Source organism: Pseudoxanthomonas sp. SL93, from assembly GCF_026625825.1.
Lineage (GTDB): Bacteria > Pseudomonadota > Gammaproteobacteria > Xanthomonadales > Xanthomonadaceae > Pseudoxanthomonas_A.
Window position 1 is genome coordinate 1473710 of sequence record NZ_CP113065.1, and the last position, 54862, is coordinate 1528571.

The 54862-nt window shown below is 67.1% G+C and carries 57 protein-coding genes, 9 tRNA genes and 1 other RNA gene (2 of these 67 cut by a window edge); 26 read left to right on the plus strand and 41 right to left on the minus strand.

The genetic code is table 11. The features are described from left to right. From OVA13_RS06825 to OVA13_RS06835, 3 genes are all read right to left on the minus strand, one after another. Positions 1-683, minus strand: partial view of a beta-ketoacyl-ACP synthase III gene (locus OVA13_RS06825; RefSeq protein ID WP_267793036.1) — the 5' portion only. The gene continues 313 nt to the left of window position 1, outside the view; 683 of the gene's 996 nt are visible here — the first part of the coding sequence; its start codon is at positions 681-683; the stop codon falls past the left edge of the window. Positions 684-767: 84 nt separating this feature from the next. After that, entirely contained in the window at positions 768-962 is a 195-nt protein-coding gene (rpmF, locus tag OVA13_RS06830; RefSeq protein WP_267793037.1) for a 50S ribosomal protein L32, read from the minus strand. Between the two features lie 81 nt (positions 963-1043). Then, positions 1044-1550, minus strand: a complete 507-nt coding sequence (locus tag OVA13_RS06835) for a YceD family protein (protein ID WP_267793038.1) — start codon at positions 1548-1550, stop codon at positions 1044-1046. A 122-nt stretch (positions 1551-1672) separates the two neighbouring features. Here OVA13_RS06835 and OVA13_RS06840 point away from each other — a divergent pair, with 122 nt between their 5' ends. Next, positions 1673-2242, plus strand: coding sequence for a Maf family protein (locus OVA13_RS06840; protein WP_267793039.1), 570 nt, complete (start codon positions 1673-1675; stop codon positions 2240-2242). 4 nt (positions 2243-2246) lie between these two features. Here OVA13_RS06840 and OVA13_RS06845 read toward each other — a convergent pair whose 3' ends face one another. Beyond that, positions 2247-4088, minus strand: coding sequence for an ArnT family glycosyltransferase (locus tag OVA13_RS06845; RefSeq protein ID WP_267793040.1), 1842 nt, complete (start codon positions 4086-4088; stop codon positions 2247-2249). Positions 4089-4159: 71 nt separating this feature from the next. Here OVA13_RS06845 and OVA13_RS06850 point away from each other — a divergent pair, with 71 nt between their 5' ends. From OVA13_RS06850 to OVA13_RS06865, 4 genes are read left to right on the plus strand one after another with little or no spacing between them, the layout of a single operon-like run. Continuing rightward, the gene (locus OVA13_RS06850) at positions 4160-5086 is read left to right on the plus strand and encodes an AAA family ATPase (RefSeq protein WP_267793041.1); all 927 of its coding nucleotides are present in this window, start codon (positions 4160-4162) and stop codon (positions 5084-5086) included. Beyond that, entirely contained in the window at positions 5086-6054 is a 969-nt protein-coding gene (locus tag OVA13_RS06855; RefSeq protein ID WP_267793042.1) for a DUF58 domain-containing protein, read from the plus strand. Before OVA13_RS06850 ends, OVA13_RS06855 begins: the two co-directional genes overlap by 1 nt. After that, a complete protein-coding gene (locus OVA13_RS06860; RefSeq protein ID WP_267793043.1) occupies positions 6038-7978 on the plus strand; it encodes a transglutaminase TgpA family protein in 1941 nt (646 codons plus the stop codon). Before OVA13_RS06855 ends, OVA13_RS06860 begins: the two co-directional genes overlap by 17 nt. A 17-nt stretch (positions 7979-7995) precedes the next feature. After that, positions 7996-8505: a Slp family lipoprotein gene (locus OVA13_RS06865; RefSeq protein WP_267793044.1), complete on the plus strand. Its 510-nt coding sequence runs from the start codon at positions 7996-7998 to the stop codon at positions 8503-8505. A 73-nt stretch (positions 8506-8578) separates the two neighbouring features. Here the strand turns inward: OVA13_RS06865 and OVA13_RS06870 are convergent, their stop codons facing one another. From OVA13_RS06870 to dnaX, 4 genes are all read right to left on the minus strand, one after another. Further along, a complete protein-coding gene (locus tag OVA13_RS06870) occupies positions 8579-8932 on the minus strand; it encodes a histidine triad nucleotide-binding protein (RefSeq protein ID WP_267793045.1) in 354 nt (117 codons plus the stop codon). Between the two features lie 32 nt (positions 8933-8964). Beyond that, entirely contained in the window at positions 8965-9561 is a 597-nt protein-coding gene (gene recR, locus OVA13_RS06875) for a recombination mediator RecR (RefSeq protein WP_267793046.1), read from the minus strand. Between the two features lie 116 nt (positions 9562-9677). Next, positions 9678-9998 (minus strand): YbaB/EbfC family nucleoid-associated protein, encoded by a 321-nt coding sequence (locus OVA13_RS06880; RefSeq protein WP_267793047.1) that lies wholly within the window; start codon positions 9996-9998, stop codon positions 9678-9680. A 7-nt stretch (positions 9999-10005) separates the two neighbouring features. Then, positions 10006-11784 carry a DNA polymerase III subunit gamma/tau gene (gene dnaX / locus OVA13_RS06885; protein ID WP_267793048.1) on the minus strand — a complete coding sequence of 593 codons (1779 nt, stop codon included), beginning with the start codon at positions 11782-11784 and terminating at the stop codon, positions 10006-10008. Positions 11785-11915: 131 nt separating this feature from the next. Here dnaX and OVA13_RS06890 point away from each other — a divergent pair. Then, a tRNA-Ser gene (locus tag OVA13_RS06890) sits at positions 11916-12008 on the plus strand. A gap of 211 nt (positions 12009-12219) precedes the next feature. On the opposite strand, the gene OVA13_RS06895 is transcribed toward OVA13_RS06890, so the two are convergent. Beyond that, entirely contained in the window at positions 12220-12627 is a 408-nt protein-coding gene (locus tag OVA13_RS06895) for an EF-hand domain-containing protein (RefSeq protein WP_267793049.1), read from the minus strand. 373 nt (positions 12628-13000) lie between these two features. Between OVA13_RS06895 and ffs the strand changes: the two genes are divergently transcribed. Continuing rightward, positions 13001-13097: signal recognition particle sRNA small type (gene ffs, locus OVA13_RS06900), an RNA gene on the plus strand. A 66-nt stretch (positions 13098-13163) separates the two neighbouring features. Here ffs and OVA13_RS06905 read toward each other — a convergent pair. Genes OVA13_RS06905 through OVA13_RS06935 form a run of 7 tightly spaced genes read right to left on the minus strand, consistent with a single transcriptional unit; the run spans position 13164 to position 17904 of the window. Then, positions 13164-14198, minus strand: a complete 1035-nt coding sequence (locus tag OVA13_RS06905; RefSeq protein WP_267793050.1) for a beta-propeller fold lactonase family protein — start codon at positions 14196-14198, stop codon at positions 13164-13166. Continuing rightward, positions 14198-14626, minus strand: coding sequence for a molybdenum cofactor biosynthesis protein MoaE (locus OVA13_RS06910; protein WP_267793051.1), 429 nt, complete (start codon positions 14624-14626; stop codon positions 14198-14200). Before OVA13_RS06910 ends, OVA13_RS06905 begins: the two co-directional genes overlap by 1 nt. A gap of 1 nt (position 14627) precedes the next feature. After that, positions 14628-14870 (minus strand): molybdopterin converting factor subunit 1, encoded by a 243-nt coding sequence (gene moaD / locus OVA13_RS06915; RefSeq protein WP_267793052.1) that lies wholly within the window; start codon positions 14868-14870, stop codon positions 14628-14630. Next, positions 14867-15352, minus strand: a complete 486-nt coding sequence (gene moaC / locus OVA13_RS06920) for a cyclic pyranopterin monophosphate synthase MoaC (protein ID WP_267793053.1) — start codon at positions 15350-15352, stop codon at positions 14867-14869. The genes moaD and moaC overlap by 4 nt, the downstream gene beginning before the upstream one ends. Before the next feature lie 32 nt (positions 15353-15384). After that, positions 15385-16398: a GTP 3',8-cyclase MoaA gene (gene moaA, locus OVA13_RS06925; protein WP_267793054.1), complete on the minus strand. Its 1014-nt coding sequence runs from the start codon at positions 16396-16398 to the stop codon at positions 15385-15387. Next, on the minus strand, positions 16395-17153 hold the full coding sequence (locus OVA13_RS06930; RefSeq protein ID WP_267793055.1) for an MBL fold metallo-hydrolase: 759 nt from the start codon (positions 17151-17153) through the stop codon (positions 16395-16397). Before OVA13_RS06930 ends, moaA begins: the two co-directional genes overlap by 4 nt. Position 17154: 1 nt before the next feature. After that, on the minus strand, positions 17155-17904 hold the full coding sequence (locus OVA13_RS06935) for a 3-deoxy-D-manno-octulosonic acid kinase (protein WP_267793056.1): 750 nt from the start codon (positions 17902-17904) through the stop codon (positions 17155-17157). 25 nt (positions 17905-17929) lie between these two features. Between OVA13_RS06935 and OVA13_RS06940 the strand changes: the two genes are divergently transcribed. Next, positions 17930-18967: a glycosyltransferase family 9 protein gene (locus OVA13_RS06940; protein WP_267793057.1), complete on the plus strand. Its 1038-nt coding sequence runs from the start codon at positions 17930-17932 to the stop codon at positions 18965-18967. A 27-nt stretch (positions 18968-18994) separates the two neighbouring features. Here the strand turns inward: OVA13_RS06940 and OVA13_RS06945 are convergent, their stop codons facing one another. Both OVA13_RS06945 and OVA13_RS06950 read right to left on the minus strand, forming a co-directional pair. Next, the gene (locus OVA13_RS06945; protein ID WP_267793058.1) at positions 18995-19402 is read right to left on the minus strand and encodes a DUF6165 family protein; all 408 of its coding nucleotides are present in this window, start codon (positions 19400-19402) and stop codon (positions 18995-18997) included. 156 nt (positions 19403-19558) lie between these two features. Next, positions 19559-19649 (minus strand) — tRNA-Ser (locus OVA13_RS06950). A 217-nt stretch (positions 19650-19866) separates the two neighbouring features. Here OVA13_RS06950 and OVA13_RS06955 point away from each other — a divergent pair. Further along, positions 19867-20571, plus strand: coding sequence for a PP2C family protein-serine/threonine phosphatase (locus OVA13_RS06955; protein WP_267793059.1), 705 nt, complete (start codon positions 19867-19869; stop codon positions 20569-20571). A 6-nt stretch (positions 20572-20577) separates the two neighbouring features. On the opposite strand, the gene dnaQ is transcribed toward OVA13_RS06955, so the two are convergent. Genes dnaQ through OVA13_RS06975 form a run of 4 tightly spaced genes read right to left on the minus strand, consistent with a single transcriptional unit; the run spans position 20578 to position 22993 of the window. Beyond that, positions 20578-21303: a DNA polymerase III subunit epsilon gene (gene dnaQ / locus OVA13_RS06960; RefSeq protein WP_267793060.1), complete on the minus strand. Its 726-nt coding sequence runs from the start codon at positions 21301-21303 to the stop codon at positions 20578-20580. Then, positions 21303-21866, minus strand: a complete 564-nt coding sequence (locus tag OVA13_RS06965) for a GNAT family N-acetyltransferase (protein ID WP_267793061.1) — start codon at positions 21864-21866, stop codon at positions 21303-21305. Before OVA13_RS06965 ends, dnaQ begins: the two co-directional genes overlap by 1 nt. Then, the gene (rnhA, locus tag OVA13_RS06970) at positions 21863-22312 is read right to left on the minus strand and encodes a ribonuclease HI (RefSeq protein WP_267793062.1); all 450 of its coding nucleotides are present in this window, start codon (positions 22310-22312) and stop codon (positions 21863-21865) included. Before rnhA ends, OVA13_RS06965 begins: the two co-directional genes overlap by 4 nt. Before the next feature lie 18 nt (positions 22313-22330). Continuing rightward, positions 22331-22993, minus strand: a complete 663-nt coding sequence (locus OVA13_RS06975; RefSeq protein WP_267793063.1) for a class I SAM-dependent methyltransferase — start codon at positions 22991-22993, stop codon at positions 22331-22333. A gap of 66 nt (positions 22994-23059) precedes the next feature. Here OVA13_RS06975 and gloB point away from each other — a divergent pair, with 66 nt between their 5' ends. Then, positions 23060-23839 (plus strand): hydroxyacylglutathione hydrolase, encoded by a 780-nt coding sequence (gloB, locus tag OVA13_RS06980; RefSeq protein ID WP_267793064.1) that lies wholly within the window; start codon positions 23060-23062, stop codon positions 23837-23839. Continuing rightward, entirely contained in the window at positions 23836-25035 is a 1200-nt protein-coding gene (locus tag OVA13_RS06985; protein ID WP_267793065.1) for a lytic transglycosylase domain-containing protein, read from the plus strand. Before gloB ends, OVA13_RS06985 begins: the two co-directional genes overlap by 4 nt. A 103-nt stretch (positions 25036-25138) precedes the next feature. Here OVA13_RS06985 and OVA13_RS06990 read toward each other — a convergent pair whose 3' ends face one another. The 13 genes from OVA13_RS06990 to OVA13_RS07050 form a co-directional block, all read right to left on the minus strand. Beyond that, positions 25139-27115 carry a peptidyl-prolyl cis-trans isomerase gene (locus OVA13_RS06990; RefSeq protein ID WP_267793066.1) on the minus strand — a complete coding sequence of 659 codons (1977 nt, stop codon included), beginning with the start codon at positions 27113-27115 and terminating at the stop codon, positions 25139-25141. Between the two features lie 176 nt (positions 27116-27291). After that, positions 27292-27368 (minus strand) — tRNA-Asp (locus tag OVA13_RS06995). Between the two features lie 84 nt (positions 27369-27452). Beyond that, a tRNA-Val gene (locus OVA13_RS07000) sits at positions 27453-27527 on the minus strand. 37 nt (positions 27528-27564) lie between these two features. Next, the gene (locus OVA13_RS07005) at positions 27565-27861 is read right to left on the minus strand and encodes a non-specific DNA-binding protein Hbs (RefSeq protein WP_267793067.1); all 297 of its coding nucleotides are present in this window, start codon (positions 27859-27861) and stop codon (positions 27565-27567) included. 193 nt (positions 27862-28054) lie between these two features. Beyond that, on the minus strand, positions 28055-30496 hold the full coding sequence (gene lon, locus OVA13_RS07010; protein WP_324288280.1) for an endopeptidase La: 2442 nt from the start codon (positions 30494-30496) through the stop codon (positions 28055-28057). A 186-nt stretch (positions 30497-30682) separates the two neighbouring features. Further along, positions 30683-31966 carry an ATP-dependent Clp protease ATP-binding subunit ClpX gene (clpX, locus tag OVA13_RS07015; protein ID WP_267793068.1) on the minus strand — a complete coding sequence of 428 codons (1284 nt, stop codon included), beginning with the start codon at positions 31964-31966 and terminating at the stop codon, positions 30683-30685. 127 nt (positions 31967-32093) lie between these two features. Beyond that, a complete protein-coding gene (clpP, locus tag OVA13_RS07020) occupies positions 32094-32720 on the minus strand; it encodes an ATP-dependent Clp endopeptidase proteolytic subunit ClpP (RefSeq protein ID WP_267793069.1) in 627 nt (208 codons plus the stop codon). Between the two features lie 66 nt (positions 32721-32786). Then, complete coding sequence (gene tig / locus OVA13_RS07025) at positions 32787-34079, minus strand: trigger factor (protein ID WP_267793070.1); 1293 nt, start codon at positions 34077-34079, stop codon at positions 32787-32789. Between the two features lie 272 nt (positions 34080-34351). Then, positions 34352-34437 (minus strand) — tRNA-Leu (locus OVA13_RS07030). Between the two features lie 112 nt (positions 34438-34549). Further along, positions 34550-34625, minus strand: a tRNA-Lys gene (locus OVA13_RS07035). 74 nt (positions 34626-34699) lie between these two features. After that, positions 34700-34776: transfer RNA gene (locus OVA13_RS07040), tRNA-His, on the minus strand. 35 nt (positions 34777-34811) lie between these two features. Next, a tRNA-Arg gene (locus OVA13_RS07045) sits at positions 34812-34888 on the minus strand. Between the two features lie 73 nt (positions 34889-34961). After that, a tRNA-Pro gene (locus OVA13_RS07050) sits at positions 34962-35038 on the minus strand. 151 nt (positions 35039-35189) lie between these two features. Between OVA13_RS07050 and OVA13_RS07055 the strand changes: the two genes are divergently transcribed. Further along, a complete protein-coding gene (locus OVA13_RS07055) occupies positions 35190-35963 on the plus strand; it encodes a Bax inhibitor-1/YccA family protein (RefSeq protein ID WP_267793474.1) in 774 nt (257 codons plus the stop codon). A 49-nt stretch (positions 35964-36012) separates the two neighbouring features. Here the strand turns inward: OVA13_RS07055 and OVA13_RS07060 are convergent, their stop codons facing one another. From OVA13_RS07060 to grxC, 4 genes are all read right to left on the minus strand, one after another. Further along, on the minus strand, positions 36013-37338 hold the full coding sequence (locus tag OVA13_RS07060) for a Na+/H+ antiporter NhaC family protein (RefSeq protein WP_267793071.1): 1326 nt from the start codon (positions 37336-37338) through the stop codon (positions 36013-36015). Between the two features lie 131 nt (positions 37339-37469). Next, positions 37470-38477 (minus strand): isocitrate dehydrogenase, encoded by a 1008-nt coding sequence (locus OVA13_RS07065; RefSeq protein ID WP_267793072.1) that lies wholly within the window; start codon positions 38475-38477, stop codon positions 37470-37472. A gap of 147 nt (positions 38478-38624) precedes the next feature. Beyond that, positions 38625-39023, minus strand: coding sequence for a carboxymuconolactone decarboxylase family protein (locus tag OVA13_RS07070; protein ID WP_267793073.1), 399 nt, complete (start codon positions 39021-39023; stop codon positions 38625-38627). Further along, the gene (grxC, locus tag OVA13_RS07075) at positions 39020-39310 is read right to left on the minus strand and encodes a glutaredoxin 3 (protein WP_267793074.1); all 291 of its coding nucleotides are present in this window, start codon (positions 39308-39310) and stop codon (positions 39020-39022) included. Before grxC ends, OVA13_RS07070 begins: the two co-directional genes overlap by 4 nt. A 189-nt stretch (positions 39311-39499) precedes the next feature. Here grxC and OVA13_RS07080 point away from each other — a divergent pair, with 189 nt between their 5' ends. From OVA13_RS07080 to OVA13_RS07145, 14 genes are all read left to right on the plus strand, one after another. Then, positions 39500-41140: a M48 family metalloprotease gene (locus OVA13_RS07080; protein WP_267793075.1), complete on the plus strand. Its 1641-nt coding sequence runs from the start codon at positions 39500-39502 to the stop codon at positions 41138-41140. A 98-nt stretch (positions 41141-41238) separates the two neighbouring features. Beyond that, on the plus strand, positions 41239-41928 hold the full coding sequence (phoB, locus tag OVA13_RS07085; RefSeq protein ID WP_267793076.1) for a phosphate regulon transcriptional regulator PhoB: 690 nt from the start codon (positions 41239-41241) through the stop codon (positions 41926-41928). A gap of 59 nt (positions 41929-41987) precedes the next feature. Continuing rightward, complete coding sequence (gene phoR, locus OVA13_RS07090) at positions 41988-43331, plus strand: phosphate regulon sensor histidine kinase PhoR (protein WP_267793077.1); 1344 nt, start codon at positions 41988-41990, stop codon at positions 43329-43331. Continuing rightward, positions 43328-45418, plus strand: a complete 2091-nt coding sequence (ppk1, locus tag OVA13_RS07095; RefSeq protein ID WP_267793078.1) for a polyphosphate kinase 1 — start codon at positions 43328-43330, stop codon at positions 45416-45418. Before phoR ends, ppk1 begins: the two co-directional genes overlap by 4 nt. A gap of 106 nt (positions 45419-45524) precedes the next feature. Then, on the plus strand, positions 45525-47054 hold the full coding sequence (gene ppx / locus OVA13_RS07100) for an exopolyphosphatase (protein WP_267793079.1): 1530 nt from the start codon (positions 45525-45527) through the stop codon (positions 47052-47054). A gap of 188 nt (positions 47055-47242) precedes the next feature. Then, positions 47243-48496, plus strand: coding sequence for a sensor domain-containing phosphodiesterase (locus tag OVA13_RS07105; protein WP_267793080.1), 1254 nt, complete (start codon positions 47243-47245; stop codon positions 48494-48496). A 31-nt stretch (positions 48497-48527) separates the two neighbouring features. Beyond that, positions 48528-49502: an aldo/keto reductase gene (locus OVA13_RS07110; RefSeq protein ID WP_267793081.1), complete on the plus strand. Its 975-nt coding sequence runs from the start codon at positions 48528-48530 to the stop codon at positions 49500-49502. A gap of 103 nt (positions 49503-49605) precedes the next feature. After that, positions 49606-50007: a hypothetical protein gene (locus tag OVA13_RS07115; protein WP_267793082.1), complete on the plus strand. Its 402-nt coding sequence runs from the start codon at positions 49606-49608 to the stop codon at positions 50005-50007. Positions 50008-50054: 47 nt separating this feature from the next. Then, positions 50055-50387 carry a hypothetical protein gene (locus OVA13_RS07120; RefSeq protein ID WP_267793083.1) on the plus strand — a complete coding sequence of 111 codons (333 nt, stop codon included), beginning with the start codon at positions 50055-50057 and terminating at the stop codon, positions 50385-50387. Between the two features lie 93 nt (positions 50388-50480). Continuing rightward, positions 50481-50696, plus strand: a complete 216-nt coding sequence (locus OVA13_RS07125) for a DUF4287 domain-containing protein (RefSeq protein ID WP_267793084.1) — start codon at positions 50481-50483, stop codon at positions 50694-50696. Positions 50697-51013: 317 nt separating this feature from the next. Further along, on the plus strand, positions 51014-51436 hold the full coding sequence (locus tag OVA13_RS07130) for a hypothetical protein (protein WP_267793085.1): 423 nt from the start codon (positions 51014-51016) through the stop codon (positions 51434-51436). A gap of 30 nt (positions 51437-51466) precedes the next feature. After that, the gene (locus OVA13_RS07135) at positions 51467-51832 is read left to right on the plus strand and encodes an MmcQ/YjbR family DNA-binding protein (RefSeq protein WP_267793086.1); all 366 of its coding nucleotides are present in this window, start codon (positions 51467-51469) and stop codon (positions 51830-51832) included. Between the two features lie 92 nt (positions 51833-51924). Next, entirely contained in the window at positions 51925-53070 is a 1146-nt protein-coding gene (locus OVA13_RS07140) for a glycosyltransferase family 4 protein (RefSeq protein ID WP_267793087.1), read from the plus strand. Positions 53071-53077: 7 nt separating this feature from the next. Next, positions 53078-53599, plus strand: coding sequence for a phosphatase PAP2 family protein (locus OVA13_RS07145; protein ID WP_267793475.1), 522 nt, complete (start codon positions 53078-53080; stop codon positions 53597-53599). Positions 53600-53609: 10 nt separating this feature from the next. Here OVA13_RS07145 and OVA13_RS07150 read toward each other — a convergent pair whose 3' ends face one another. Both OVA13_RS07150 and OVA13_RS07155 read right to left on the minus strand, forming a co-directional pair. After that, positions 53610-54491, minus strand: a complete 882-nt coding sequence (locus OVA13_RS07150) for a carbon-nitrogen hydrolase family protein (RefSeq protein WP_267793088.1) — start codon at positions 54489-54491, stop codon at positions 53610-53612. Further along, on the minus strand, positions 54488-54862 hold the 3' portion of the coding sequence (locus OVA13_RS07155; protein WP_267793089.1) for a GNAT family N-acetyltransferase. Its footprint extends 231 nt past the window's final position; the window shows 375 of its 606 coding nt (coding positions 232-606); its start codon lies beyond the right edge, outside the window; its stop codon occupies positions 54488-54490. The genes OVA13_RS07150 and OVA13_RS07155 overlap by 4 nt, the downstream gene beginning before the upstream one ends.

Here is a 54862-nt window from a genome sequence, read left to right on the forward strand (position 1 = left end):
TTGAACACGTCGTTGCCCTTCATGTTGATGCGGATGCCGTTGTTGGGCTCGTCGGGCTTGAAGCCGGCCGAAATGCCCACCGGATTCCACAACAGCTCTTTCTTGCTGCCGTCGGCATGCAGGTGCGTGCTCAGGATGCCCGTTTCGCTGTCGGCCTTGAGCACGGCGGCACCGGCGCCGTCGCCGAACAGCACGCAGGTGGTGCGTTCGGTCCAGTCGACGATGCGGCTGAGGGTTTCCGTGCCGATGACCAGCGCGGTCTTGGCGTCACCGCAGCGGATGAACTTGTCGGCCACGCTGAGTGCGTAGATGAAGCCCGAGCAGGCGGCGTTGACGTCCAGCGCCGCGCAGCCGCCCGCACCCAGCCGCGCCTGGATCAGGCAGGCCGTGGACGGGAAGATGAGGTCGGGCGTGGTGGTGCCCACCACGATGAGGTCGATTTCCGACGCATCGACGCCCGCGGCTTCGAGCGCGCGGACGGCGGCGTGGTAACCCAGGTCGCCGGCGGTCTCGCCTTCGGCGGCAATGTGGCGCTCACGGATACCGGTACGGGACTGGATCCATTCGTCGCTGGTATCCACCAGCTTGGACAGATCCTCGTTGGTCAGCACCTTCTCGGGCAGGTAGCTGCCTGTTCCGGCGATGCGCGCAAAAATGCGCCCCTTGTTACCCGGCTCGCTCATGCACGCTCCCATTGCTGGCCCCGGACGGGGCCCTGGTTGTCATTGACCCTGCGGATGGCGCGCCACAAGGGCGCGCCGCACGGATCAATCTTCCTCGACCTGCGTGGTCTTGGTGGCGATGACCTTCTTGCCGCGGTAGTAACCATCGGCCGTCACGTGGTGGCGCAGGTGGATCTCGCCAGTGGTGGGGTCGGTGGACAGCTGCTTGGCGGTCAGGGCGTCATGCGAACGACGCTGACCACGGCGGGACGGGGTGACGCGGGATTTCTGCACAGCCATGGGATTGCTCCAGCTTTAAACTTGTAATGAACTGATCTTGAAATGAACCTTCCGGTTCGTCTTGCCAGACCGCCTGGGCGGCTAGTTCTTCTTCAGCGAGGTCAGCGCCGCGAACGGGCTGGCCTTGGCCAATTCTTCTTCCTGCGCCGGCCATTCGCGTTCGACCGCGTCCGACCCCGGCGCCACCGCCACCACAGGCACGGCGAGGACCAGTTCGTCCTCCACCAGCTCGACGGCGCGCAGCATGCCATCCTCCGGCACCAGCAGCGCCTCGTAGCCGGGCGGGAGCGCGGATTCCTCCGCCTCGTCCCGCACCAGGCCCAGTCGCTGGGTGATGCTGACCGGCAACACGAACCGCTGCAGGCTGCGCTGGCAGACCAGCGGCAGGCCGGCATCGATCTGCAGCTCGACGTAGGGCACCTGCAGCGCATCCCGATCAAACTCGATCGTGTAGCGCACTTCGCCCTCGGCATCGACCAGAAGGCCCTGCAGGCGCGTCATGGCGGACAACGGCAGGCGACCTTCGAAACTGCGCCGGGCCGCGACCATGCGCCAAGCATCCAACATCTCGGGCGTATTCGCGGACATAAGCCGCTGAATGTTAAGGAGTGAACGCCGAGCTGTCAAACGGATTCAAGGCCGCAGGATGCTTGCCCGCCGTCCCCGTACCCGGCAGACTCCCCGCCCCTGCCCCGCCCGACCCCCTGACGATGCCCCTGCTGCTTGCCTCCACCTCCCGTTACCGCCGCGAACTGCTGGAACGCCTGCGCCTGCCGTTCCATATCGCGCGTCCGGACGTGGACGAGACGCCGCATCCCGACGAAACCATCCCTGCCCTGGCGGCCCGCCTGGCCCGGGCCAAGGCCGGGGCCATCGCCCAGCAGCAGCCGGAGGCCTGGGTGATCGGTTCGGACCAGGCGGCGGAGCTGGACGGCCAACCGCTGGGCAAGCCCGGCCAGCGCGATGCCGCCATCGCCCAGCTGACGGCCATGTCGGGGCGCGAGGTGCATTTTCACACGGCGGTCTGCCTGCTGCGCGAGGGGCAGGTGCTGGAGGCGCTGGACACCACGACGGTCCGTTTCCGGACCCTGACCGCGGGCGAAATCGAGCGTTACGTGGACGCCGAGCAGCCGTTCGACTGCGCGGGCAGCTTCAAGGCCGAAGGCCTGGGCATCGCGCTTTTCGAGGCCATCGAGTCGACGGATCCGTCCGCGCTGGTCGGCCTGCCGCTGATCGCCCTGGCCCGGATGCTGCGCGAGGCCGGGTTCGAGCTGCCCTGAGCGGCTACTCCAGCACGACCACCTGCTCGGCCCACTGCTCCACGCTGCCATCACCACCGGTGATGCGCAGCCCCAGCCAATGACGCCCGGCATCCCACCCGCCGGCATCGACCTCCGCCCTGAACTGGACCCGCGGCATGCGCGGATCGCGTGAGCCGTGCTTCAGGAAACCGCGCAGCCAATCATTCGCGCCGGCGTCCTCCGCCTGTGCAACGACCCGGCCGTCCAGCGTTACCTCCACCTTGCGCACGCCGGCCACGTCCTTGACTGCCCAGCCACTGACGGTAAAACGCCTGGCCACGCGCGCGCCGATCACGGGCGCGTCGATGTTGGCCACGACGGGCGTGATGCAGTCGCCCTCTTCAGGCTCCGCAGGCAACGCGAACAGCAGGAAACGTCGCGCGCCATGGTCGATGTTGACGACCTCGGCGGACGGCAGCGGACCGACGACACGACACAGCTGCTGGTAGTGCGCGAGCAGCGCACTGAACTTCACGTCTGTCGCACCCACCACCAGCAATGCGGGTGTCGTGCGCCGGCCATCGTGCTGCAATTTCCACAGCTGCAGTTGCGGGGCACGCCCGTGCTTGTGGTTGAGGGGATGGTCCAGCACCGGGATGCCGGCATCGCCCAGCGCGAAGCCCAGCGCTGCCCCGGTCTTGAAGCTGTCGGCGATCACCACCGTGTCTTCGGGCAAACGGGCACGCGCGCGTCGCACTTCCGTTGCCAGGCGGTCCCAGCCCGAGAAGTTGGAGGGGTAGTACTTGTCGCCGGCGAGCTGCGCACGGACAGCCGGCATCGACACCGCCAGGTAATACCCCAGCATCAGCAACGCACCCGCGCCGGCCAGGCCCCACGCGGCCCGGCGTGCGACCGTTGACCATTCGCGCAACAGCAGCGGCACGACGGCGAGCAATGCCAGGTAGCCCGGCAGCGGCCAGTGGAAACTGACACGCTCGTTGTCCGCGAAGAAGCCAAGCGCGAAAAACCCGAACGTGGATATCGCGCCGAGCAGCGCGAAATAACGCCACTGTGGCAACGACACGCCGCCGCCACGCAACCCGCGCACCGAGACCTGCAGCATCGCCCAGAACAGCAGCGGCGTCGCCATCGCGGCCTGGATCAACACGAAGCGGAAACCATCCACATGGAACGCCCACGGGTGACGGTCCAGCAACTGGAAGCGCAGGCCGGCGTCGGCATACTCCAGGTTCCAGGCCAGCAACGGGGCCCAGGCGGCGATGCCCGCCGCCAGCGCCACCCACACCCGCGCATCACGCAATACCGCACGGCCCTGCGGCAACCACAGCAGCGCCAGCAGGCCGACGCCGATCACCCCGACGAAGCGGTAATGACTCAGCGCCCCGATCACCAGACCCAGCGCCAGCTCGGCCGCCGACATCGCATCCACCTGGCGCAGCAGGCGCGCGCCCGCATCGGCGCACAGCACCGTCGCCACCGCCATCGGCACGTCCGGCAGCGCCAGCAGGCCCAGGGTGCCCGACAGCGGCATCAGCACGACCAGCATGCCCGCCTGCCATCCCATCGTGGCGCCGAACCAATGAGCCGAGGTACGCACCACCAGCCAGGGCAGCGCTGCCGCCAGCAGCAGGAACGGCGCGCGCAATGCGAGGACATGGTCGCCGCCCACGACGGTGCCGAGGCGGGTCAGCCATGCCGTCAATCCCGGCAGGTCAGAGTACGCCGCCGCCAGGTGCCGTCCTTCCTGCCAGTAGAACGCCTCATCGACGAACAGCGGCAGGCGCGCGGCAACCACGACCTTGATCACGGTTGCCACTGCCCATAGTGCGATGAACCATTGCCTGGCGCGTTGTTCGTCCTGCATCTCGCTACACTTCCCTGGAAACCGATATGCCAACCGAGAGCGCGATGTCTGCCATTCCCAGCACCCGACCTATGCTATCCGATGCCTTGGGCGACGCCCTCAAACGCGCACAGGCGCAGGTCAACGCACTGGTGCTGGGCAAGGCGCATGAAGTGCGCCTCGCCTTCGTCGCCCTGCTTTCCGACGGCCACCTGCTGATCGAAGACCTGCCAGGACTGGGAAAGACCACGCTGGCGCATGCATTGGCGGCCACGCTGGGCCTGGGCTTCCAGCGCGTGCAGTTCACCTCGGACCTGCTGCCGGCGGACGTGTTGGGGGTGTCGGTGTACGACGCGCAGGCACGCGCCTTTACCTTCCACCCCGGTCCCGTCTTCACCAACGTGCTGCTGGCGGATGAAATCAACCGCGCGCCGCCCCGCACCCAGAGCGCCTTGCTGGAAGCGATGGCGGAGTACCAGGTCACCCTGGATGGGGTGACGCATGCACTGCCGCAGCCGTTCTTCGTGATCGCCACGCAGAACCCGGTGGACCTGTCGGGCACGTATCCCTTGCCGGATTCGCAGCTGGACCGCTTCCTGCTGCGGCTCGCACTGGGCTACCCGAGCGCGGAATCCGAGCGCGAACTGCTATCCGGCAGCGACCGTCGCATGCTGATCGCGCAGGCCATGCCACTGCTGTCGTCTGAAGACGTGCTGGCGTTGCGGCAGGCCGTCAATGCCGTGCACGCCAGCGACGCGCTCATCCATTACGTGCAGTCACTGCTGGCGCGCAGCCGCCAGCACCCGGGCGTGCGCGTGGGCCTTTCGCCGCGCGCGGGCATCGCACTGCTGCGCGCGGCGCGTGCCTATGCGCTGCTGCTGGGGCGCAACCATGTGCTGCCGGAAGACGTGCAGGCCCTGTTCGCCGCTGTCGCGGCCCATCGCCTGGTGGCGGAAGCCGAATCCTCCTCGGTCGCGGCGCTGGCCAAGGCCATCCTGCACGCGGTGCCGGTGGACTGATGGCGGAGACGCCCCGCGCGGCCCTGGCCCGTCGCTTCGCGCTGCTGGCGCGCCCGCGCCAGCCGGAAGCGTTGCCCGTGCAGCTCGACCGCCGACGGATCTACGTACTGCTCACGCCGTTCGGGTTGTTCTTTGCCGCACTGCTGTTCGTGATGGTGCTGGGTGCGTTGAACTACAACAACAACCCGGCCCTGCTGCTGGCCCTGCTGCTGGCGGCCACCGCGATGGCAAGCCTGATCGCCGCGCACCTGCAGTTGTCCGAATTGCGCGTGGATGCGATCTCGGCCGAGCCCGTGCCTGCGGGTACGCCGTTGCAGGTGCATGTCGCGCTGTCCGCACGCGATGGACGCGCCCGGCGGGGCCTGCGCCTGGATGCGCTGGATGCCGTCTGCTTCGCCCCGCCAATGGCCGGCGAAGGCGTGATGGCACAGTTCGCAGCGCCCACGTCCCGCCGCGGATGGTTCAGCCTCGACCGCATTCGCCTGTCCACCACGCAGCCGCTGGGGCTGGCCCGCGCGTGGTCGTGGGTCTGGCCTGCGTCGCCGTTGCTGGTGTATCCGCAACCGGAGCCCGGCGGTCCCCCGTTACCGGAAGGCCAGGGTACGGGCCTGCAATCGCGCCTGCATCCGGCCGGCGACGACGTTCATCATCTGCGTGCCTATCGCCCGGGCGATGCGCGGCGCGCGATCGCCTGGAAGCCCACCGCGCGGCGCGACACGCTGTTGGTGCGCGAATACGAACAGCCACTCGGCGCCGAAGTGCCGCTGGAATGGCACAGCCTGTCCGCGCTGCCCTACGAACACCGCATCCGACGACTCGCGCACTGGGTGGATCTGGCCGAACGCGAAGGCCGCCGCTACCGTCTCGTCCTGCCCGGCCAGCCCGCCATGGGACCCTCGCATGGCGCCGCCCATCGCCACCTCTGCCTGCGCGCCCTCGCGCTGCTGCCTTATGCCGAAACGCGCTGACGCCGTGCCACTGGATGCGGGCAGCCGGCTGTGGACGCTGACCACCGCCGCGGCGTGCCTGCTGACGCTGCTGATCCAGTTGCCGCCCATGCTGGCGCTGGGGCTGGGCGCCACGGGCCTGGTGATGGCCGCCGCGTCGTGGCGCCGGCCGCTTCCCACCCTGCTGCGCGCGATGCTTGCGCTCGCGGTGCTGGCTGCGGTGATATCGGTGATGGGCATACGGTTCGGCCGCGACACCGGCTGCGCGCTCCTGGCCGCCATGCTGGCCATCAAGCCCACCGAAACCACCAGCCTGCGCGACAACCGCAGCCTGCTGGGGTTCGCGATGTTCGCGCCGTTTGCTGCTTTCCTGCTGGACCAGGGGCCGTTGACGATGAGCCTCGGCCTGCTGGGCATCCTGAGCGGACTGGTCGCCCTGCAACGGCTGGCCGACGCGGAGGCACAGGCGATCAGCGACGGTCCGCCCGCGCTGCGCAGGCTGGCCATGGTCGGCAAGCTGGTGGCGATCGGACTGCCGCTGATGCTCGCCGCATTCTGGCTGTTCCCGCGCTTCGCCACGCCGCTGTGGGGCGTTCCCGAACGCGCGCTCGCCCGCCCCGGCCTGAGCGACGAAATGACGCCCGGCGAATGGCTGGACCTGATGACCGACGACTCCCCCGCGCTGCGCGTGCAGTTCTTCGGTGCCACACCCCGCGCGGAGGACATGTACTGGCGCGGGCCGGTGCTGTGGGATTTCGACGGCCGCAGCTGGACCCAGCCAGGCTGGATGCGTTCATTGCCGGCGGAGCCGGTGGTGGCAGGGACGCGCACATGGGACTACCAGCTGGAAGTCGAACCCACCGATCGTCGCCACCTGGTGGCCCTCGACCTGCCGACGCAGGCGCCCGACGGCGCCCGGCTTTCGATGGACTATGGGCTGTCGGTCGCGTCACCGTTGAGCTCGCTGTCGCGCTGGCGCATGCAGTCGGCCGCACCCGCACGCTTCGATGCCGACCTGAAACGGACATTGCGCCAGCGCGCCCTGCTGCTTCCGGACGGGTTCAATCCGCGCACGCGGGCGCTCGCGGCGCAATGGCGGCAGGAAGCAGGCCGCGACGATGCCGCCCTGGTCAACCGCGCACTGCAATGGATCCGCGCCGAATTCGCCTACACGCTGGAGACGCCCCTGCCGGGCCGGCATGCGGTGGATGAGTTCCTGTTCGACCGCAAGCAAGGGTATTGCGAGCACTTCAGCTCCGCCTTCGTCGTGCTGATGCGCTCGGCGGGCGTGCCGTCGCGGGTGGTGACCGGCTACACCGGCGGCATCTACAACCCGCTGGGCAAGTACTGGATGGTGCGCCGGATGGATGCGCATGCGTGGGCAGAAGTCTGGTTGCCCGGGCGCGGCTGGGTGCGCGTGGATCCGACGGCCGCCGTGGCACCGGAACGCATCTACGACACGCTGGAGGACCGTATCGCAACCGGTGATGCCGCATTGGGCACGTTCGCCGGCTTCGGCAACGTCAGTGACTGGCTGCGCCGCGGCTGGAATGACCTGGTGCTGGGCTTCGATGCGTCGCGTCAGGCCCGCCTGCTGGAAAGGCTGGGTGCCAACGGGCTGGGGACGGGCGGCATGGGGGTGCTGTTCGGCGTGTTCGCGCTGCTGGCGCTGGGCTGGATGGCCTGGCTGCTGGCACGCGGCGAGCGCGAGCGCGACCCCCTGTTGCGGGCATGGCATAGGCTGGGCGCACGGTATGCCCGGTTCGGGCTGTCACGGGAGCCACACGAAACCGCCAGCGACTGGGCGCGCCGGGTCGCTGCCCAACGTCCGCAGGGGGCCAATCTGCTGTTTTCACTCAGCCGGCGTTTCGCCGCGGCGCGTTACGCTGCCAGTGAGGGGGATCACCGCGCACTGATCGAAGACCTGCGCCGGCACCGCCCGTAACCTACTGGAGACTGGCCATGAACCTTCGTATCGTTTTGCTTGCCGCCGCTGCCGCCACCCTGGCCGCGTGCGCCACCGCACCCAAGCCGTTGCAGGGCAGCTTCACGCCGGTCAACCCGCGCGACTCCGTGGCGGCTCCGCAGGTGGGCGCACCGGTCCGCTGGGGCGGCCGCATCATCAGCACTACCCCCGCACAGAATTCCACCTGCTTCCAGCTGGTCTCCCGCCCGTTGTCGGGAACGGGACGCCCCTTGAGCAGCGCCCCCGACGCCACCGATGGCCGCTTCATCGCCTGCCGCGCGGGCTTCTACGATCCCGCCGTGTTCACCGAAGGCCGCGAGGTGACCTTCGTCGGGCGCATCGAGGGATACGAGTCCACGCGCATCGGCGAGTACGACTACCAGCTGCCCCGTATGGCCGCCGACGTCGTCTATCTGTGGCCGGAAGTACGCGAGGTCGATGTGGTTTACCCCTACTACCGCGACCCGTTCTACTGGGGCCCGCGCTGGGGCTGGTGGGGCTGGTAAGCGGCCTCCACCGCACATGAGAAAGCCGCCCACGGGGCGGCTTTCTTTTTTTGCGTGAAGGAAGGAGCGCCGTTCAGCCCGGCGTGCCGAAGCGTCCCAACGGGGCACCGGCCAGCAGGTGCAGATGGATGTGGAACACGGTCTGCCCCGCGTGCTCGCGGCAGTTCATCACCACCCGGTAGCCGTCCTGCGCGAAACCCTCGCGGCGCGCGTAGTCGGCGGCCGCCAGCATCAGCTTGCCCAGCAGCAGTGCCTGGTCGGGCTTCACATCATCCAGCGTGGGTATCGCTTCCCGCTTGGGTACGAACAGCACGTGTACCGGCGCCTGCGGAGCGATGTCCTTGAATCCCAGCACGTCCTCGTCCTCGTGGACGATGGTGGCGGGAATCTCGCGGCGGATGATCTTGGCGAACAGGGTGTCGGTCATGGATTCCTCCTGGTGCGTGCAGGACGTGGAGCTTACAGCGGCATGTCGCTGCGGCCACCGAAGGCATGCGCCAGCGTGCCGCGGTCGACGTACTCCAACTCGCCGCCCAACGGCACGCCATGGGCCAGGCGGCTGGGGCGCACGCCCTGCTGGCGTGCCAGCTGGGCAAGGTAGTGCGCCGTCGCTTCGCCCTCGACGGTGGGATTGGTGGCGATGATCATCTCGGTGACCTCGCCCTCGGCCAGCCGGGTGGCCAACTGGTCCAGTCCCAGTTCGCGCGGACCGATACCGTCCAGCGGCGACAGGCGTCCCTGCAGCACGAAGTAGACACCCCGATAGCCGGTCGCCTGCTCGATGGCCAGACGGTCGGACGGCGACTCCACCACGCACAACTGGTGCCGGTCGCGACTGCTGCTGGCGCACAGCGCGCACAGCTCGGACTCGGTGAAATCCCGGCACTGGCGGCAATGACCGATGCTGTCCAGCGCAACGCCGAGGATGTCGGCCAGCCGCTTGCCTCCCTCCCGCTCGCGATCGAGCAGGTGGTACGCCATGCGTTGCGCGGTCTTCTGCCCGACACCGGGCAGTACGCGCAACGACTCGATCAGTTGTTCGAGGAGGGAAGACACGTGAAGGCGCGATGGACGATGGGGGATGGGTGATTCGGAACGGCTGTCGTCTGCTCAGGCCGCCGCAACACGCGATCCGCGGATTTCACGAATCGCCGATCACGACTCCCGGCAGCTCAGAACGGCAGCTTCATGCCCGGCGGCAGCGGCATGCCGGCGGTGGCCGACCCCATCTTCGCCTTCGATTCGGCGTCGACCTTGTTGGCGGCGTCGTTGAACGCGGCCGCCACCAGGTCCTCCAGCATTTCCTGGTCGCCCAGCACGGACGGATCGATGCGCACCTTGCGGCATTCCTTGGTGCCGGTCAGGGTCACGCTGACCATGCCGCCGCCGGCGTTGCCGGTGACCTCCAGCTTGGCCAGTTCTTCCTGCGCACGCTGCAGGTTTTCCTGCATCTTCTGCGCCTGCTGCATCAGTTGGGCAATGTTTCCACGCATGTCTGCATCACTCTTCGTAAGGACGGATGGAATCCGGGACGACCTTGGCGCCGTGCTGCTGGATCAACCGCTGCACATCCGGATGGTTCATGAAGGTTTCTTCGGCCGAGCTCTGGCGCTCGTCGCGCTGGCGGTGGCTGCGTTCCTTCAGCGTTTCGCCGCCGCTGCCGGCGTGCGCCTCGGCGGACACGAATACAAGTTTCGGTGCCACGCCGTAACGCAGGGCGATGGCTTCGGCCAGCTCTCGTGTTGCGCGGTCCGAACGCAGGTAGTCGAACCCGGCATCCAGCGAAAGCTTCAGCACGCCGGCGTCATACGCGACGAATGCCGCGTTCTCGACCAGTTGCTTGCCGACGCCTTTCAGCCCGCTGTGATGGGCGAAGTGCAGCCACGTCTCGGCGTCGGTGATGCCGATGTCCACGGGCATGAAGGAAGCCGCGGCCGGCGCTGGGGCGGAATCGCTGCGCGCGGCCACCGGAACCGGGGGTGCCGGCGCCACGACGATGTCGCCCGTCGCCCAAGGCGGCGTGTCATCGGGTAAGGAAGCGGAAAGTGGCGGGACGGGTGCCGGCGTTGGGGCCGGCGGCGACACGACCGCCACGGGCTCCGGCGCGGACGCGACAGCGCGTGGCGTCGGCATGGCGGCCGTAACCGTCGACGCGGCGACCGCTGGCGCCGGCTTGCCGTCGCCCCGCAGTTCGCCGGCCTGCGCCGGACGGAACGCCAGCATGCGCAGCACGCTCATCTCGAAGCCTGCACGCCCGCTCGGCGCCAGGTACAGATCGCGGCGTCCGCTCAACGACATCTGGTACCACAACTGCACGACCTCGGGCCGGAGCTGCTGCGCGAACGCATCCACGTCGATGCCTTCGGATTCGACGGCGGCCGAGGGCACCAGCTGGCGCACCTGGATGCGGTGCAGGGCTTCGGCCAGGGCATCCAGCACGCCTGCCCAGTCGGGCGAGAACTCGGCCAGCGCCGCCACCACCGCCAGCAGGGATTCACCATCGCCGCGCGCCAGGGCATCCAGCATGGCGCCCACCTGCGTGCGGTCCACGGTGCCCAGCATGGTGCGCACGCCGTCGTCACGCAGCGCGCCGCCGGCATAGGCAATCGCCTGGTCCAGCAGCGACAGGCCATCGCGCAGACTGCCGTCGGCAGCCTTGGCGATCTGGCGGATGGCGCCCTCGTCGGCCTCGATGCCTTCGGCACCCAGGATCCTGGTGACCTGTCCGGCGATCTGGCCTTCGTCCAGCCGCTTCAGGTTGAACTGCAGGCAGCGGGACAGCACGGTGACCGGCAGCTTCTGCGGATCGGTGGTGGCCAGCAGGAACTTGACGTGCTCCGGCGGCTCTTCCAGCGTCTTCAGCAGCGCGTTGAACGCCGCTTTCGACAGCATGTGGACTTCGTCGATCAGGTAGACCTTGAACTTGCCGCGCGACGGCATGTACTGGGCGTTCTCGATCACCTCGCGCACGTCGTCCACGCCGGTGTTGGAGGCGGCGTCGATCTCGAGCAGGTCGATGTAGCGGCCGGCGTCGATATCCAGGCAGGCCGCGCACTGGCCGCAAGGGTCGGCACTGGTGCCCTTCTCGCAGTTCAGCGATTTGGCGAAGATGCGCGCGATGGTGGTCTTGCCGACGCCGCGCGTGCCGGTGAACAGGAAGGCGTGGTGAACGCGACCGCTGTCCAGCGCGTTGGTCAGCGCGCGGACCACGTGTTCCTGGCCCACCAACTCGGCGAAACGCTTGGGGCGCCACTTACGGGCAAGGACGAGATAGGACATGCCCACATTGTGCCACGCCGGCCCGGCCCCTCCTGCGCCGACCGCGCTCCCGCCGGTTTTACTTGTGGCCGGACCCGCCGGAGGCTAGAATTCACGGCCCTGAAAGCGACCCTCGGTTGCATTCAGGTCCCGGAGAGGTGTCCGAGTGGTTGAAGGAGCACGCCTGGAAAGTGTGTAAGCGTCTAAACCGCGCTTCGGGGGTTCGAATCCCCCTCTCTCCGCCAGATCAAACCCCGAAGCCCTTGCCCTGCAAGGGTTTTCGTCTTTCTGGGGTAGGCTCGCCCACACTTCCGCCCATAAGCGCGACGGAATGCTCCATGGCGGCCCCTCTCCGGCTTGATGCTCGGCGTATCCGCGTGGCGACACCGATCCGGGGATCGTGCCGCCGAGAGCGATGAAACGCTTCATCCAGCGCCGAATGCACACTGCTTCTCGCTAAAGGATAGAGGTGCCGGCCTTCATTTCGGCCAGATCCACGCTTTCGTCGTCGTTCTTGTCGAACGAACGGAAACGCGCCTCCAGCACGTTACGGAACTCCTCTTCGGTCAGGCTGCCATCGTTATTCTCATCGTGGATGCGAACGTGATCCGCTGCGGACGGTTGGCCATCGGCCTGTTCCCCGAAGATGCTCTGAAGTTCGGTTTCGGAAATCCGATTGTCCTTGTCGGTATCGAACTGCGAGAACGGCAGGGCGCTCTTGTATTCGTCCATGCTCATCGCGCCGTTACCATCGGCATCGAACAGGCCGAAACGCGCCGATGCCGATGCCGGAAGGGATTGCGCGTCGGCGGCGCAGGGCGCCAGGAGTACAGCGGCAAAAGCAAGTCGAATGCAGGCGTTCACGTCGGTCTCCAGTGTCTGGGTGGATGCTTGACGGGGCGATGCGCGGGCGTGCGCGCGCGGCTTCATTGTGACCGGTAAGCCAACGCAGGCAAGACGCGAAACCAAAGTAAAAATACTTATCTGCGCGGGGATTTCCTCCCTTGATCTGAGGGCCGAGGGGTGGCGAGGTGGGTGGTCCGTCGGCCTTGCGAGGGTGTGAAACGGGATGACAGTGGCGCTTTCCGCTGGAGTTCCCGGGGCTTATCAGGCAGAATTCCCCACGGCGATTGAGCGCGGACTGCCTTCGGGTGAGGCCTCGTCGCTGGATTTCGCGCACTGACGACCGGCCTGATGATGCAGCCGTGCTCTCGCGCGTTTCGTTTCTATGGTGGCCCCGTCGGCCCCTCGCGACGCTAGGTTGAAAACTCCGCCAGGGCCGGAAGGCAGCAACGGTATCGACTGACGCGGGCGCCGAGGTCAGCCGGCGGGGCCACCGCCTTTTCAGGCACTGACTTTTCATTTCCCCCGCCCATTGCGACGGTATCGTCGCCTCCTGATTAGTCCTTGCCGCGGCGCGCTCCCGCGACAATCCCCAGCGCATCGGGCTCGCGCCCGGTCACCCAGTAGTCGATCACCTGCCAGCGCTGCGTGTCGATCACCGCGATGCGGTCGCCGCCGCTGATGGCCACGTATGCACGCGGGCGGTCGCCGGCCACCACCACGCCGATGGGCAGTGCGGCGCGTCCCAGCATCGTGGCCTCGTACTCGATGCCTTCGCGCGAAAGCGCTACGGTCGCCACTGGCAGCTTGGAACGTGCGTTGAACACCGACAGCGTGGCCGCTCGCGCATTGGTCACGAACGCCTGCGTGCCGTCGGCGGAAAACACCACGCGGATCGGGAAACCCTTGCTGGACATCCGCCGCCGCACGGCCAGCGTGGACGGATCGTGCACGGTAACCGTGCCGTCTTCGCGGTTGGTCACCCACACCTCGGCCCCGTCCGGCCTTACCGCGACGCCTTCGGCCCCCTTCCCTGCCGGGCGCTCGTGGGTCTTGGTGCCAGCGACCAGATCGATCCGGCTCAACGTGCCCGCGGCGATCTTGGTGACGTAGGCGAAGCGTTCGTCAGGCGACAACGCGAGCATGTGGCCGGTGCCGTCGCCCACGTCGATGGCCTTCAGCACCTCCCCCGCTTCCACGTCCACGACCAGCACGCTGGCCGAGGCTTCGGTGGTCGCCACCACGCGCCGGCCATCGGAAAGGAAGCGCAGCCCGTGGGGCGCACTGTGCTGTCCCAGGTCGACATGCCGGGTGGGCCGACCGCCTACCAGGTCGAGCACGGACAGGGTATTGCCGGACTTCACGCTGCCGTAGTTCGTGACCACCGCCGTGCGCCCATCCGGCGATATGGCGATCTCGTGGGGGGCGTCACCGGTACGGAACTCGCCGATGCGCCGACCATCCTTCAACGACAAGCGCCAGACGGTGTCGGCCGACTTGTTGCCGACCAGCAGTTCGGCGGCCGACAACGGAAGAGGCGCCAACATGGCGCAGACGATCACGGCGGCGAACGGCAGGCGGCGCATGCGCATCAGCTCTCCCCGGCGGAGGGATGCAGCCAGTCCGCGCCGCCTTCGCGGTAGTGCTCCCGCTTCCAGATCGGCACGCGCTGCTTGACCTCATCGATGATGTAGCGGCAGGCATCGAACGCCGCGCCACGGTGCGCCGCGCTGACGCCCACCCAGACGGCCAGGTCGCCGACGCCCAGCGTCCCCACGCGATGCACGCAGCAGGCCGCGAGCAGCTCGAAACGCTCGGCGGCCTCGACGACGATGCGCTCGCCCTCGCGTTCCGCCAGGGCGGCGTAGGCTTCGTAGTCCAGGCCATCGACCGCGCGGCCGGCATGGTGGTCGCGCACCCAGCCTTCGAAGCTGGCATATGCACCGGCGCGGGGATCGAGCAGTTGCGCGCGCAGCGCATCGATGTCGAAGGCGGCCTCGGCCAGTCGGAAATGCAGCATCTCAGCCTCCACTCACCGGGGGGATGAACGCGATCTCGCTACCGTCCCGAACCGCGTCCTGCCAACGCGCGAATTCGCCATCCACGGCGACCCGCAGGTGCTGCATCGGCCAAGCGATGCCGTGCCGCGCCTGCACGTCCGCATAGACACCGGCCAGATCCGTCGCGCCGGTCTGCAGCGCCTCGCTGGGCACGCCGGTGGATTCGCGAAGGCTTGCGAAATAGAGCAGCGTCACCGTCGTCATGGCGTGACACCGAAATCGCGCTTGCCGCCCCGCTTGCCCAGCAGCCTGGCCGGGCCGATGACAATGCGATGCGACAGCGCCTTGCACATGTCGTAGACAGTCAATGCCGCGACGGTGGCGCCGGTCAGGGCCTCCATCTCCACGCCGGTACGATGGGTCGTGCGCACGCCGCACTCGATCGCCAGCGTCGTTTCCCCGTCCCAGTCGATGGCGATGCGGCAGCCGTCGATAGGCAGCGGATGACAGAAAGGGATGAGCTCATGCGTGCGCTTGACGGCCATGGTCCCGGCGATGATCGCGGTGTCGACGATGCCACCCTTGGCGCTGCGCAACCCATCGCGCCGGAGCTGTCGCGCGACGTCGGCCGGGAACTTCACCTTGCAGCTGGCGACGGCGTCGCGGGGGGTGGCCGCCTTGCCGGAGACATCCACCATGGCCGGGCGACCGGCGGCGTCGATATGGGTCAGTGTCTTGCGGGGCACGCTGGGTTCCGTGTGGGGACGGGGATGGGGTATCAACCGCCGATAAGATACATCTCGACATGCTTGCGGCGGCTGACCGTGGGCGAACCGCGCAGCTCGCTGTAGCGGTCCGCGCGGCGCGACCACAACCGCGCCACATGCTCGCTCAACGCATCTTCGCCCTGCGCCAGGACAGCGCGCAGGTCGGTGCCTTCCGACGCGAACAGGCAGGTGAACAGCCGCCCGTCGGCAGAAACACGGGCACGATGGCAATCCCCGCAGAATGGTTCGCTGACGGAACTGACGAAGCCGATCTCGCCGGCACCGTCCTGGAAGGCATAGCGCGACGCCACTTCGCCCCGATAATCCGCCTCCAGAGCGCGCAGCGGCCAGCGCGCGGCGATACGGTCGTGCAGTTCCGCCGAGGTCACCATCTGGTCGCGCTGCCAGCCGTTGCAGGTGCCCACGTCCATGTATTCGATGAAGCGCAGCACGTGGCCGCTGCCGCGGAAATGCTCCACCAGCGGCAAGACCTGGTCCTCGTTGACGCCCCGCTGCACCACGGTGTTGAACTTGATGCGGGTGAACCCCGCGGCGACGGCCGCGTCGATGCCGGCCAGCGTGTCGCGCACGCGGCCCCGCCCCCCCGACATGGCCGAGAACACCGCATCGTCCAGCGCATCCAGGCTGATGGTGATGCGGCGCAGGCCGGCATCGTGCAGCGCCTTCGCCTGCCCTGCCAGCAGCGCACCATTGGTGGTCAGCGCCAGGTCTTCAAGATCGGGGATGACGGCCAGTCGTGCCACCAGTTCCGGCAACCGCTTGCGCAGCAGCGGTTCCCCCCCGGTCAGGCGCAGTTTCCGCACGCCGATGCGGACGAAAGCGCGCGCCAGCGTCTCGATCTCGTCGAACGACATGCGCATGCGGGAATCCATGCCATGGTCGTCCGGAATGCGGTCCGCCGGCATGCAGTAGCCGCAGCGGAAATTGCACGCGTCGATCACCGACAGGCGAAGGTCGCGCAGCGGCCGCCCGCGCACGTCCAGCGGCAGCACGACGTCGCTCATCCGGCGGCCACCTTCGCGGCGCCGGGCGCCACCAGCGGCAGCACATCCCCCGGACGGGCAACGCGATGCCCGCGCGCGGCCAGGGCGTTCCCGTCCGCCGCGCTGGCATAGTGGTAAAGCACACAACGCGACAACAGGGCTGGCGGATACTCGCGCTCCAGGTCGTCGATGCCGCTGTGCGAAGGATTGCCATGCAGCGCGCAGTCGTGCGCGATCAGTTCGCCGTCGTCGGCGTGCCTTGCCAGCATCTCGGGAATGGGACGGGTATCGCCCGTCCACACCACGCTACCCGACAGACGCAGGCCGAAGGCGGTGTCCGGCCAGTGGTGGCGCACCGGGAACACTTCCAGGCGCATGCCTTCATGCCAGAACGCCCCGGAGACCGGGATCAGCTGGAAGGCGTCCCAGAAGTTGGTGCCGCCTTCGGCGAGCACATTGGGATAATCCCCGACGCGCTGCTGCAGCAGCGGCACCAGCGGGGCGGGCACGTATACGCGCACGCGTCCACGCCGGGACTCGTCGAAGTAGCTGCCCACGAACAACCGCTCGAAGCCCGCCACATGGTCCAGGTGCGCATGGGTCACGAACAGTGCCTCCGGCATCCCGCCGTAGTGCGCCTGGTAGGCGGTCAGTCCTTCTCCGCCACAGTCGATGGTCAGCCAGGGAAGTCCATCGCGTTCCAGCGTGGCCATCGCAGAACCCAGTTCGACCGCGGTCGCGCTGCCCACGCCATGGAAACGGAGTTGCCAGCCCATGTCAGTAGCCCCGCGACCAGGCGTGGTCGTAGGCCTTGCGCAGCACGCTGAAATCGCGCTCCACGTCTTCCACGCTGCGTTCGCCACGCAGCTTCAGCAGCGAACGTTTCAGGCGCGACAGGTTTTCCTCGCGCCAGGCCGTGGCAGGGATGCGCAGTGCGCCGCGATCCAGGTCGATCAGCCAGCCGTGGCCCTTGTCGTCGAACAGGATGTTGTGCGCGTTGAGGTCGGCATGGTCGGTGCCGACACGGTGGAAGCGCGCGATCAGCCGCCCCGCCGGGTCCCAGGGTGCATGCGCGGCCTGTGATTGGGCCAGGTCCGCCAGCGAGCGTACGTCCAGCAGGCGTTCCATCAGGATCGCCGCGCGGTAGAACATGCCATCGCGCACGTAGCTGGCCGCCACCGGCCGCGGCACCGGCAGGCCACGCGCGAGCAGCGCGCGCATCAGGCGGAATTCGGCGAAACTGCGGGTGCGGTCCGGGCCATGCCACAGGTAGCGGTCACGGCTGAAGCGAGCCGCCAGGCCGCCCCTGCGATACATGCGCAGGACGCACTGGCTGGAAGGCGCTTCGATGAACCAGGCGCCGCCCCGCCCACCGCTGTCGACCGGCCGGGCACGGTCGCCCCACTTCTCGGGCACGAACCAGTCGGGGTCCGCTTGCCGCAGATGTTTGCGGTCGAACAGAATCGCACCGTATCCGCTGCCATCGCGGAACGGCGTCAGGGATTCCGAAGCGTCAAATCCGACCATCCAGCGAGTCTAACAACAGTTCCCCATGATTCCCCAATCGCTCTGCCTGCTCCGCCTCTCCGCCCTTGGCGATGTGACCCATGTCGTGCCCCTGGTGCGCACGCTGCAACGGCATTGGCCGCAGGTGCGCTTGCACTGGGTCATCGACAAGGCCGGCTACAAGCTGCTGGAGGGATTGGAAGGCGTGGTCTTCCACACCTACGACAAGAAGACCGGCATCGCCGGCATGCGTGCGCTGCGCAGGGAATTGCCCGCCCAGGGCTTCGACGCACTGCTGCAGATGCAGGTGGCGTTCCGGGCCAACCTGCTGTCCGCCTTCATCCCGGCGCGCCGGCGCGTCGGCTATGACCGCAGCCGCTCAAAGGACCTGCATGGGCTCTTCATCAACGAACGCATCCCCGACCGTCCCGGCATCCACGTGCTGGATGCGATGGGCAGTTTCTGCGAGCCGCTGGGTTTGCGGCAGGACACGGTGGCGTGGCGGTTGCCCGTCCCCGCGGAGGCCCACGCCTGGGCGACCGCGCAATGGCCGCAGGATGGCCAGCGCACGCTGGTCATATCGCCGTGTTCAAGCCACGAACGCCGCAACTGGTATGCCGACCGCTACGCCGCCGTGGCGGACCACGCCGTGTCACGCGGCTGGCGCGTCGTGCTGTGCGGGGGGCGCAGCGAACTGGAACGCCGCACTGCCGACGCGATCATCGCCTCGATGCAGGCGGCGCCCCTTGACCTGGTGGGCAAGGACACGCTGAAGCAACTGCCCGCCCTGCTCGCCCGCGCCGATCTGGTGATGACGCCGGACTCCGGGCCGATGCACATCGCCAACGCGATGGGGGCGGCGGTACTGGGACTGCACGCCGCCAGCAACCCGCTGCGCAGCGGCCCCTATTCGACCGTGCGTTATTGCGTTGACCGCTACGACGACGCGGCCCGCAAATACAAGGGCAGGCCGGCATCGGCACTGAAGTGGGGCAGCAAGATCGAGCATGACGGCGTGATGGAACTCATCACCGTCGCCGATGCCATCACGGCGTTCGAACGTTACGTCGCCGACCGGGCATGAGCCGGCCGGACGCTCACGACCGGCAAATCACGGCGCCGCGCCGGCCCGGTAATCCTGGTAGGACTTTTCTTCCACGTAGCTGGAGCCCAGCGCGAGGTTGATGTCCTTCTTGATGCGCGCTCGGTCGTCGTTCTCGAAATACACCGCGCGCGCCAGGCGGATGAACTCGGCATCGAATTCCTGCGCCTTCTCCTTGATGCGGATGTCGTCCTCGATCACCCACAGCCGCTCATTGACGGCCTTCAGCTGGGCACGCAGCTCCACGATGTTGTGGCCCGCGGCCGGATGCGCCATCCAGGTCTGCTCCAGCGCGCCCAGTTCGTTGCGCACGTTGGCCAGCTTGGCCGGGTCGCTCATGCGCTCGGACTTGATCTGCAGGATGGCGATCTTGTCGAGCAGTTCGCCGAAGGAGACGGGAACGAGGATTTCGGACATGGAGGGCTCCGCTGCAAAGGGGGTGATTGTAGGCGCTGTGGTGTTGGCCGGCGTAAAGAGGCGTTCAGCGTGCGGCATCTTGGAGTCAGGGGTTCCAATCGCGACACCTGCTGCCCCACATACGCAAAAGCCCCCTTGCGGGGGCTCCTGCATATCTGGCGGAGAGGGAGGGATTCGAACCCTCGATACGCTATTAACGTATGCCTGATTTCGAGTCAGGTACATTCAACCACTCTGCCACCTCTCCGGTGGTATCCGGCATGGCCGGGCCGTGAATGATACGGGCCGCGAGGGGCTGCGACAAGCCGGAAACGTCGCTTTTCGCTGGCTCCTCGCCAGATTCCATCCGCGTGATGAACCGGTCCTGCCCTCGCGACCACGCCGGCCTTGCCCACTGTCCGCTTCATGCGGATCATTCCGTAATAAGCGGGTAAGGAAAATCCCGTCTTGACCAACAGGGCACCATGATCGAATTCGGCCACATCACCCACGTCGGCCTGCGGCGGGAACTCAACGAGGACACCTATTACGGCGACAGCGAGCTGGGGCTGTGGCTGGTGGCCGACGGGATGGGGGGGCATGCCTGTGGCGAAGTGGCCAGCGCCTTGGCGCGCGAAACCATCGTGCGCGAGATCCGTGATGGCACGCCGCTGGCCCAGGCCATCCGGATCGCCGATGAGGAAATCATCCGTACCTCGCGCCGCCGCAACGACACGCTGCCCATGGGGACCACCGTGGTCGCCGCGCGCATCCAGGGCAACCGCTTCGAGGTCGCCTGGGTCGGCGACAGCCGGGCCTACCTGTGGCGTGAAGGCAACCTGGCCCAGCTCAGCCAGGACCACAGCTACGTGCAGGAACTGATCGCCCAGGGCGCCCTGACCACCGAACAGGCCCGCTCGCACCCGCACCGCAACGTGGTCACCCAGGCCCTGGGCGTCACCGACCCCAACCACCTGAACGTCGAGACCATGACCGGCGAACTGCGCCCGGGCATGCAGCTGCTGCTGTGCAGCGACGGGCTGACCGAGGAAGTCGACGACAGCAGCATCGCCAACACGCTGCGCCACGACGATTGCAGCGCGCAGGAATGCGTCGACACGCTGGTCGCCGCGGCGCTGGATGGCGGCGGCTCGGACAACGTCACCGCCATCCTGGTCCGCTGCCACTGAAAGCCCTCAGGAGGCTTCGAACACCGGCTCGTCCCACAGGCAGCGACCGCCGGCCTTCTTGCGCAGTTTCTCCAGGCGCGCCTCATGGGCGGCAAGCTCATCGTTGCTGGGACGCACGCGGGGCCGTTCGCCGGCCATGGAGGCGGTGAACACCGGCATCGCCACCGAGGACACAGGCACGCCCGCCTCCTCGCCACCGAACCCGATCTCACGCTGGCCTGCGGTCAGGTTCAGGTAGACATCGCACAGCAGCTGGGCGTCGAGCAGTGCGCCGTGGAGCTGGCGATGGGTGTTGTCCACGCCCAACCGCTTGCACAGCGCATCCAGCGAATTGCGCTGGCCCGGGAAACGCTGGCGCGCCAGCAGCAGGGAATCCTCCACCTGGGCCCGGTCGGTGATGCGACCGTACCGCTCACCCAGCAGGGAGAGCTCATGGTTGAGGAAGCCGACGTCGAACGCGGCGTTGTGGATCACCAGCTCCGCGCCGTCGATGAAGGCCAGGAATTCGTCCGCGATGTCGGCGAACAGCGGCTTGTCCGCCAGGAACTCCAGGCTGAGTCCGGTGACCTCCGCCGCGCCTTGTTCGAACTCCCGCTGCGGGTTGATGTACTGGTGGTAGGTGCGGCCGGTGGGCCGGCGCTCCATCAGTTCCACGCACCCGATCTCGACCACGCGATTGCCCTTTTTCCACTCCAGGCCGGTGGTTTCGGTATCGAGGATGATCTGGCGCATCAGGGCTGGGCTTCCACGGAAAGGGCGGGGTAACGGAACAGTTTCACCGCACGGTCGACGTGGGGCAACGCGATCATTCTCTCAAAGGCGAATCCCAGCTTCTGCAACAGGCCGATCGATGGCGCGTTGTCGGGATTGACGATGGCCAGCATCTGGTCCAAACCCAGCCGATCGCGCGCATCGGCCAGCACGGCCTGCGCGGCTTCCTTCGCATAGCCATGCCCGCAGAACCCTGGCAGGAGCGCATAGCCCAGATCGGGACCCTCGAGTCCTTCGCGCCGCACCAGGCCGCAGTTGCCGATCCGCTCGCCGGTGGCCTTCAGCTGCACGGCGTACATCGCAAACCCATGCTCGGCATAGCTGCGCAGGGCACCGTTGCGCAGGTAGTCGCGCGCCTCTTCCAGCGTGCGCACGCCGCGATCGGCGATGTTGCGGATGAAGGCCGGGTCGTTGAGCAGGCGCAGCATCATCTCCGCATCCTCGTCACAGGCGTCGGACATGGCCAGCAGGCGGAGTCGTCCGGTTTCGGCCACCAACTGGCCGGGCATCAGCGCGGAGCTCATGCCACCGCGCCGTTGCGGAACCGGATCGCTGCGTCGCGCGCCAGCACGTCCACGCGCTCGTTGTCCGGGTCGCCGGAATGGCCCTTCACCCATTTCCAGTCGATCTGGTGGCGCGCGGTCGCCGCATGCAGGCGTTCCCACAGGTCCCGGTTCTTCACCGGATCACCGCCGGCGGTCTTCCAGCCACGCCGCACCCAGCCCGGCATCCATTCGGTGATGCCCTGGCGGACATACTGCGAATCGATGTGCAGGGTGATCTGGCAGGGTTCGGTGAGCGCTTCCAGTGCGGCGATGGCCGCCATCAGTTCCATGCGGTTGTTGGTGGTCTGTGCCTCGCCCCCCGACAGTTCGCGCTCCTTGGCCTGGTAGCGGAGCAGCGCGGCCCAGCCGCCGGGGCCGGGATTGCCGAGGCACGAGCCGTCTGTGTGGATGCTGATGTGCTTCATGGGGTCCTTGGTAGGGGATCAGGCGGGCGCGGCGGCGCGCCAGGCACGCTTTGCCACGGCGGGTGGAATGAGGCCCGCCACCCGCTTTTCGGCTTCCAGCAGGCATACCGCGCGCAGCGGCGGCGGCCAGTGACGGCCGGGGGCGCCGCTGGTGCGCCATATCGGGCCGACATACTGCGTCTCGCTGGCAGGCTGCAGCCCGACCTGGCGGAAACGTTCGTGCCACCCCGCCGGATCCCGCGGCTGCAGGCCCGCCTTGCGCCAACGCAGGCGATAGGGGCTGAAGGGGTTCACGGTGAAAAGCCACAGCCTGCCCCCCGGCTCCAGTACGCGGGCGCATTCGTCCAGCAGCGCATGGGCATCCCCGGCATCCAGCGCATGCTGCACCACGATGCTGCCGATGGCTTCCGTCGGCAGCGGCAACGGCAGGCCGCAATGGACCGCACCGGAAAACCGCAGCTCCTGGGGCTGCCCGGTGACATGCAGGCGGACTCCCCGCGGCACTGGCGCCTCGGCGGGCAATTCGGCGGGGGTGGCCGCGAGCCACAGCCAGGGCTGCGGCGAGCGGCTCGCCAGCGCACGCGTGACGATGGCCTGTTCGGCCGCCAGCAGGGGCGCACCCCGTCCGCTCCCGAACCACGGCAGGGGATCGGGTTGACGGGTGAACGCGAAGGCAGGCATGTTCGGAATTGTAGAGGACGCCACCCCGTCGCGTCCGTCACCGCACCCCGTGGAGTCCGCCCGCCGATGCGCCTGCTCGCCCTGCCCGCCTTCGAGGACAACTACATCTGGGCCCTGGTGGACGACGACGGCGATGCCCTGGTGATCGATCCGGGCGACGCGGCACCGGTGCTGGCAGGCACGGACATGGGCCTCTGGCCGGCCGCCGTGCTGGTCACCCACCACCACCCCGACCACGCCGGCGGCGTGGCCGCGCTGCGCGAACGCTGGCCCACCCTGCCGGTGTTCGCCCCGGACGATGCGCGCATTCCCGCTGCCACCCATCGGGTGGGCGACGGCGACCGCATCACCCTGAAGAACTGGCGCCTGTCCGTGCTGGCCGTTCCCGGCCATACCTCCAGCCATGTCGCCTTCCACGGGGGCGGAAACGAGGGTCCTCCGCACCTCTTCTGCGGCGATACGCTGTTCAGCCTCGGCTGTGGGCGGATGTTCGAAGGTACGCCGCCGCAGATGCTGGCGTCACTGGACCGGCTGGCCGCATTGCCACCCGACTCACTGGTCTGCTGCGGCCACGAATACACCCTGGCCAACGCCGCCTTTGCGCTGGCCGTGGACCCTGACAACCCGGCCCTGCGCCACCGCACCGAGGAAGCCCGCGCCATGCGCCATGCCGGACGCCCCACCCTGCCCAGCACCCTGGCGCAGGAACTGGACACCAACCCCTTCCTGCGTGTCGATGCGCCGGCGGCCCGCGCCGCCGTTGCGCGACGCCTGGGCCGTCCTCCCGCTGACCGGGTGGAAACCTTTGCCGAACTCCGGCGCTGGAAGAACGACTTCCGCGCATGAGGTGGTCCAGTTCGCTCCGCCTGACCGGCCTTGCCGTCGGCCTGCTGGTATCGCTCGGCGTCGGCGCGACCGACCCGGTCGGCACGGACGCGGCCTCCGAACCGCCTGCGTTGGGCAGCACGCCCCCGCTGGAACCGGCCAGCCTGCCACCCGCCCAGCAACGCAGCGGCCTGGAGATCTACCAGCGTTTCCGTGACGGCCTTGCGGATCCGGACTGCGACAGCGCTGCCACCAACGGCCGCTGGAAAAAGCATTTCAGCCACGCGCCCGGCCAGCTCGCCAAGAGCAACGATGACCTGCTGCCCCTGTTCGGCTACGTGGTCGACGCCCTGCGCGAGGCCAACCTGCCCACCGAATTCGCGCTGATCCCGTTCGTCGAGAGCGGATACAAGCCTGGTGCGCGCAGCCCGAGCGGCCCGGCAGGCCTGTGGCAGTTCATCGGCATCACCGCGCGCAACCACGGCGTCCCGATGCGCGAGGGCTACGACGGCCGCCTGTCGCCGGTGGATTCCACCCAGGCCGCCGTCCGCTACCTGAAATCGCTGCATGGCATGTTCGGCGGCGACTGGCGACTGGCCGTGATGGGCTACAACGCGGGCGAGTACCGCGTGCTGCAGTCCATGCGCCGCGCCGGCATGAATGCACGCAACGCCCGCCCGGCGGAACTGCCCGGCCTGTCCGGCATCACCTATGCGTATGTGGAAAAGCTGCATGCGCTCGCGTGCATCTTCCAGCAGGCCGATGATCGCGAGGACTGGCTGGAACGCCTGGACCGCCCCGTGCCCCGACTGGAACCGCATACGCTGCCCGGCGACACGACGCTGGAGCAATGGGCCAAGCGGAACGACCAGAGCGCCGCATTGCTGAGGCGGCTCAATCCGGCGCTGGCCGGCAAGTTCAGCCGCGGCCAGAAACCCCTGCGCTTGCTGGCACCCACCGAATCACGCGGCGACACCTCCGTGGACAAGGCGGCAGCCGATGAAGGTGCGACGCCAACGGGTGAACCCGAAGCAACGACAGCATCCGCACCCTCAGCGAGCGGCCGCTCGCATACGGTAAGGAAGGGCGAATCGGCCTGGACCATCTCGCGCCGCTACGGCCTCAAGCCGCAACAACTGCTGGCACGCAACGGCCTGAAGGCGGACGCCGTCCTGCGCCCCGGCATGGTGCTGCAGCTGGACGAAACATCCCGCTGACGGGGCGCTTTCGGGTGGCTCCACACGCGTCGCCCAACACGCAAAACAAAAGCCCGCCATGTCGGCGGGCTTTTGCGTGGAACGGGTAATGTCGCCGTGGCGTTTACAGGCGGTCTTCGAACACCTTCACCTTGAAACGCTTGCGCATCGCGTCCACGTAGGCCTGCGTGGCGATGCCGCCACTCATCTGGCTGAGCTGCTGCTGCATCATCGTGCGCTCCTGTTCCGGCATCGCCGCCATGTCGCCATCGGTCACCTTGTTGACGGTGAACACCGCGTAGTTGCCGTCACCCAACGCGACCTTGCCGGCGGTTGCCTTGCCTTCGGCCGGCCGACGCGCGGCAAAGATCGCTTCGTTGGCTTCGGCGGTCGGCATCGGGATGCCGCGGCGCATGCCGGGGATCTCGTTGAACTGCAGGCTTTCGGCAGCAGCCACCGTGGCCAGCGACTCGCCCTTGTCCAGGCGCGCCACCAGTGCGTTGGCGGCCGCCTCGGCGGCCTTGCTGCGCCGGTCGGCACGCACGGCGGCGATCACGGCATCGCGCGCCTGCGCGAGCGGTTGGGCCTGCTCAGGCGTGTGCTGCGACACGCGGATCACGACACTGTGATTCGGAGCGATTTCGATGGGATCGCTGACCGTGCCGTCCTGCACCAGCGTCTCGGAGAATGCCGCACGCAGCACGGCCGGGCTGGCGGCGATGCCCACGGGTGCGTTGCGCGGGAACGGGCCCAGCTTCTGCAGCGGCAGGCCCACTGCCTGCGCGGCCGGTGCCAGCGCCGTCGGATTCTTCAGCGTTTCATTGACCACGCGGCCCGCCAGTTCGTTGTAGGCGCGCTCACGTTCGCTGCCGGCCTGTTCGGCCATCAGTTCATCGCGCACTTCTTCGAACGTGCGTCCCGCGCCCGGCTTGATCTCGCGCAGCTGCAGCACGTGGTAACCGAAATCCGACTTCACCGGACCACGGATCTCGCCCGCCTGCATCGCGAACGCGGCATCCTCGAACGGCTTCACCATCGAGCCATCCTTCGCGAACGCCGGCAATTCGCCACCACTGTCCTTCGAACCCGGATCCTCCGAATTGGCGCGCGCGAGCGCGGCGAAATCGGCGCCACCCTTGGCCTGCTGCGTCAGCGCCGCCGCCTTCTGCTCCGCCGCCTTCTGCGTGGCGGCGTCGGCGCTGGCATCGGCGGCGATCAGGATGTGCGCCACGACGCGCTGCTCGGGCGCGATGAAGCGCGACTTCTCGTCTTCGTAGCGCTTGCGCAGCGCGGCCTCATCCACCGTCGTGGCGGCCGGCAGCGTGTTCGCATTGATCTCCACGTACTCCAACGCAACGCTCTCGGGCTGCTTGAAATCGTCCTTGTGGCCGTCGTACCAGGACTTGATGTCCGCATCGCTCACCGGCGCCGTGTCTTCGGGCACGGGTGGCAGCAGCGCGATGCTGATGTCGCGGGTTTCGCCGAGCAGCTTCCACATGCGCGCCTGCTCACCGGCGGTGAAGAAATCCGAATCGTTGATCGCCTGGGGAATCAGCATCATGCGAAGGCGGTCGCGCTGTTCCTCCTGGAACTTCAGCGGCGACACCGGCGGCACCTGCGAGGCCAGCAGCATCTGGTACTGCTCCGGGCTGAACTTGCCCGCCACCTGGAACGCGGGCTCGCTGCTGATCGCCTTCTGCACGGCCGCGTCGCCGATGCGGATGCCCGCACGCGTGGACGCCAGCGCCAGCACCTTCTGGTCGATCAGCTGTTCAAGCACCTTGCGCTTGTTGTCGGCGCTCTCGAACTCACGCGAGTCGAATGCTTCGCCCTGCGCCTGGCGCTGCTGCTGCCGCAATTGTTCGAACGCGGCGCGGAACTCGTCCACCGTCACTTCTTCGCGCTGCCAGAGCATCGACACCGGCCACCATTGCGGCGCGGATTCCCACCACGTCGGCGGCGCCTCGACCACGGCCACGTCGCTGGCGGCGCCGCCGGTCATGTATTCATTCACGCCGACGAAGGCGAACGGAATGATCAGCAAACCCAGGATCAGGCTGGCGATCCAGCCGGAAGTCTTGTCGCGAAGTTTCTGCAGCATGGGTGCTCGGGGCCCGATTTCGTTTAGCCCCGCAGTTTAACGCGCTTGGCGGTAGGCGTCTCTACGCCGGCGCGCCCGCCACCGACAGACGGCGATCGGCAGCGTATGGCCTTGCGTGTCGAAGTCGAAAACCCCGGACAGCAAAAAGCCCGCTTTCGCGGGCTTTTTGGGGATAGTGGCGGAGTGGACGGGACTCGAACCCGCGACCTCCGGCGTGACAGGCCAGCATTCTAACCGACTGAACTACCACTCCGCGCTGAGACGAACATTGTAAGGCGATCGTGTGCGTTTCCGCTAGACCATCTGACAATTTTTTTAACCTTGCATCGCCCCGATGTGGTGGGTGCTGAGGGTTTCGAACCCCCGACCCTCTCCGTGTAAGGGAGACGCTCTACCGCTGAGCTAAGCACCCAGGTGCATGAGGCACCCTGCCATCGGCAGCGAGTCGATTAGTTTACGGCATCCTTCAGGGCTTTGCCAGCCTTGAACGCCGGGTTCTTCGAGGCCTTGATCTTGATGGTGTCGCCGGTCTTCGGGTTGCGGCCAGTGCGTGCAGCGCGCTTGCGGACCTGGAAGGTGCCGAAGCCGACCAGCGTCACGGTGTCGCCCTTCTTCAGGGTCTTGGTGATGCTGGCGATGACGGCGTCGACGGCACGACCGGCTTCAGCCTTGGACATTTCGGCTTCGTCGGCGACGGCATCAATCAATTCGGTTTTGTTCATGTAGTAACTCCCTTTGCGGAACAACCGCGGAATGAGTAACCGGGCCCTGGGGCGTCACGCGCCCATGCAGGGTCCGGCCGTTATTTCCGCGAGCGCAATCCAGTGCGGACGCACTCGCGGGTGACGTTGTTATACCAGTGCGAAAAATGCCACGCAAGCCGAAAACCCAATAATGACGCGGGTTTCGCGGGTTTTCAGCATGTCATCCGACCGGCGTTCAGTGCTTCACGCCGGGTTGCTGCGTGGGCTTTTCTGTGTCAGGTACCGGGCGCTCCGCACCACCGCCGCCATCCGCCGGCACGGGCGCCAGCGGACGCTCCAGTGCCAGGTGCAGCACCTCGTCGATCCACTTCACCGGCACGATCTTCATGCCCTCGGTGACATTGTCGGGGATGTCGGCCAGGTCCTTCCGGTTCTCTTCCGGAATGATCACGGTGGTGATGCCGCCACGCAATGCAGCGAGCAGCTTTTCCTTCAGGCCGCCGATCGCGGAAACACGGCCACGCAGGGTGATCTCGCCGGTCATGGCGACGTCGGCACGCACCGGATTGCGGGTCAGTGCCGATACCAGCGCGGTGGCCATCGCGATGCCGGCGCTGGGGCCATCCTTGGGCGTGGCGCCGTCCGGGACGTGCAGGTGCACATCGTGCTTCTGCAGGAAGTCCGCGTCCACGCCCAGGCTGGCGGCGCGGCTGCGCACCACCGACAGGGCGGCGGAACCGGATTCCTTCATCACGTCGCCCAACTGGCCGGTCAGCGTCATGCCGCCCTTGCCGGGCACCAGTGCGACTTCGATCTGCAGCAGGTCGCCACCAACTTCCGTCCACGCCAGGCCGGTGACCAGGCCGATCTCGTTCTGCTCCTCCGCGCGACCGTAGTCGTAACGGCGGACGCCGGAATACTTCTCCAGGTTCTTGGATGTGACCTGCACGGCGGCGGACTTCTTCTTGGTGGCGGGCTTCGGGCCGGCCAGGGCGATTTCCTTGACCACCTTGCGGCAGATCTTGGCGATCTCGCGCTCCAGGTTGCGCACGCCGGATTCGCGCGTGTAGTAGCGCACGATGTCGCGGATGGCGCCTTCGGCGACCTTCAACTCGTCAGGCTTCAGGCCATTGGCCTTCAGCTGCTTGGGTACCAGGTAGCGCTGCGCGATGTTGAGCTTCTCGTCCTCGGTGTACCCGGGAATGCGGATGACTTCCATGCGGTCGAGCAGCGGGCCGGGGATGTTCAGCGAATTGGAGGTCGCCACGAACATCACTTCGGACAAGTCGAGGTCAACTTCCAGGTAGTGGTCGTTGAACGCGTTGTTCTGCTCGGGGTCGAGCACTTCAAGCAGCGCCGACGAAGGATCGCCCCGGAAGTCCATGGACATCTTGTCGATCTCGTCCAACACGAACAAAGGATTCTTGCTGGCCGTCTTGTTGAGGTTCTGCACGATGCGGCCCGGCATGGAGCCGACGTAGGTCCGGCGATGGCCACGGATTTCCGCCTCGTCGCGAACGCCGCCCAGCGACATGCGCACGAACTTGCGGTTGGTCGCCTTGGCGATGCTCTGCCCCAGCGAGGTCTTGCCCACGCCCGGCGGGCCGACCAGGCACAGGATGGGGCCGCGCATCTTCTTGACGCGCGATTGCACGGCGAGATACTCGAGGATGCGTTCCTTGACCTTCTCAAGACCGTAATGGTCGGCGTCGAGTGTTTCCTGCGCCACCTTCAGGTCCTTGCGCACCTTGCTGCGCTTGTTCCATGGCACGCCGAGCAGCCAGTCCAGGTAGTTGCGCACGACGGCGGCTTCGGCCGACATGGGCGACATCTGCTTCAGCTTGTTGAGCTCGTTCCTGGCCTTGGTCTCCACCGGCTTGGGCATGCCCGCTTCGGCGATCTTGCGCGCAAGGTCCTCCAGCTCGTTGGGCGCCTCGTCCAGCTCACCCAGCTCCTTCTGGATGGCCTTCATCTGTTCATTGAGGTAGTACTCGCGCTGGCTCTTCTCCATCTGCGACTTCACGCGGCCGCGGATGCGCTTCTCCAGCTGTTGCACGTCGATTTCGCCATCGACGAAACCAACCAGCAGCTCCAGCCGCTCGCCCACCTCGATGGTTTCCAGCAGGCGCTGCTTGTCGCTCAGCCGGACGCCCAGGTGCGCGGCGATGGTGTCGGCAAGACGGCTGGGTTCGTCGATCCCCGCCAGCGTCTGCAACAGCTCCGGCGGCAGCTTTCGGTTGGTCTTCACATACTGCTCGAACAGGCTCATCAGCGAGCGGGCGACCGCCTCGATCTCGCGCGGCTCGCGGCCGTCGCTGGATTCGATCTCCTCGCCCTGCCCGTAGAGCGAGCCGTCGCGCTCCACCACGTTGCTGACCTGCACGCGGGTCGTGCCTTCCACAAGCACCTTGATGGTGCCGTCCGGAAGCTTCAGCAGTTGCAGCACCTGCGCCAGCGTGCCGACGGTGTACAGGTCGGCCGCGGCCGGGTCGTCGGTTTCAGCGGACTTCTGGGCCAGCAGCAGGATGCGCTTGTCGGCCTCCATCGCCTGCTCCAGCGCGCGCATGGATTTGTCGCGGCCGACAAACAACGGAATGACCATGTGCGGGAACACCACCACGTCACGCAGTGGCAGGACCGGCAGGTCGAGGATTTCACTCTGGGGGCGACGGGGCATGGGGGCTCCAGCGGATTGCGGAATTCGGGGTGCGGAAAGCACCAATGGGCCCGTTATGGGGCCATCGGCACGGGGATGCAAGGGGATCGAAAAAAACCGAGAAAAACCAGGAATTTGCATTCGATGCGACAAAAACTGAACAGGCGCCCGGAAGGCGCCTGTGCATCACATCCTGCGGACGGCCGCTTACTCGGCCGCGGCCACCTTGGGGGCGGGTGGGTTCTGGTAGATGAGGTACGGCTCGGACTTGTGCTCGATGACCGATTCGTCCACCACCACCTTGCTGACGTTCTCCAGCGACGGCAGCTCGTACATCGTGTCGAGCAGCACCGACTCGACGATCGTGCGCAGGCCGCGCGCGCCGGTCTTGCGCTTCAACGCCTTGCGGGCGATGGCCGACAGGGCGTCGGGACGGAACTCCAGCTCCACGCCTTCCATCTCGAACAGCTTCTTGAACTGCTTCGTGATGGCGTTCTTCGGCTCGGTCAGGATCTTGACCAGGGCGGCCTCGTCCAGTTCCTCCAGCGTGGCGACCACCGGCAGGCGGCCGACGAACTCGGGGATCAGGCCGAACTTGATCAGGTCCTCCGGCTCCACGTCGGACAGCAGCTTGCCTGTCTCGGTCTTGCGCGAGGAGCTCTTGACCTTGGCACCGAAGCCGATGCCGCTGGCCTCGGTGGAACGCTGCTGGATGATCTTGTCCAGCCCGGCGAACGCGCCGCCGCAGATGAACAGGATGTTCTTAGTGTCCACCTGCAGGAATTCCTGCTGCGGATGCTTGCGGCCGCCCTGCGGCGGCACGCTGGCCACGGTGCCTTCGATCAGCTTCAGCAGCGCCTGCTGCACGCCTTCGCCGGATACGTCGCGGGTGATCGACGGGTTCTCGCTCTTGCGCGAGATCTTGTCGATTTCGTCGATGTAGACGATGCCCTGCTGCGCCTTGTCCACGTCGTAGTCGCACTTCTGCAGCAGCTTCTGGATGATGTTCTCCACGTCCTCACCCACGTAGCCGGCTTCGGTCAACGTGGTGGCGTCGGCGATGGTGAACGGCACGTTGAGCAGGCGCGCCAGCGTTTCGGCCAGCAGCGTCTTGCCCGAACCGGTCGGGCCTGCCAGCAGGATGTTGGACTTGGCCAGTTCGACCTCGTCGTTCTTGCTGCGGCTCTCGATGCGCTTGTAGTGGTTGTAGACCGCGACCGCCAGCGTGCGCTTGGCCCGGTTCTGGCCGATCACGTACTGGTCCAGGACCTCGAGGATCTCGCGCGGCTTGGGCAGGTGGCTGCGGGCCGACTGCGCCTTCTCTTCCAGCTCTTCGCGGATGATGTCGTTGCACAGCTCGACGCATTCATCACAGATGAACACGCTGGGGCCCGCAATCAGCTTGCGGACTTCGTGCTGGCTCTTGCCGCAGAACGAGCAGTACAGGATTTTGGTGCTGTCGCCGGTACGGCCCTGACGATCTTCGCTCATGCTTCGGTTACTCGGTCACTCTGCCCGCCCGCAGGGGCTTTCGGTCGCAGAATAGCACACGGCTCCGCTTTGTCAGCGGAGCGCGCGGCAGGGTGGAAAAGGGGTGAAACAGCGCGGATGCGCCTGTTCAGCCAGCCTGGATGGACTCGTCCGGACGACGTTCGAGCACCTGGTCGACCAGCCCGTAGGCCTGGGCGTCAGCGGCGCTCTTGAAGTTGTCGCGTTCGGTGTCCCGCTCGATGGTCTCCAGCGCCTGCCCGGTATGGTGCGACAGGATCGAGTTCAACTTGGCGCGCAGGGTCAGGATTTCACGGGCATGGATGTCGATGTCCGTCGCCTGGCCCTGGAAGCCGCCCAGCGGCTGGTGGATCATCACGCGCGAGTTCGGCAGCGCATAGCGCTTGCCCTTCGCGCCCGACGCCAGCAGCAACGCGCCCATGCTGGCTGCCTGGCCCACGCAGATCGTGCTCACGTCCGGCTTGATGTACTGCATGGTGTCGTAGATGGCCATGCCGGCCGTCACCACGCCACCGGGCGAGTTGATGTACAGGCTGATGTCCTTCTCCGGGTTTTCCGCCTCCAGGAACAGCATCTGCGCGACGATCACGTTGGCCACGTGGTCGTCCACGCCGCCGACCAGGAAGATCACGCGCTCCTTCAGCAGCCTGGAATAGATGTCGTAGGCACGCTCGCCGCGGCTGGTCTGCTCGACCACCATCGGGACCAGGTTGAGGGCTTTCGTGAGGTTATCCATGCGGGGTTCCTGTTCTTGTGTAGACCCCCGCACATGGATGTGCGGGCTCTCGCGAGGGATTCGCTGTTACTGGCGGATGGCTTCCTGGAAGGAAAGCGCCTGCTCGGTGTGCTGGGCGCGCTCGGCGATCCAGTCGATCACCTGCTCTTCCATCACACGGCCCTGCAGACTATTCATCAATTGGGGGTCGTTGCGGTACAACTCAATGACCTGCTCCGGCTCTTCGTACGTGGAAGCGATCAGGCGCAGCGTTTCGTTCAGGCGCTTGGGGTCCAGTCGCAGCTGGTTGCGGCGGGCGACCTCGCCCACCAGCAGGCCGACCAGCACGCGCTTGCGGGCCGGTTCCATGAAACCTTCGTAGGCGTTGTCCGGGACCTGCACCTGCTGGCCCTGGCGGCGGGCCTGTTCGGCGGCCTGCTGCACCATCACGCGGGCCTCGTTCTCGACCAGGCGCGGCGGCATTTCAACGCTGGCGTAGGCGGCGATCAGCTGCTCGCCCACTTCCCGGCGCAGGCGGGTCATCAGCGCGCCCTTGAGCTCGCGCTCCAGGTTGCTGCGGATGTCGGCGCGGAACTGCTCGGCATCACCGCTCTTCACGCCGAAGCTGCGGATGAACTCGCGATCCACTTCCGGCATGACCGGCTCGGACACGTCGGTGACCTTCAGGTGCACGTCGACCTGACGGCCCGCCAGCTGCGGCACGCGCCAGTCGGCGGGGAAATTGACCGCGACCGTCTTTTCTTCGCCCTTCGCCAGTCCGACCAGGGCCTGTTCGATGTCGGCATACATCACGCCCGAGCCGATCAGGGTGGCGCCCTTCTCGACGCCTTCGGCGGGCATGCGTTCGTCACCGGCCTGGGACCAGGTTTCCAGCGCCACGCGATCACCGTCCTTCGCGCCGCGGTCCACCGCCTGGAAGGTACGACGCTGCAGGCGGAGGTTCTCGACCATCTGGTCGATGTCCGCATCGCTGACCTCGGCGGTGTGGCGGATCACGTTGAGCTTGGCCACGTCGATGTCGCCGAAGTCCGGCACCACTTCGAAGGTGGCCACGAAGTCCAGATCACCCTCGCCCTGCTTCTCGATGCGCGGGTTGCCGGCCAGTTGCAGTTCCTTCTCGCGCACGGCGTTGTTGAAGGTCTCGCGCAGCAGGCCGTCCAGCGCCTCGGCACGGACTTGGTCGCCGAAACGCTGCTCGATGACCTTGGCCGGCACCTTGCCCGGGCGGAAACCCTTGATGCGCGCGGTGCGGGAGAGTTCGCGCAGGCGGCCACCAATGTGGGTATCCAGACGTTCAGCCGGCAGGCTGAAGCTCATGCGGCGTTCGAGATTGCCGATCGATTCGACCGAAACTTGCATACTCACTGACTCCTGCAGCCACGGCGGAACCGCAGCACTGTTGATAATTCGGGGTCGCCATGGAGCGGGCGGCAGCCTGCCCCGGCGGAACGTAATAGTTTCGCCGATTCTGGCGCGGGCTGCCAGCGGGGCGGGCCTGGGATGCCGGCGATGCGGACGCCGCACCATGGCGGGATGCGGGCCACCGGCCTTGGCCCAGGGCTTGCTTGCCGGCAGGTGGGACCCACCGCCGGAGTGCCGCGCATCGACGTGCGGCGCCATCGGGCACGGCATGGTGCGAAAGGAGGGACTCGAACCCTCACGGGGGTTACCCGCTGGAACCTAAATCCAGTGCGTCTACCAATTCCGCCACTTTCGCTTGGGCTGCCCGGCATTCTATCCGGCCATTCGGCCCTGGGAGGCCCGCAGCGCGCCGGAACGTTTGACTACCGCAAAAAAGAAACGCCCGGCTGTGCCGGGCGCTTCTGGTTTGGTGGGCTGTCAAGGATTCGAACCTTGGACCTATTGATTAAGAGTCAACTGCTCTACCAACTGAGCTAACAGCCCCGAAAAACCGGGCGCGTAGTGTAACCGCTTCCCTTGTTTGTTACAAACCCCGCCGGAGCGAGGTTCTGGAATCATGGGGTGGAAGACGGGATTTGAACCCGCGACCCCCGGAATCACAATCCGGTGCTCTAACCAACTGAGCTACATCCACCATAACGCACGAACATTATAACCATCCCACCGCCGTGGCGCGCCCGACAGGACTCGAACCTGTAACCGCCGGCTTAGAAGGCCGGTGCTCTATCCGGTTGAGCTACGGGCGCATGGTGCTTGCCTGTACCGCAGCCGGATTGTCGCATCCCGCCCTGGTCGCAAGACCAGGATGGCTCACCTGACTGGTCGGGGTAGAGGGATTCGAACCCCCGACCCTCTGGTCCCAAACCAGATGCGCTACCAGACTGCGCTATACCCCGACGAGGGCCCCGGCGTGGCGTCTGGACGCCAACGAGGTCGCGTATTGTCGGAACCCGCGGCCCGGCTGTCAAACGAAACATTGTGTGACGCCGCTTGGGATATGCTCACGGACTGGGGACAGAAGTCCGACAACCACATGAGGGAACCATGATACGCAGTGGCAATCCGGCGCTGAAAGAATCCACCTTCCTTGACCTGGGCAGCGGCGCCGTCGTGTCGCGCGACGCAGGCGCGATGAGCCTGAACGGCACCGTCAACAAGACCGGCTTCCTGTTGTTGATGGCGGTTGCCACCGCCGCGCTGGCGTGGAGCCAGTCGGTCGCCACCGGCCCGGATGGCGTGGCAACGGCTACCCCCGCCATGGTCGGCTATGCCTTGGGTGGCGGCATCGGCGGTCTGATCCTGGCCCTGATCACCGCTTTCAAGAAGGAATGGTCGCCGGTCACCGCCCCCGCCTATGCGCTGGTGGAGGGTCTGTTCCTGGGCGCGATCTCGGCGATGTTCGAACTGCGCTTCCCGGGCATCGTGATGCAGGCGGTCCTGCTGACCTTCGGTACCCTGTTCGCACTCCTGATGGCCTATCGCAGCGGCCTGATCAAGGCGACCGAGAACTTCAAGCTGGGCGTCGTGGCCGCCACGGGCGGCATTGCGCTGATCTACCTGGCCACCATCGTGCTGGGCTTCTTCAACATCAACATCCCGTACATCCACGAGTCCGGCTTGATCGGCATCGGCTTCAGCCTGTTCGTGGTGGTGATCGCCGCGCTGAACCTGGTGCTGGATTTCGATTTCATCGAATCCGGCGTGGAAGCCGGTGCGCCCAAGTACATGGAGTGGTATGGCGCGTTCGGCCTGATGGTCACGCTGGTGTGGCTGTACGTGGAGTTCCTGCGCCTGCTGTCAAAGCTGCAGTCGCGGGACTGAGCACCCACCGCGACAAAGGAGAAAGGGGCGCCTGGCGCCCCTTTTTCGTTCATGCACCTTCGGCCTTGACTGCCTTGGCCTTGCGCGATGGCCAGACCATGAACAGCACGGTCACCGCGGCCAGCAGCCAGCAATAGTGCGCCTTGCCCATCAGCACCAGCGGCGAGAGACCCGCCAACGACGCCGCCAGCAGGATCTGCGCGCCGTAGGGCAGCAGGCTCTGCACGATGCAGACGAAGATATCCAGCACGCTGGCCGCGCGCGCGGGCGGTACGCCATGGCGTTCGGCGATGTCACGCGCCACGCCGCCGCTGATCAGGATGGCCACGGTGTTGTTGGCGGTGAACACATCGGTCAGTGCCGCCAGCGCGGCGATGCACCACTCGCCGGCGCGCCGCCCGGTATTGCCGCGTGCGATGCGGGATATCTGCCCCGCCAGCCAGTGCAGGCCGCCACTGGCCTTCATCAGGGCACCTAGGCCGCCTACGAATAACGCCAGCAGCGTGATCTCCACCACGCTCTCGAAGCCGGCATAGATGTCGTCGGTGAAGTTGGGCAGCCCGTAGTCCTGTGGGGCGAACCACACGCCGAACAGCCCGGCCACCACCAACCCGATGGTCAAGACGATCAGCACATCGAGGCCGGTGATCGCGAGCAACAGCACCAGCACGTAAGGGAGAACCAGCCAGGGTGAGGTCGGCTCCGCCGTTTCCACCGGCGAGGCGTCGCCCACCACGGCCAGCAGCACCAGCGTGAGCAGGGCGGCGGGCAGCGCGATCTTGATGTTCTCGCGGAACTTCTCGCGCACGGTGCAGCCCTGCGTGCGGGCGGCCGCGATGGCGGTATCCGAAATGACGGACAGGTTGTCACCGAAGGTCGCGCCGCCAATCACCGCACCGACCACCAGCGCACGATCGATGCCGGCGGCATCCGACACGCCCAGCGCGATGGGGGTGATCGCCGCGATGGTGCCCATGGAGGTACCCACGGCCAGCGACAGGAATCCAGCCACCAGGAACAACCCGGGCAGGATGAGGGCAGGCGGCAGTGCCCCGACCCCCAGCGCCACGACCGCATCGACCGCACCGATCTGCTTGGTCACCATCGCGAACGCTCCCGCCAGCAGGAAGATCAGGCACATCAGCACGATGTTGGCGTCGCCGATGCCTTGCAGCAGCGTATCCATCGCCTTCACCCCGGCACGGCGCGCGATCCACAGGCCCAGCGCGACAGCAGGCAGGATGGCGACCGGTGCGTGCAATCTGTAGAACCCCATCGCATCGCCCTGCCCCGTGTAATAGAGGCCGGCACCGAAAAACAGCGCAAGGAACAGCAGCAAAGGGGTCAGCGCGATCACGCTGGGGCGGACGGTCATGGCAGGGCCTGCAAACGTGGGCCGCGGATTGTGCGTGCCAGCATCCTAACCACCAAGTCCATGGATGGGACACGCACCAACAAAAACGGGACGCTGAGCGTCCCGTTCCGGTTCGCCATGACAGTTGCGGGTCAGACGCGGCTGGCGATCGCCTTGGCGAACGACATGGTGTTGCCGGTGCCGCCCAGGTCGGGGGTCAGCGAATCCTTGGCTTCCAGCGTGGCGATGATGGCCGCACGCAGGCGCTCGGCCTTCTCCGGCTGGCCCAGGTGGTCCAGCATCTGGGCGGCGCCGAGCAGCAGCGCGCAGGGGTTGGCCACGCCCTTGCCGGCGATGTCCGGCGCCGAGCCGTGCACCGCTTCGAAGATCGCCGCGTCGACACCGATGTTGGCGCCCGGGGCCAGGCCCAGGCCGCCGACCAGGCCGGCGCACAGGTCGGAGATGATGTCGCCGAACAGGTTGGTGGTGACGATGATGTCGAACTGTTCCGGACGCATCACCAGCTGCATGCAGGTGTTGTCCACGATCATCTCGTTGCACTGGATGTCGGGGTACTGGGCGGCCACTTCGCGCGCCACCTTCAGGAACAGGCCCGAGGTGCTCTTCAGGATGTTGGCCTTGTGCACCACGGTGACCTTCTTGCGGCCGGTCTTGCGGGCCAGGTCGAAGGCATAGCGCACGATGCGCTCGGAACCCTTGCGGGTGATCTTCTGGGTCAGCAGCGCGGTTTCGCCGTCTTCCGAGACCGACTGGCCCTCGCCGATGTAGGCACCCTCGGTGTTCTCGCGGACCGTGATCAGGTCAACGCCGGTCGGGAAGCGCGACTTGGTGTTGGGGAAGGACTTGGCCGGGCGAACGTTGGCGTACAGGTCGAAATGGCGGCGCAGGGCCACGTTGATCGAGCTGAAGCCCTCGCCCACCGGGGTGGTCAGCGGGCTCTTGAGCGCCACGCCGTTCCGGCGGATGGAATCCAGCGTGGCCTGCGGCAGCAGATCCCCGTGCTTTTCCAGGGCGACCATGCCGGCATCGGCTTCTTCGTAGGTCAGGCCCACCTTCAGCGCGTCCAGCACGTGCAGGGTGGCGTCCATGATTTCCGGGCCGATACCATCGCCGCGGATGACCGTAATCGTCTGAGTCATTGAGTGGTGTTCCGAACAGGGGCGCGCGCCGGCCGGGGCCAGAACAGGGCGCAGAGGGGAAGAATCGTGCCCCCATTATGCCCGACCGGCCTCCCCCGCCCCAAATCGACCTTGGTCGTGTCCGCACCCTCGCGGGTGCGGCAAACGTCAGCCGTGGTCGTGCGCCTCCGGCGCAGCGGACTGTCCCCCTTCCAGCTGGTCCAGGAAATCCACGGCCCGGCGCAGGTGCGGGATCACGATGGAGCCCCCCACCACCAGGCCAACGGAGAACGTCTCGAAGAACTCCTCGCGGGTCACGCCGGCCTCCTTGCACTGCGCCACGTGGTAGCTGATGCAGTCGTCGCACCGCAGCACCATCGAGGCGACCAGGCCCAGCAGTTCCTTGGTCTTCACGTCCAGCGCGCCGGCCTGGTAGGTCTGCGTGTCCAGCGCGAAGAAACGGCGGACGACCTGGTTGGGTTCGTCCAGGATGCGCTTGTTCATGCGCTGGCGGAATTCGGTGAACGCCTTAACGCGGTCGTCGTCGCCCCCCTCGGTCGCGCTCATGCGGACGCCCCCGCCAGCAGCGGTTCCAGCTTGCCGGCGCGGTGCAGGGCGATCATGTCGTCGTACCCGCCCACATGGACGTCGCCGATGAAGATCTGGGGCACGCTGGTCCGATTGGCCTTGGCGATCATCTTCTCGCGCTCGGCCGGGTCCAGGTCGATGCGCACCTCGTTCCAGGTCTGGCCCTTGCTCTTCAGGAAGTTCTTGGCGGCCATGCAATAGGGACAGATGGCGCTGCTGTACAGGGTGATCACCGGCGCGCTGGCGCCTTGCGGGGTGTCGGTCAAGGGAGTTCTCCGGAACGAAAGTGTCGTGATGCGGTCACAGGCAATATGGGTGGCATGGCGGCCGGTTTCCAGCCGGGGCATGGAACAGTGCGGACCGGTACAGGCCCGGTTAACCACGTGTTCACGCCTTCGAACCGCCAAGCCGTCATCCTGACTCTTGCAGCCCATTATCCGATACGGAGTTCCCGTTTGCGCCCTCTGCTGCTAGCCACCGCCCTGACCCTGGCCACCGCTGCGCCGCTGGCGGCCTCGCAGGACAGTCGCCTTCCCGACATCGGCTCGTCCGCAGGCGAGCTGCTGACCCCCGCGCGCCAGGCCGAGTACGGCGGCATGATGCTGCGCGAACTGCGCAACTACGGGTACCTGCTGGAGGACCCGCTGGTCTCGGACTGGCTGCAGACCATGGGCAACCAGCTGGGGGCCGACAGCGACAATCCCCAGCAGTCCTACACCTTCTTCATGATGCGCGATCGCCAGATCAATGCCTTCGCCACGCTGGGCGGCTACATCGGCATGAACGCCGGCCTGGTCCTGACCGCCGAGCGCGAGGACGAGGTGGCCGCGGTGCTGTCGCACGAAATCGCCCACGTCACCCAGCAGCACGTGCTGCGCGGCGTGGAGCGCGCGCAGCGGGACCAGATCCCGATCCTGCTGGGCATGCTGGGCGCCATCGTGCTGGCACAGGCCGCCGGCGGAAGTTCCAGCGGCGACGCCTCGCAGGCGGCGATCGCCTCGGCGATGGGCCTGATGCAGCAGCGCCAGATCGACTACACCCGTTCCAACGAATCCGAAGCGGACCGCGTGGGCATCCGCACGCTGGCCCGCGCCGGGTACGACGTGGATGCGATGGCGGGCTTCTTCGCCCGCATGGCACAGGCCACGCGCTCCAGCCGTGGCAGCGAACGCGACCGCGTGCCCGACTACCTGCAGACCCACCCGGTCACCACCACCCGCATCAGCGAAGCCCAGCAGCGTGCCGAGCAGATGCGCAAGGACAACGTCACCTTGGTGACCACCACGCCGGGCGGCGCGCGCGTGGAGCAGTTCAATCCGCGCGCCATCACCCTGCCCGAGGTCCGCAGCGACAACCCGCTGCTGCCGGTGCCGGTCACCCTGCCGACCGGGATGTTCGACCGGGGCAACAGCGGCCAGTTCGGCTGGGCGCGCGAGCGCCTGCGGGCGCTCAGTGCCCCAACCCCCTCGCTCGCGGTGCGCGAGTACGAGACCATCCGCCGCGACACCGGCAAGCCGCTCAGTGATGCGCAGCGTTACGGCTTGGCCGTCGCCCACCTGCAGGTCGGCAGCGGCCGCGCGGCAAGGACCGAGCTGCAGCAGCTGGCCGCCGAGCACCCGGACAATCTGTGGATCGAACTGACCCTGGGCGAGGCCGAATCGCGCGCCGGGGAGCATGCGGCCGCCAACCGCCGGTTCGATGCGCTGCTGCAGCGCCTGCCGCAGCACCGTGCGGTCGCGCTGACCTATGCCAAGGTGTTGAACGAACAGGGCGGACGGGAAGCCGGTGTGCGTGCCCAAGCCGTGCTGCGGCCCATGCTGGGCAAGTCCGGGGACGATCCGGTTTTCCAGCAGCACTTCGCACGCGCCAACGAACTGGCCGGGGACATCGCCCGCGCCGGTGAGGCCTACGCCGAGGCGGCTTACCTGAACGGCCGGCCGGAGCAGGCGCTCATCCAGCTGCAGAATCTCAAGCGGCAGAGCGACCTGGACTACTACGCCCGCGCCCGCGTCGACGCCCGCATCGCCGCCATCACCCCCGAAGTGCTGGAACTGCGCCGCCAGGGCATCCGCGACCCGGACGTGGAGCGGCGTTGACCCCTGCGGGGGGCCAGATGACAGTCCGGCACCATGTCATGCAACCGTCATAAAATTGTCGTCTACTGGCGCCGTCCCCCATCGCCACCGGATTCCGCGTGCAGAAGCACATCCTGATCGTTGACGACGAACCGGCCATTCGCGACATGGTCGCGTTCGCCCTGCGCAAGGGCGAGTACGAACCCGTCCACGCCGGCGATGCCCGCGAGGCCCAAAACGCCATCGCCGACCGCGTGCCCGACCTGATCCTGCTGGACTGGATGCTGCCCGGCACCAGCGGGCTGGAACTGGCCCGCCGCTGGCGCAAGGATGCGATGACCCGGGACGTGCCCATCATCATGCTGACCGCGCGCGGCGAGGAAAACGATCGCGTCGGCGGCCTGGAAGCCGGCGTCGACGACTACGTGGTCAAGCCGTTCTCCGCCCGCGAACTGCTGGCGCGCATCCGCGCCGTGATGCGCCGCTCGCGCGACGACGACGAGGACGGCAGCGTCTCCGTCGGCAACCTGCGCATCGACGGCGCGGCGCACCGCGTGTTCGCGGGGGACACGCCGGTCCCGATCGGCCCCACCGAGTACCGTCTGCTGCACTTCTTCATGACCCACCCCGAGCGCGTCTATACCCGCACCCAGCTGCTGGATCACGTCTGGGGCGGCAGCGTGTACGTGGAGGAACGCACCGTCGACGTGCACATCCGCCGGCTGCGCAAGACGCTGGAACCGCACGCGCTGGAGAACATGGTGCAGACCGTGCGCGGCTCCGGCTACCGCTTCTCCGCGGCGATGTGACCACGCCGCGGGGCCATCGGCTCCGCGCCGCTGTCATACACATCTGCCACAATCGATCCATGCCCCAACACATCCGCTCCGCGTGGTTCAAGACCCTAGGCCAGCTGGCGCTGATCCTGGTGCTGGCCGCGGTGCTGGGCCTAGCCATCGGCTACCCCTGGCCGGTGGTGACGCTGGCGGCGCTGGGCGTGGTGGCCTGGCACTACTGGCGGCTGCGCAAGGTACTGCTGCGGCTGACCGCACGCCAGCGACTGGAACCGGCGCGCGGCAACGGCGTCTGGAACGAGCTCGACCGCCTGCTGTTCCGTGGCCAGGCCGAGATGCGCACGCGCAAGCGCCGGCTGCTGGCCATGCTGCGCGCCTACCGCGCGGCGGCGGCCGCCCTGCCCGACGCGGTGGTGGTGGTGGAACGAAACAGCCAGCGCGTGCAGTGGTTCAACAAGGCAGCCACGTCGCTGCTGGGCCTGCAGTATCCCGCCGACATCGGCGCCGCCGTCGGTGACCGCCTGCAACCGCTGCCGATGTCGCACTGGCTGGCCGCCGGCCGCAATGCCGAACCGATGCTCGATGCGGCGTCGCCCGCCGACCCGCACCTGCGCCTCAACCTGCGCCTGATCCCCTACTCCGACCAGCACTGGCTGCTGGTCGCGCGCGACGTCAGCAAGATGCTGCGGCTGGAACAGATGCGCCGCGACTTCGTCGCCAATGTCTCGCACGAACTGCGTACGCCCCTGACCGTCGTGCACGGTTACCTGGACATGCTGGAACCCAGCGAATTCCCCGACTGGGCGCCCATGCTGGCGGAAATGCAGAAGCAGTCGCAGCGCATGACCCAGCTGGTGGAAGACCTGCTGACGCTGTCGCGGCTCGAAGCCCAGGACAGCCTGCCCGACGAGGCCATCGCGATGGCGCCCATGCTGGCCACGCTGCGTCGCGAAGCCGAGGCGCTCAGCCAGCGGCGCCATACCATCGTGGTGCTGGACGAAGCCGGGGTGGACCTGCACGGCTCCAACAAGGAACTGCACAGCGCGTTCTCCAACCTGGTCAGCAACGCGGTGCGCTACACGCCGGCCGGCGGCACCATCACCGTGCGCTTCGCGCGCGAGGCTGAAGGCGGCGCCGTGCTGTCCGTTCGCGACACGGGCTACGGCATTCCCGCGACACACCTGCCGCGCATCACCGAGCGTTTCTACCGCGTCTCCAACAGCCGTTCGCGCGAAAGCGGCGGCACCGGTCTGGGCCTGTCCATCGTCAAGCACGTACTCAACCTGCACCAGGCCCGCCTGGAAATCGAAAGCGAAGTCGGACAGGGCAGCACCTTCTCGGTCCACTTCAGCGTCGAACGCCTGCAACCGCGCCTTGACGCGCCCACCTTCACCCTGCCGGACAGCCAGACCGCATGAATGCCGCCATCGATACCGCACCCGGGGCCCTGACTGGCGACGACGCGCTGCGCGACCCCTCGCTGTACCTGAATCGCGAACTGTCGCAGCTGGATTTCAACTTCCGCGTGCTGGCGCAGGCGCAGGACCCGTCGGTGCCACTGCTGGAGCGCCTGCGCTTCCTGTGCATCTCGTGCACCAACCTGGACGAGTTCTTCGAGATCCGCGCCGCCACCGTGCGCCATGCACAGGATTTCGGCCTGCCGCCCGGCGCCGACGGCATGAGCCCGGCCACCGTGCTCAACAAGATCCACGACCGTGCCGCCGAGCTGGTGGATGCGCAGTACAAGTGCTGGAACGACGTGCTGCGCCCGGGCCTGGCCGAAGCAGGCGTGCGCGTGTTCGGCCGCGACAGCTGGAACGCGCGGCAGACGCGCTGGCTGCGCGCCTACTTCCGCAACGAGATCATGCCGGTGCTGTCGCCGCTGGGCCTGGACCCGGCGCATCCGTTCCCGAAGATCCTCAACAAGTCGCTGAACATCGTGGTGGTGCTGAAGGGCAAGGATGCGTTCGGCCGCGCCGGCCACCTGGCCATCGTGCGCGCGCCGCGCTCGTTGCCGCGCATCATCCACCTGCCGCAGCGCGTATCCGGTGGCGAGAACGATTTCGTCCTGCTGTCCTCGGTGCTGTCGGTGTTCGTGGACGAGCTGTTCCCGGGCATGGAGGTCAAGGGCTCCTACCAGTTCCGCGTGACCCGCAACTCCGAAGTCGTGGTGGACGAAGAGGAAGTCGAGAACCTGGCGCTGGCGCTGCGCGACGAACTGATCGGCCGCGGCTACCGCCCCGCCGTGCGCCTGGAGATCGCCCACGATTGCCCCAAGCCCATCGTGCGCACGCTGCTGCAGAACTTCGCCCTGCCCGACCATGCGGTGTACCCGATCAACGGACCGGTCAACCTCAACCGGGTCATCCAGGTGTACGACCTGGTGCAGCGGCCGGAACTGAAATACCCCGTCTTCACGCCCCGCACGCTGCGCGACAGCGATGCGATCTTCGAGAAGGCCGCCGACAACGACATCCTGCTGCACCATCCGTTCGATTCCTTCGCCAGCGTGCTGGAACTGATCAAGCAGGCGGCGGTGGATCCGGACGTCCTGGCGATCAAGCAGACGCTCTACCGCACCGGCAAGGACTCGGCCATCGTCGAGGCGCTGGTGCAGGCGGCGCGCAACGGCAAGGATGTCACCGTGGTGGTGGAATTGCGCGCGCGCTTCGACGAGGACGCCAACCTCGGCGTGGCCGACCGCCTGCAGGAGGCCGGCGCGCAGGTCGTGTACGGCGTGGTGGGTTACAAGACACACGCCAAGATGCTGCTGATCGTCCGCCGGGAAGGCCGCAAGCTGCGCCGCTACGTGCACCTGGGGACCGGCAACTACCACAGCGGCACGGCCCGCGCGTACACCGACATCGGGCTGATCACCGCCGACCAGGACATCGGCAACGACGTGCACCTGCTGTTCCAGCAGCTGTCCGGGCTGGCGCCGACCACCAAGCTGAAGCGACTGCTGCAGTCGCCTTTCACCCTGCACCCCGGCCTGATCAGGAAGATCGAACGCGAAGCGAAGCTGGCGCGCGCCGGCAAGCCCGCCCGCATCATCGCCAAGATCAATGCAATCAACGAGCCGCGCATCATCCGCGCCCTGTATGCGGCGTCGCAGGCCGGCGTGCAGATCGACCTGATCGTGCGTGGCGCCTGCGCGCTGCGCCCGGGCGTGCCGGGCATTTCGGACAACATCCGCGTGCGTTCCATCGTGGGGCGTTTCCTTGAGCACAGCCGCATCTACTGGTTCGGCAACGACGGGGCGCCCGAACTGTACTGCGCCAGCGCCGACTGGCTGGAGCGCAACCTGCTGCACCGCGTGGAGACCTGCTTCCCCCTGCTCGACAAGGACATCGCCTCGCGCGTGTTCAAGGACGGCCTGCAGAACTACCTGGACGACAACTGCAATGCCTGGGAACTGCAGGCCGACGGCACCTACCGGAAACTCTCGCCCGCTCCCGGCGAATCGCCCCATTCCGCCCAGGCCCTGCTGCTGTCGAAAGTCTGAAGCCATCCCGAGCCAGTGACACGACGGGGCGCGTTGCGGATGCGAGATGAAAACGATGCGCCTGCCGGGTGCTCCCAAGCCGGTCGACACCCGCTAAACTGACCGCATGGCGCCTCCGTCCTCCTCAACGTCCCCGCAGCTGCAAGACGGGGACCATCTCGCGGCCATCGACCTGGGTTCCAACAGTTTCCACATGATCGTGGCCCGCTACACGCTGGGCCAGCTGCGGGTCGTGGACCGGCTGCGCGAAACCGTGCGGATGGCCGACGGCCTGGACGGCAAGGGCGGCCTGTCGAACGCCGCCCGCCAGCGCGCACTGGACTGCCTGGCGCGTTTCGGCCAGCGCATCCGCGATGTCCCCGCCATGCGGGTGCGTGCGCTGGCCACCAACACCGTGCGCCAGCTGAAGGATCCGCAATCATTTCTGGTACCGGCGGAAACCACGCTGGGCAAGCCCATCGAAGTGGTCTCGGGCCGCGAGGAAGCGCGCCTGATCTACCTGGGTGTGGCGCACGCGCAGCCGCCCAAGGCAGGGCAGCGCCGGCTGGTCATCGACATCGGCGGCGGCTCCACGGAATTCATCATCGGCCGCGGCATGGAAACGCTGGAGCGCGAAAGCCTGCAGGCCGGCTGCATCGCCAGCACGCGGCGTTTCTTCCCCGGCGGCAAGCTTTCGAAGAAGCGCTGGAAGGACGCCCTGACGGAGATCGGGGCCGAGTTCCAGCAGTTCGCGGGGCTGTACCGCAACCTCGGCTGGCAGGAAGCCATCGGCTCATCCGGCACGCACAAGGCCATCGGCGAGATCTGCGCGGCGATGAAGCTGACCAAGGGCGCCATCACCGCCGAAGCGCTGCCGCAGCTGCGTGACCGCCTGCTGCAGGCGGACCGCATCGAGGACATCGACCTGCCCGGCCTGTCCAGCGACCGCCGCCCGATCATCGCCGGCGGCGTGCTGGTGCTGGAAGCCGCATTCGAGGCACTGGGACTGCAACGGCTGATGGTCAGCAAGGCCGCCATGCGCGAAGGCATCCTGTACGACATGCTGGGCCGCGGCAGCGACAACGACCCGCGCGACCTGTCCGCCGCCGCGCTGACGCAGCGCTACGGCATCGACGAATTCCAGGCCGCCCGCGTGGAGGCCACGGCCATGCGCCTGTTCGAACAGGTCGAGCAGAGCTGGGGCCTGGACGACGACGACGCCAGGATGCTCGGCTGGGCCGCGCGCCTGCACGAGATCGGGCTGGTCATCGCGCACAGCCAGTACCACGTGCACGGTGCCTACCTGCTGGAACACTCCGACATCGCCGGCTTCTCACGGCAGGAGCAGCAGGTGCTGTCGGCGCTGGTGCGCACGCATCGCCGCAACATCCCCAAGACCGCCTTCGACGCGCTGCCGGACCGCCTGCTGCTGAGCGCCAAGCGCAAGGCCGCCCTGCTCCGCCTGGCCGTTCTGCTGCACCGCTCCCACGATTCCGAGGCGATCCCGCGCCTGGACCTTGCCGCCTACGACGACCGGCTGGACCTGATTGTCAGCAAGCGCTGGATCGAATCCCGTCCGCTGCTGCGCTCGGACCTGGTGGGCGAACCCGAGGACATGCAGGGCCTGGGCGTCGCGTTCAAGCCGTTCGTGGCGTGAGCGGCCGCATCGCTCTGGGGGCGATGCGCTAAATGTGACACCACGCTACACTCGGTCCCGGCCATGGACGCCTGCGCGTCCCTTGGGGTAGCCCGGTGCAGCGACCGCGTGGTGACCAACGTCCTCGCTCGTCACCGCTGCCTTCCAAGATTTCTTCGTCGCGAATCTGTCTTCAGGAGGAAGCAGTGGTGAACCGGAGCAATCCCGATGAGCGCCTGCTGGAGGCGTGGATGGAGGGCGGTGATGGTGCCGTCTCGATCAGTCGCAACGTGGACCGCATGCTCGATGCCGTGCGCAGGCACCTGGACATGGACGTGGCCTTCGTTTCCGAATTCAACGGCCGCGACCGCGTGTTCCGCCATGTCGCCAGCCGGGTGGACCCCTCCCCGATCCGGCCCGGCGATTCGTCGCCGCTGGAAGAGGGCTACTGTATGCGCGTGGTCGAGGGCCACATCCCGCAGCTGATACCCGACACGGCGTCCGTGCCCATGTTGCGGCACATTCCGGAAACCCGGTCGATGCCCATCGGCGCGCACCTCAGCGTGCCCATCCAGCTGCGGGACGGCCGCGTCTACGGCACGTTCTGCTGCTTCAGCATGCAGTCCAACCTGTCGCTGGGCCAGCGCGACCTGCACATGATGCGGGCCTTCGCCGACCTGCTGGCCTACCAGATCGACGGCGACCTGGACGCCGTGCACGCGCACCGCGAGAAGGTTGAACGCATCACCGCGGTGCTGGAACTCGGGCAGCCCCACGTGGTGTACCAGCCCATCTACCGCAGCAGCGAGCAGCGCATCATCGGGGTGGAGTGCCTGTCGCGCTTCAACCTGGAGCCGCGCCGCACGCCGGACATCTGGTTCTCCGAAGCGCGTGAAATCGGGCTGGGCGTGCGCCTGGAGCTCAATGCCATCCTGTCGGCGCTGGATGGTCTGCGCCGCATGCCGGGCAGCTTCTATGTGGCGCTCAACGTCTCCCCGCAGACGATCATTTCAGGCGACATCGCCGGGTACCTCGACGACCTGCCCGCCGAGCGCATCGTGCTGGAGATCACCGAGCACTCGCTGGTCGACGACTACGACGCACTCAACGCGCGGCTGGCGCCGTTGCGTGCCGCGGGCATGCGCGTGGCGGTGGACGATGCGGGTGCAGGCTACGCCAGCATGCGCCACGTGCTGGCGATCCATCCGGACATCATCAAGCTGGACCTCAGCCTTACCCGCGGCATCGACGCCGACTCCCCGCGCCGTGCGCTCGCCGCCGCCCTGATCGAGTTCGCACGACAGACCCAGTCGCGTGTCGTGGCCGAGGGCGTGGAGACGGCATCGGAACTGGCGGCGCTGCAGGTCCTGGGCGTGGACGACGTGCAGGGCTACCACCTGGCACGACCGCTGGAAGCCGAAGCACTGGCCATCCGCCTGCGCGCGCAGGACCGGCATCCCTGATCACCCTGGACGGCTCTGGCATGATGTTCCAATGAAGACTTACCCGATCGGTGCCACCGGGCCGACCACGTCACGCATCGGCTATGGCTGCATGCACCTGAGCCGTGCGTGGGACAACGCGCCGCTGACCGACGACGAACGCCGCAACACGCAGGCGCTGGTGGAAACCGCGCTGTCCCACGGCATCACCCTGTTCGACCATGCCGACATCTATGCACGCGGCAAGTCGGAGCAGTTGTTCGGCGACATGCTGCGGCAGTCGCCTGCGCTGCGCGACCGCATGGTGCTGCAGTCGAAGTGCGGCATCCGCTTCGCCGGTCACCCGCAGCCCGGTTCACCCGGCCGCTACGACTTCAGCCATGCGCACATCACGGCCTCGGTGGAAGGCATCCTGTCGCGCCTCGGGGTGGAGCATCTCGACATCCTGCTGCTGCACCGTCCCGACCCACTGATGGAACCGGAAGAAGTGGCGCGCGCCTTCGACGAACTGCACGCCGCCGGCAAGGTGGGGCATTTCGGCGTCAGCAACCACACGGCCGGGCAGATGGCGCTGCTGCAGCGCCATGTGCGGCAGCCCTTGATCGCCAACCAGGTGGAAATCAGCCTGCTCCATGCGCATCTGATCAACGAAGGCATCGTGGCCAACCAGGCCGGCGGGCTCTATGCCTCCGCGGCCGGCACACTGGACTATTGCCGCCTGCATGACATCCGCGTGCAGGCGTGGGCGCCGCTGGCAGGTGGCAAGTTCGCCACCACGTCCGGTTTCGCCGATCCCGTCATCCGCGATACCGCCGCGCTGCTGCGGGAACTGGCAGACGCCAGGGCCGTGACGCCCGAAGCCATCCAGCTGGCCTGGCTGCTGCGCCACCCCGGCGGCATCCAGCCCATCGTCGGCACCACCGATCCCGCGCGACTGGCTGCGTGCTGCGCGGCCGATGACATCACGCTGAGTCGCGAGGAATGGTATGCGCTGTTCACTTCGGCACGTGGCGCACGCGTGCCGTGAGCGTCGCCGCTTACCATCGATTCGCATGCGTCGCGTGGATCACCAGAGTTCAGGAGCACGGCTGTCCCACTCACCTGATGTGCGAGTTCATGGGGCCGATGACGTGGCATCGTTGAAACCGCTCAGATCGGTTGCCCACAATCTCTGCGCTCAGTTCGGCAGTACGCTCAACTACTGGACCGATGACTATGCCCTCAATCATTTTGCCCGTGCGGTGAGGGCCGCTGGCGGCCAGGTCCGCGTCGATCTGCTGGCAGGCACATCGCTTCCGGTGCTGCCGGACCCTGGGCGAAATCTGGTGATGCAGCTGTCCTCGATCCTGCCTGCCCTGCTCCAGAAAGAAGGATTCGCTCCCGATATGCTGGTCGCAGGCATGGTCAGTTACAACTTCCAGACCTCTCGCCCCGACCATCCCGGTTGTCCGGCCTATGACTGCGTCGTGCAGTCGGAGGCCGAAGGCGGCCGAACCTATGTCGTCGAACTGTCCGAAAAAAACATTGGTTGAGTGTCGACGATGCCAGACCCCGGCACAGAAGACCCGAAAGGAATCTCATGGATGCTTGGAATTGCCCCGTCTGCGGCCAATCGAACGGAACCGCGTTCGACATCTGCTGGAATTGCGGGACGGGCATCCATGGGGAACCACCCGCACCTGACTTCGTGCGCGACGACGTACCCATCACGCAACCCCTGGAACGCGAACTGGACTGCCTGCGCTGCCGGCAACCGATGGCGTCCCAGGGTCTGATGCGCTTCCACGAAGGCTCGCAGGCGGCGCCATTCCTGCTGGGCGGACTTGGGGAGCTGATGGTGCGTCGGCAGGGCTTCCATGTGTTTGCGTGTGAGGGCTGCGGCAAGGTCGAGCTCTTCCTGCCGACTCGCTGACGACCGGCTTGTCGAAATGCATGCCTGCCGTTCGTCGCGGATGACAAGAGGACGAGGCAGTCGTCCCATCAATCCCCCCACAGGAAGATCGACATGGCAGACAACAAGAAGCCCCAGGGCCCCGCCTCCTATTTCCCCTCCATCGAGAAGACGTACGGCAAGCCGGTGGCGCACTGGCTGGCGGTGCTGGATGCGGCACCGGCGCTGAAACACATGGAGCAGGTCGTACTGCTGAAGAACGAACACCAGATAGGGCATGGCCATGCGAACGCCCTGGTGGCCTATCACCGGTCGCGTCAGGGCACATAGCGCGTGACGGCGGACCGTCGGCGACGGCGCGCATCCGATGTTGCTTCCATCGGCCCCCGAGTGATCGCCTGGATCGCCATACGACATGACAAGGGAAAGAGCGGCAGCCGGGCCTTACTGTGGGAAGCAGGACGGAGGATGTCACCGCCTGGATCCGCTCCGGTCTTCCGGCGCCGCCGCAGGTTCCCGGCCGCTTCGTGGGCGATGTGAGGCCACCCGCACTCCGGTGCCACCAACGCGGCCCTCAGCTATAGTCGCGCCGTCACGGCCGGCCCCACGCCGACGGGCAGTCCCTTGCATCCTTGCCGGAGGTTGTCATGAAGCGTGTGTTCCGTTTGACCCTGGCGGTCATCGCCGGCCTGTTCGCCGGCAGTCTCGTCAACATGGCGCTGGTCATGCTGAGTGGCCAGGTCATTCCCCCGCCCGCGGGTGTCGATACCACGACCACCGAGGGCCTGAAGGCGGCGATGCCGCTGTTCGAGCCGAAGCACTTCCTGTTCCCTTTCCTGGCGCACGCCGTCGGCACGCTTGTCGGCGCCTTCGTGGCCACGCTGATCACGCCCGGGCGGACCGGCGGCCCCGCGTCGGTGATCGGTGCCTGCTTCCTGATCGGCGGCATCGCGGCCGTCGCCATGCTGCCTTCGCCGCTGTGGTTCACCGTGGTGGACCTGGTGTTCGCCTACCTGCCGATGGCGTGGCTGGGGCACCGGTTGGCGGGGCGGGGCAAGCGCGCAGCCTGAAAGGCGCACGTCAGCCGCAAGGAGCCACCGATGAAAATGGCCGACATCCGCGCGCATGCGCTGTCGCTCGAGGCGGTCACCGAGGAACCTCACCACACGTATTCGTCGTTCCGTGTGCGGGGCAAGATCTTCGTGACCCTCCCGCCGGAGGAAACGCATCTGCACGTGTTCCTCGATGAAGAAGACCGCGAGCAGGCCCTGGCGATGTATCCCGCGTTCGTGGAGAAACTTTTCTGGGGAAGCAAGGTCCTGGGGCTGCGGATCACGCTGGCGCAGGCTACGCCCGCGGTCGTCAGGGCGCTGGTGACGAAGGCCCATGAGACCCGTGTGCGCAAGGATGCAAAACCAGCGCGCAAGCGACCTGCAGCCGATCCTGAACGAAAACGGGGTCAGTAGGCGCAGCCACGTACATCGTCATCCCACGGTCACCGATCCGACACATCCGCTACATCTGCCACCCCCAGCATGCGCAAAACGTGGAGCCGCGCATGCGCTTTGCCATCGTCACCGAAACGTACCCGCCTGAAGTCAACGGCGTCGCCCTCACCGTGCACGGGCTGGAAACCGGCCTGCGCCAGCGGGGACACGCGGTGTCGCTGGTGCGGCCGCGGCAGGCGACCGACGCCATTGCAGCGGATGACACGGTGCTCGTACGCGGCGCCAGCCTGCCCCGCTATCCGGGCCTGAAGTTCGGCCTGCCCGCCACAAGGCGTCTGCTGGCGCAATGGAAGGAATCCCCGCCGGACGCGATCTACGTGGCCACGGAAGGTCCCCTGGGATGGTCCGCCGTGCGCGCCGCGCGCCGGCTAGGCATTCCGGTGGCCACCGGCTTCCACACCCGCTTCGACGAATACATGCGCGACTACGGCGCGCGCTTCCTCGAACACACGGCCCTGCGCTGGATGCGACGTTTCCACAATGGCGCGCACGCCACGCTGGTGCCCACGCGCGAGCTGGCCGACTTCCTGCAGACGCAGGGCTTCCACCACGTGGTGCGGCTGGCGCGCGCGGTGGATGCGCAGCACTTCAGCCCGGCACGCCGCGACGACATCCTGCGCGCGCAGTGGGGCCTGCAGCCGGACGACCTGGCGGTGATCTACGTGGGCCGTATCGCCGCGGAAAAGAACCTGGATCTGTCGATCCGGGCCTTCCAGGCGATCCGCCAACAGCATCCGGCCGCGAAGTTCGTGTGGGTGGGCGACGGCCCGATCCGCGAACGGCTGGCGCAGGACCATCCGGATTTCATCTTCTGCGGCGTGCAGCGCGGTGAAGCGCTGGCGCGACACTTCGCCAGCGGCGACCTGTTCCTGTTTTCCAGCCACAGCGAAACCTTCGGCAACGTCACCCTGGAAGCGATGGCCAGCGGCGTGCCGACGGTGGCGTTCAACTACGGCGCCGCGCGCGAGCACCTGGTCGACGGCGTGCACGGTGCCGCCGTGGACGACGATGCGGCCTTCACGGCCGCAGCGCTACACCTGGCCTCTCAGCCCGCCCTGCGTCGGACGATGGGCGCAGCCGCCGCCACCGCGATGCGCGCCCTGCGCCCGGAGCAGGTGGCGGCCGATTTCGACGCCCTGCTGACCGATCTCGCCCTGACCCGGAGAAGCCACCATGCGTCCGTTGCTGCCGCGTAACGCCTTCATGGGCCGGGATACCGGCTGGTGCCTGCGTGCCAACCGCTGGGGCGAATGGAGCGGCGTGCGTCGCTTCTTCGCCATCGTCAGCCGGTTGGGCGATGGCGTGTTCTGGTATGTGCTTATGGCGGCGCTGATCGTGGCCGATGGCCTGGAAGGCCTCGCCGCCTCCGCGCACCTCGCAGCGACCGGGGTGATCGCGCTGACGCTGTACAAGCTGCTCAAGCGCTGGACGCGGCGGCCGCGCCCGTTCGCCTCCGACGTGCGCATCCGCGCCTGGATCGCGCCGCTGGACGAGTTCAGCTTCCCGTCCGGGCACACGCTGCACGCGGTGGCGTTCACGCTGGTGGCACTGGCGCACTACCCGGTGCTGGCGCCGCTGCTGATCCCGTTCGCGGGCTGCGTGGCCGCTTCGCGCGTCGTGCTCGGCCTGCACTACCCGAGCGACGTACTGGCCGCGACGGCCATCGGCAGCGCACTGGCGGCCCTGTCGATCTGGCTGGTGCCCGGCGTCAGCCTGCTGGGCTGAACGGAAATCGTCAGCTTTTCTCCACCCGTGCACGCGTGATCGCGGGTTGCAGCTGGCCCGGCCAGTCGCGGTCGTTCGCCACCTGTGCCGCATCGCGACTGCGCTCCAGCGCATCGATGTCGATGTCGGCGATGGCCCACGCGGTCTCGCCGGCCGTCTGTACCACCACGCCATCCGCGGGCAAGCCACGATCCATCGGCGCGAAGATCGCGGCCTCGCCGGTGTTGACGTCGAGCGCGGGGCTCCACGCCGCTTCGCCGGCCGTGACGGACTGTGCGACGAACACGCGGTTCTCCAGCGCGCGCGCCAGGCACCCCACGCGCACGCGGGTGGCGCCGGCCTCCGTATCGGTGCAGCTGGGCACCAGCAGCAGGCGCGCGCCGGCTTCGGCCTGGGCACGCACGGGCAGCGGGAACTCGATGTCGTAGCAGACCGCCACACCGGTGCGCACCCCTCCGATGTCGAACACCTTCAGCGCGTCACCGCCATCGATGACGCCCAGGCCTTTCTCGAAACCCGTCAGCTGCAGCTTGTCCTGCCACAGATGCGCGCCGTCCGGCGCGAACACGTCGCAACGGTTGCGGTAGCGCCCGGCGCCCTGCGCCAGCAGGAACGTGCCGGCCACCACATGCAGGTCCATTTCCTTCGCAAGCCCTGCGTACAACGCCAGCCAGTCCTCGCGGTACCGCTGGATCGCGGCCAGCGACACGTGCAGGTCGGCCTGCGTGGCGGCATCGAACGTGGCCGCCAGTTCCAGCGACAGATACTCCGGCAGCACGGCCACGCGCGCGCCTTGCGCGGCCGCGTCACCGAGCACCCGCGCCTGCCTTTCGGCGAAGGCCGCGAAGTCGGCTGGCGCCTGGATCCGATACTTGGCAACGGCCACTTTCATGGTGTGGTCTCCAGGGGTCGCAACCAGAACGTCAATGCATGATCCACCTCGCCACGGCCGGTCTCGTGCCACGCCAGGTGCATCGTCATGCCCGGTTGGCGCCGGTAGCCGCGCTTGTGCCAGAAAACGTCGTTCGGGCGGTGGGTGATGGGTTGTCGCGCGTCATCCGGATCGCGGTCGACCGAACAGAACGCGGTCCAGCGGAAACGTCCCAGTGCGCGCGCATGCGCCTCGCGATGGTCGAAGAACGCATGGCCGATGCCACGACCGCGATGCGACGGCAACAGCACCGATTCCCCGAAGTAGAAGACCTCGTCCGGATCGATGTGCGAATCGAGGAAGGGACGGCGAAAGGCCTCGGTGTCGTCCAC

Coding starts and splice junctions, on each gene's coding strand:
- rpmF (WP_267793037.1), bottom strand. CDS start 962: ATGGCTGTGCAGAAATCCCGCGTCACCCCGTCCCGCCGTGGTCAGCGT.
- OVA13_RS06835 (WP_267793038.1), bottom strand. CDS start 1,550: ATGTCCGCGAATACGCCCGAGATGTTGGATGCTTGGCGCATGGTCGCG.
- OVA13_RS06840 (WP_267793039.1), top strand. CDS start 1,673: ATGCCCCTGCTGCTTGCCTCCACCTCCCGTTACCGCCGCGAACTGCTG.
- OVA13_RS06845 (WP_267793040.1), bottom strand. CDS start 4,088: ATGCAGGACGAACAACGCGCCAGGCAATGGTTCATCGCACTATGGGCA.
- OVA13_RS06850 (WP_267793041.1), top strand. CDS start 4,160: ATGCTATCCGATGCCTTGGGCGACGCCCTCAAACGCGCACAGGCGCAG.
- OVA13_RS06855 (WP_267793042.1), top strand. CDS start 5,086: ATGGCGGAGACGCCCCGCGCGGCCCTGGCCCGTCGCTTCGCGCTGCTG.
- OVA13_RS06860 (WP_267793043.1), top strand. CDS start 6,038: ATGCCGAAACGCGCTGACGCCGTGCCACTGGATGCGGGCAGCCGGCTG.
- OVA13_RS06865 (WP_267793044.1), top strand. CDS start 7,996: ATGAACCTTCGTATCGTTTTGCTTGCCGCCGCTGCCGCCACCCTGGCC.
- OVA13_RS06870 (WP_267793045.1), bottom strand. CDS start 8,932: ATGACCGACACCCTGTTCGCCAAGATCATCCGCCGCGAGATTCCCGCC.
- OVA13_RS06880 (WP_267793047.1), bottom strand. CDS start 9,998: ATGCGTGGAAACATTGCCCAACTGATGCAGCAGGCGCAGAAGATGCAG.
- dnaX (WP_267793048.1), bottom strand. CDS start 11,784: ATGTCCTATCTCGTCCTTGCCCGTAAGTGGCGCCCCAAGCGTTTCGCC.
- OVA13_RS06905 (WP_267793050.1), bottom strand. CDS start 14,198: ATGCGCATGCGCCGCCTGCCGTTCGCCGCCGTGATCGTCTGCGCCATG.
- OVA13_RS06910 (WP_267793051.1), bottom strand. CDS start 14,626: ATGCTGCATTTCCGACTGGCCGAGGCCGCCTTCGACATCGATGCGCTG.
- moaD (WP_267793052.1), bottom strand. CDS start 14,870: ATGACGACGGTGACGCTGCTCTATTTCGCAAGCCTTCGCGAATCCACC.
- moaA (WP_267793054.1), bottom strand. CDS start 16,398: ATGAGCGACGTCGTGCTGCCGCTGGACGTGCGCGGGCGGCCGCTGCGC.
- OVA13_RS06930 (WP_267793055.1), bottom strand. CDS start 17,153: ATGGGCTGGCAACTCCGTTTCCATGGCGTGGGCAGCGCGACCGCGGTC.
- OVA13_RS06935 (WP_267793056.1), bottom strand. CDS start 17,904: ATGGTCGGATTTGACGCTTCGGAATCCCTGACGCCGTTCCGCGATGGC.
- OVA13_RS06940 (WP_267793057.1), top strand. CDS start 17,930: ATGATTCCCCAATCGCTCTGCCTGCTCCGCCTCTCCGCCCTTGGCGAT.
- OVA13_RS06945 (WP_267793058.1), bottom strand. CDS start 19,402: ATGTCCGAAATCCTCGTTCCCGTCTCCTTCGGCGAACTGCTCGACAAG.
- OVA13_RS06955 (WP_267793059.1), top strand. CDS start 19,867: ATGATCGAATTCGGCCACATCACCCACGTCGGCCTGCGGCGGGAACTC.
- dnaQ (WP_267793060.1), bottom strand. CDS start 21,303: ATGCGCCAGATCATCCTCGATACCGAAACCACCGGCCTGGAGTGGAAA.
- OVA13_RS06965 (WP_267793061.1), bottom strand. CDS start 21,866: ATGAGCTCCGCGCTGATGCCCGGCCAGTTGGTGGCCGAAACCGGACGA.
- rnhA (WP_267793062.1), bottom strand. CDS start 22,312: ATGAAGCACATCAGCATCCACACAGACGGCTCGTGCCTCGGCAATCCC.
- OVA13_RS06975 (WP_267793063.1), bottom strand. CDS start 22,993: ATGCCTGCCTTCGCGTTCACCCGTCAACCCGATCCCCTGCCGTGGTTC.
- gloB (WP_267793064.1), top strand. CDS start 23,060: ATGCGCCTGCTCGCCCTGCCCGCCTTCGAGGACAACTACATCTGGGCC.
- OVA13_RS06985 (WP_267793065.1), top strand. CDS start 23,836: ATGAGGTGGTCCAGTTCGCTCCGCCTGACCGGCCTTGCCGTCGGCCTG.
- OVA13_RS06990 (WP_267793066.1), bottom strand. CDS start 27,115: ATGCTGCAGAAACTTCGCGACAAGACTTCCGGCTGGATCGCCAGCCTG.
- lon (WP_324288280.1), bottom strand. CDS start 30,496: ATGCCCCGTCGCCCCCAGAGTGAAATCCTCGACCTGCCGGTCCTGCCA.
- clpX (WP_267793068.1), bottom strand. CDS start 31,966: ATGAGCGAAGATCGTCAGGGCCGTACCGGCGACAGCACCAAAATCCTG.
- clpP (WP_267793069.1), bottom strand. CDS start 32,720: ATGGATAACCTCACGAAAGCCCTCAACCTGGTCCCGATGGTGGTCGAG.
- tig (WP_267793070.1), bottom strand. CDS start 34,079: ATGCAAGTTTCGGTCGAATCGATCGGCAATCTCGAACGCCGCATGAGC.
- OVA13_RS07060 (WP_267793071.1), bottom strand. CDS start 37,338: ATGACCGTCCGCCCCAGCGTGATCGCGCTGACCCCTTTGCTGCTGTTC.
- OVA13_RS07065 (WP_267793072.1), bottom strand. CDS start 38,477: ATGACTCAGACGATTACGGTCATCCGCGGCGATGGTATCGGCCCGGAA.
- OVA13_RS07070 (WP_267793073.1), bottom strand. CDS start 39,023: ATGAGCGCGACCGAGGGGGGCGACGACGACCGCGTTAAGGCGTTCACC.
- phoR (WP_267793077.1), top strand. CDS start 41,988: ATGCCCCAACACATCCGCTCCGCGTGGTTCAAGACCCTAGGCCAGCTG.
- ppk1 (WP_267793078.1), top strand. CDS start 43,328: ATGAATGCCGCCATCGATACCGCACCCGGGGCCCTGACTGGCGACGAC.
- ppx (WP_267793079.1), top strand. CDS start 45,525: ATGGCGCCTCCGTCCTCCTCAACGTCCCCGCAGCTGCAAGACGGGGAC.
- OVA13_RS07110 (WP_267793081.1), top strand. CDS start 48,528: ATGAAGACTTACCCGATCGGTGCCACCGGGCCGACCACGTCACGCATC.
- OVA13_RS07120 (WP_267793083.1), top strand. CDS start 50,055: ATGGATGCTTGGAATTGCCCCGTCTGCGGCCAATCGAACGGAACCGCG.
- OVA13_RS07125 (WP_267793084.1), top strand. CDS start 50,481: ATGGCAGACAACAAGAAGCCCCAGGGCCCCGCCTCCTATTTCCCCTCC.
- OVA13_RS07130 (WP_267793085.1), top strand. CDS start 51,014: ATGAAGCGTGTGTTCCGTTTGACCCTGGCGGTCATCGCCGGCCTGTTC.
- OVA13_RS07135 (WP_267793086.1), top strand. CDS start 51,467: ATGAAAATGGCCGACATCCGCGCGCATGCGCTGTCGCTCGAGGCGGTC.
- OVA13_RS07140 (WP_267793087.1), top strand. CDS start 51,925: ATGCGCTTTGCCATCGTCACCGAAACGTACCCGCCTGAAGTCAACGGC.
- OVA13_RS07145 (WP_267793475.1), top strand. CDS start 53,078: ATGGGCCGGGATACCGGCTGGTGCCTGCGTGCCAACCGCTGGGGCGAA.
- OVA13_RS07150 (WP_267793088.1), bottom strand. CDS start 54,491: ATGAAAGTGGCCGTTGCCAAGTATCGGATCCAGGCGCCAGCCGACTTC.